This window comes from Bradyrhizobium sp. 159, assembly GCF_023073795.1.
Lineage (GTDB): Bacteria > Pseudomonadota > Alphaproteobacteria > Rhizobiales > Xanthobacteraceae > Bradyrhizobium.
This window is the reverse complement of record NZ_JADPKE010000099.1, coordinates 1-50,331: the sequence shown is the minus strand read 5'-3', so window position 1 is coordinate 50,331 and position 50,331 is coordinate 1. Positions and strand designations below refer to the sequence as shown.

General features: G+C 59.6%; 45 protein-coding genes and 12 pseudogenes. 26 read left to right on the top strand and 31 right to left on the bottom strand.

Annotated features, from left to right (window positions below; genetic code table 11):
* Positions 1-343: 343 nt before the first annotated feature.
* The 3 genes from IVA96_RS30900 (at position 344) to IVA96_RS30890 (ending at position 2,683) form a co-directional block, all read left to right on the top strand.
* Positions 344-1,198: a hypothetical protein gene (locus IVA96_RS30900; RefSeq protein WP_247421232.1), complete on the top strand. Its 855-nt coding sequence runs from the start codon at positions 344-346 to the stop codon at positions 1,196-1,198.
* A 448-nt stretch (positions 1,199-1,646) separates the two neighbouring features.
* Entirely contained in the window at positions 1,647-2,261 is a 615-nt protein-coding gene (locus IVA96_RS30895) for a hypothetical protein (RefSeq protein ID WP_247421230.1), read from the top strand.
* The gene (locus tag IVA96_RS30890; RefSeq protein WP_247421228.1) at positions 2,261-2,683 is read left to right on the top strand and encodes a hypothetical protein; all 423 of its coding nucleotides are present in this window, start codon (positions 2,261-2,263) and stop codon (positions 2,681-2,683) included. Before IVA96_RS30895 ends, IVA96_RS30890 begins: the two co-directional genes overlap by 1 nt.
* Positions 2,684-2,706: 23 nt before the next feature.
* Here IVA96_RS30890 and IVA96_RS30885 read toward each other — a convergent pair whose 3' ends face one another.
* The 5 genes and pseudogenes from IVA96_RS30885 to IVA96_RS35935 all read right to left on the bottom strand — a co-directional run.
* Entirely contained in the window at positions 2,707-3,411 is a 705-nt protein-coding gene (locus IVA96_RS30885) for a hypothetical protein (RefSeq protein ID WP_247421227.1), read from the bottom strand.
* A gap of 809 nt (positions 3,412-4,220) precedes the next feature.
* A pseudogene (locus IVA96_RS30880) lies at positions 4,221-4,403 on the bottom strand (efflux transporter periplasmic adaptor subunit); the annotation flags it as partial.
* A 1-nt stretch (position 4,404) separates the two neighbouring features.
* Positions 4,405-5,247, bottom strand: a complete 843-nt coding sequence (locus IVA96_RS30875) for an IS110 family transposase (protein WP_247421225.1) — start codon at positions 5,245-5,247, stop codon at positions 4,405-4,407.
* A gap of 166 nt (positions 5,248-5,413) precedes the next feature.
* Positions 5,414-5,899 carry a hypothetical protein gene (locus IVA96_RS30870; protein ID WP_346347920.1) on the bottom strand — a complete coding sequence of 162 codons (486 nt, stop codon included), beginning with the start codon at positions 5,897-5,899 and terminating at the stop codon, positions 5,414-5,416.
* A gap of 143 nt (positions 5,900-6,042) precedes the next feature.
* Positions 6,043-6,246, bottom strand: a pseudogene (locus tag IVA96_RS35935) (cupin domain-containing protein); the annotation flags it as partial.
* Between the two features lie 318 nt (positions 6,247-6,564).
* Here IVA96_RS35935 and IVA96_RS35715 point away from each other — a divergent pair.
* Positions 6,565-6,884 (top strand): annotated as a pseudogene (locus IVA96_RS35715) (alpha/beta hydrolase); the annotation flags it as partial.
* A gap of 82 nt (positions 6,885-6,966) precedes the next feature.
* On the opposite strand, the pseudogene IVA96_RS30855 reads toward IVA96_RS35715, so the two are convergent.
* Positions 6,967-7,545, bottom strand: a pseudogene (locus IVA96_RS30855) (transposase); the annotation flags it as partial.
* 101 nt (positions 7,546-7,646) lie between these two features.
* Between IVA96_RS30855 and IVA96_RS30850 the strand changes: the two are divergent.
* Complete coding sequence (locus tag IVA96_RS30850) at positions 7,647-8,267, top strand: hypothetical protein (protein WP_247421221.1); 621 nt, start codon at positions 7,647-7,649, stop codon at positions 8,265-8,267.
* Here the strand turns inward: IVA96_RS30850 and IVA96_RS30845 are convergent.
* Entirely contained in the window at positions 8,237-8,494 is a 258-nt protein-coding gene (locus tag IVA96_RS30845) for a helix-turn-helix transcriptional regulator (RefSeq protein WP_247421220.1), read from the bottom strand. The two genes, IVA96_RS30850 and IVA96_RS30845, sit on opposite strands and share 31 nt — an antisense overlap.
* A 129-nt stretch (positions 8,495-8,623) precedes the next feature.
* On the opposite strand from IVA96_RS30845, the gene IVA96_RS30840 reads away from it, so the two are divergent.
* From IVA96_RS30840 to IVA96_RS30830, 3 genes are read left to right on the top strand one after another with little or no spacing between them, the layout of a single operon-like run.
* Positions 8,624-9,580 (top strand): hypothetical protein, encoded by a 957-nt coding sequence (locus IVA96_RS30840; protein ID WP_247421218.1) that lies wholly within the window; start codon positions 8,624-8,626, stop codon positions 9,578-9,580.
* Positions 9,577-11,667, top strand: a complete 2,091-nt coding sequence (locus IVA96_RS30835; protein ID WP_247421214.1) for an AAA family ATPase — start codon at positions 9,577-9,579, stop codon at positions 11,665-11,667. Before IVA96_RS30840 ends, IVA96_RS30835 begins: the two co-directional genes overlap by 4 nt.
* Positions 11,668-11,670: 3 nt before the next feature.
* Entirely contained in the window at positions 11,671-12,603 is a 933-nt protein-coding gene (locus IVA96_RS30830; RefSeq protein ID WP_256465496.1) for a 3'-5' exonuclease, read from the top strand.
* Positions 12,604-12,719: 116 nt separating this feature from the next.
* Here the strand turns inward: IVA96_RS30830 and IVA96_RS30825 are convergent, their stop codons facing one another.
* The 14 genes from IVA96_RS30825 to IVA96_RS30760 form a co-directional block, all read right to left on the bottom strand.
* Positions 12,720-13,547, bottom strand: a complete 828-nt coding sequence (locus IVA96_RS30825; RefSeq protein ID WP_247421210.1) for a tyrosine-type recombinase/integrase — start codon at positions 13,545-13,547, stop codon at positions 12,720-12,722.
* A gap of 11 nt (positions 13,548-13,558) precedes the next feature.
* The gene (locus tag IVA96_RS30820; protein WP_247421208.1) at positions 13,559-13,765 is read right to left on the bottom strand and encodes a hypothetical protein; all 207 of its coding nucleotides are present in this window, start codon (positions 13,763-13,765) and stop codon (positions 13,559-13,561) included.
* Positions 13,762-14,052: a hypothetical protein gene (locus IVA96_RS30815; RefSeq protein ID WP_247421203.1), complete on the bottom strand. Its 291-nt coding sequence runs from the start codon at positions 14,050-14,052 to the stop codon at positions 13,762-13,764. The genes IVA96_RS30820 and IVA96_RS30815 overlap by 4 nt, the downstream gene beginning before the upstream one ends.
* A gap of 269 nt (positions 14,053-14,321) precedes the next feature.
* Positions 14,322-14,840 carry a hypothetical protein gene (locus tag IVA96_RS30810; protein WP_247421202.1) on the bottom strand — a complete coding sequence of 173 codons (519 nt, stop codon included), beginning with the start codon at positions 14,838-14,840 and terminating at the stop codon, positions 14,322-14,324.
* Positions 14,841-14,953: 113 nt separating this feature from the next.
* On the bottom strand, positions 14,954-15,577 hold the full coding sequence (locus IVA96_RS30805) for a hypothetical protein (RefSeq protein WP_247421199.1): 624 nt from the start codon (positions 15,575-15,577) through the stop codon (positions 14,954-14,956).
* A gap of 110 nt (positions 15,578-15,687) precedes the next feature.
* Positions 15,688-15,906, bottom strand: a complete 219-nt coding sequence (locus IVA96_RS30800; protein ID WP_247421196.1) for a hypothetical protein — start codon at positions 15,904-15,906, stop codon at positions 15,688-15,690.
* A complete protein-coding gene (locus tag IVA96_RS30795; protein WP_247421193.1) occupies positions 15,903-16,814 on the bottom strand; it encodes a hypothetical protein in 912 nt (303 codons plus the stop codon). The genes IVA96_RS30800 and IVA96_RS30795 overlap by 4 nt, the downstream gene beginning before the upstream one ends.
* A gap of 304 nt (positions 16,815-17,118) precedes the next feature.
* A complete protein-coding gene (locus IVA96_RS30790; protein ID WP_247421190.1) occupies positions 17,119-17,652 on the bottom strand; it encodes a hypothetical protein in 534 nt (177 codons plus the stop codon).
* A 210-nt stretch (positions 17,653-17,862) separates the two neighbouring features.
* The gene (locus tag IVA96_RS30785; RefSeq protein ID WP_247421188.1) at positions 17,863-18,222 is read right to left on the bottom strand and encodes a hypothetical protein; all 360 of its coding nucleotides are present in this window, start codon (positions 18,220-18,222) and stop codon (positions 17,863-17,865) included.
* A gap of 162 nt (positions 18,223-18,384) precedes the next feature.
* Positions 18,385-18,717, bottom strand: coding sequence for a hypothetical protein (locus IVA96_RS30780; protein WP_247421185.1), 333 nt, complete (start codon positions 18,715-18,717; stop codon positions 18,385-18,387).
* 229 nt (positions 18,718-18,946) lie between these two features.
* Complete coding sequence (locus IVA96_RS30775; protein WP_247421183.1) at positions 18,947-20,551, bottom strand: AAA family ATPase; 1,605 nt, start codon at positions 20,549-20,551, stop codon at positions 18,947-18,949.
* A gap of 123 nt (positions 20,552-20,674) precedes the next feature.
* Positions 20,675-21,253 carry a RepB family DNA primase gene (locus IVA96_RS30770; RefSeq protein WP_247421181.1) on the bottom strand — a complete coding sequence of 193 codons (579 nt, stop codon included), beginning with the start codon at positions 21,251-21,253 and terminating at the stop codon, positions 20,675-20,677.
* A gap of 1,051 nt (positions 21,254-22,304) precedes the next feature.
* Entirely contained in the window at positions 22,305-22,898 is a 594-nt protein-coding gene (locus IVA96_RS30765; RefSeq protein WP_247421179.1) for an RNA ligase family protein, read from the bottom strand.
* A gap of 56 nt (positions 22,899-22,954) precedes the next feature.
* A complete protein-coding gene (locus IVA96_RS30760; protein ID WP_247421178.1) occupies positions 22,955-23,161 on the bottom strand; it encodes a hypothetical protein in 207 nt (68 codons plus the stop codon).
* Positions 23,162-23,493: 332 nt separating this feature from the next.
* On the opposite strand from IVA96_RS30760, the gene IVA96_RS30755 reads away from it, so the two are divergent.
* The 10 genes and pseudogenes from IVA96_RS30755 to IVA96_RS30705 all read left to right on the top strand — a co-directional run bounded on the left by IVA96_RS30755 (position 23,494) and on the right by IVA96_RS30705 (position 31,100).
* On the top strand, positions 23,494-23,763 hold the full coding sequence (locus IVA96_RS30755) for a hypothetical protein (RefSeq protein WP_247421175.1): 270 nt from the start codon (positions 23,494-23,496) through the stop codon (positions 23,761-23,763).
* Between the two features lie 1,117 nt (positions 23,764-24,880).
* Positions 24,881-25,278: pseudogene (locus IVA96_RS30745) on the top strand (hypothetical protein).
* 154 nt (positions 25,279-25,432) lie between these two features.
* Positions 25,433-26,299, top strand: coding sequence for a serine protease (locus tag IVA96_RS30740; protein WP_247421172.1), 867 nt, complete (start codon positions 25,433-25,435; stop codon positions 26,297-26,299).
* 43 nt (positions 26,300-26,342) lie between these two features.
* A pseudogene (locus IVA96_RS30735) lies at positions 26,343-26,965 on the top strand (SOS response-associated peptidase family protein).
* Entirely contained in the window at positions 26,931-27,167 is a 237-nt protein-coding gene (locus IVA96_RS30730) for a hypothetical protein (RefSeq protein ID WP_247421170.1), read from the top strand. The pseudogene IVA96_RS30735 and the gene IVA96_RS30730 overlap by 35 nt, the downstream one beginning before the upstream one ends.
* Positions 27,168-27,238: 71 nt before the next feature.
* Positions 27,239-27,643: a hypothetical protein gene (locus IVA96_RS30725; protein WP_247421167.1), complete on the top strand. Its 405-nt coding sequence runs from the start codon at positions 27,239-27,241 to the stop codon at positions 27,641-27,643.
* Positions 27,644-27,734: 91 nt separating this feature from the next.
* Positions 27,735-28,205, top strand: a complete 471-nt coding sequence (locus tag IVA96_RS30720) for an MltR family transcriptional regulator (RefSeq protein WP_247421165.1) — start codon at positions 27,735-27,737, stop codon at positions 28,203-28,205.
* 568 nt (positions 28,206-28,773) lie between these two features.
* Complete coding sequence (locus IVA96_RS30715; RefSeq protein ID WP_247421161.1) at positions 28,774-29,346, top strand: hypothetical protein; 573 nt, start codon at positions 28,774-28,776, stop codon at positions 29,344-29,346.
* Positions 29,347-29,384: 38 nt separating this feature from the next.
* Entirely contained in the window at positions 29,385-30,374 is a 990-nt protein-coding gene (locus IVA96_RS30710; RefSeq protein WP_247421159.1) for a DUF2971 domain-containing protein, read from the top strand.
* 150 nt (positions 30,375-30,524) lie between these two features.
* Positions 30,525-31,100, top strand: coding sequence for a tetratricopeptide repeat protein (locus tag IVA96_RS30705; RefSeq protein ID WP_247421157.1), 576 nt, complete (start codon positions 30,525-30,527; stop codon positions 31,098-31,100).
* 213 nt (positions 31,101-31,313) lie between these two features.
* On the opposite strand, the gene IVA96_RS30700 is transcribed toward IVA96_RS30705, so the two are convergent.
* The gene (locus tag IVA96_RS30700) at positions 31,314-31,580 is read right to left on the bottom strand and encodes a hypothetical protein (protein ID WP_247421155.1); all 267 of its coding nucleotides are present in this window, start codon (positions 31,578-31,580) and stop codon (positions 31,314-31,316) included.
* A gap of 210 nt (positions 31,581-31,790) precedes the next feature.
* Between IVA96_RS30700 and IVA96_RS30695 the strand changes: the two genes are divergently transcribed.
* Complete coding sequence (locus IVA96_RS30695) at positions 31,791-32,117, top strand: hypothetical protein (protein ID WP_247421153.1); 327 nt, start codon at positions 31,791-31,793, stop codon at positions 32,115-32,117.
* 101 nt (positions 32,118-32,218) lie between these two features.
* Positions 32,219-32,401: a hypothetical protein gene (locus IVA96_RS30690; protein WP_247421151.1), complete on the top strand. Its 183-nt coding sequence runs from the start codon at positions 32,219-32,221 to the stop codon at positions 32,399-32,401.
* Positions 32,402-33,083: 682 nt separating this feature from the next.
* Here the strand turns inward: IVA96_RS30690 and IVA96_RS30685 are convergent.
* Positions 33,084-33,563: a hypothetical protein gene (locus tag IVA96_RS30685; RefSeq protein ID WP_247421149.1), complete on the bottom strand. Its 480-nt coding sequence runs from the start codon at positions 33,561-33,563 to the stop codon at positions 33,084-33,086.
* Between the two features lie 170 nt (positions 33,564-33,733).
* Here IVA96_RS30685 and IVA96_RS30680 point away from each other — a divergent pair, with 170 nt between their 5' ends.
* Positions 33,734-34,627 carry a hypothetical protein gene (locus IVA96_RS30680; RefSeq protein WP_247421148.1) on the top strand — a complete coding sequence of 298 codons (894 nt, stop codon included), beginning with the start codon at positions 33,734-33,736 and terminating at the stop codon, positions 34,625-34,627.
* A gap of 4 nt (positions 34,628-34,631) precedes the next feature.
* Here IVA96_RS30680 and IVA96_RS30675 read toward each other — a convergent pair whose 3' ends face one another.
* Both IVA96_RS30675 and IVA96_RS30670 read right to left on the bottom strand, forming a co-directional pair.
* The gene (locus IVA96_RS30675) at positions 34,632-34,844 is read right to left on the bottom strand and encodes a hypothetical protein (RefSeq protein ID WP_247421147.1); all 213 of its coding nucleotides are present in this window, start codon (positions 34,842-34,844) and stop codon (positions 34,632-34,634) included.
* Between the two features lie 31 nt (positions 34,845-34,875).
* Positions 34,876-35,088: a hypothetical protein gene (locus tag IVA96_RS30670; RefSeq protein WP_247421146.1), complete on the bottom strand. Its 213-nt coding sequence runs from the start codon at positions 35,086-35,088 to the stop codon at positions 34,876-34,878.
* Positions 35,089-36,598: 1,510 nt separating this feature from the next.
* Here IVA96_RS30670 and IVA96_RS30665 point away from each other — a divergent pair.
* A pseudogene (locus tag IVA96_RS30665) lies at positions 36,599-37,338 on the top strand (IS256 family transposase); the annotation flags it as partial.
* 136 nt (positions 37,339-37,474) lie between these two features.
* Here IVA96_RS30665 and IVA96_RS30660 read toward each other — a convergent pair.
* Positions 37,475-38,778: pseudogene (locus IVA96_RS30660) on the bottom strand (IS1182 family transposase); the annotation flags it as partial.
* Between the two features lie 72 nt (positions 38,779-38,850).
* On the opposite strand from IVA96_RS30660, the pseudogene IVA96_RS30655 reads away from it, so the two are divergent.
* Positions 38,851-39,304 (top strand): annotated as a pseudogene (locus IVA96_RS30655) (transposase); the annotation flags it as partial.
* A 298-nt stretch (positions 39,305-39,602) separates the two neighbouring features.
* On the opposite strand, the gene IVA96_RS30650 reads toward IVA96_RS30655, so the two are convergent.
* From IVA96_RS30650 to IVA96_RS30640, 3 genes and pseudogenes are all read right to left on the bottom strand, one after another.
* Entirely contained in the window at positions 39,603-39,791 is a 189-nt protein-coding gene (locus IVA96_RS30650) for a hypothetical protein (RefSeq protein WP_247421144.1), read from the bottom strand.
* A 279-nt stretch (positions 39,792-40,070) separates the two neighbouring features.
* Positions 40,071-40,496: pseudogene (locus IVA96_RS30645) on the bottom strand (IS3 family transposase); the annotation flags it as partial.
* 353 nt (positions 40,497-40,849) lie between these two features.
* Positions 40,850-43,939 carry an EAL domain-containing protein gene (locus IVA96_RS30640; RefSeq protein WP_247421142.1) on the bottom strand — a complete coding sequence of 1,030 codons (3,090 nt, stop codon included), beginning with the start codon at positions 43,937-43,939 and terminating at the stop codon, positions 40,850-40,852.
* A gap of 560 nt (positions 43,940-44,499) precedes the next feature.
* On the opposite strand from IVA96_RS30640, the pseudogene IVA96_RS30635 reads away from it, so the two are divergent.
* Positions 44,500-44,678: pseudogene (locus IVA96_RS30635) on the top strand (ATP-binding protein); the annotation flags it as partial.
* 291 nt (positions 44,679-44,969) lie between these two features.
* Here the strand turns inward: IVA96_RS30635 and IVA96_RS30630 are convergent.
* A complete protein-coding gene (locus IVA96_RS30630) occupies positions 44,970-45,545 on the bottom strand; it encodes an NYN domain-containing protein (protein ID WP_247421235.1) in 576 nt (191 codons plus the stop codon).
* A gap of 205 nt (positions 45,546-45,750) precedes the next feature.
* Between IVA96_RS30630 and IVA96_RS30625 the strand changes: the two genes are divergently transcribed.
* Positions 45,751-46,512: a Crp/Fnr family transcriptional regulator gene (locus IVA96_RS30625; protein WP_247421140.1), complete on the top strand. Its 762-nt coding sequence runs from the start codon at positions 45,751-45,753 to the stop codon at positions 46,510-46,512.
* A gap of 1,142 nt (positions 46,513-47,654) precedes the next feature.
* Here IVA96_RS30625 and IVA96_RS30620 read toward each other — a convergent pair.
* Positions 47,655-48,369, bottom strand: a pseudogene (locus IVA96_RS30620) (trypsin-like peptidase domain-containing protein); the annotation flags it as partial.
* A 973-nt stretch (positions 48,370-49,342) separates the two neighbouring features.
* Here IVA96_RS30620 and IVA96_RS30615 point away from each other — a divergent pair.
* Entirely contained in the window at positions 49,343-49,915 is a 573-nt protein-coding gene (locus tag IVA96_RS30615; RefSeq protein WP_247421138.1) for an NADPH-dependent FMN reductase, read from the top strand.
* The last annotated feature ends 416 nt before the right edge of the window (positions 49,916-50,331 follow it).

The window sequence follows — 50,331 nt, the reverse complement described above, 5'->3', positions numbered from 1 at the left end:
CCGAAGGATGTGATGCTTGGTCGGAATCAACTCGTTGACGCGGAGCATGGCGAGATGGTCCTGAACCGCCTCGATGTCAGTTTCGGACAGCCCGTCCGCTCGGGTCCGTGCCTGCACGCCCCGGCACGGACATGCAGGTCGCGGCAGCCGGCGGCAACGCCCTGCAGCGCCCTGCGGATCGCTTCACGACGACCGGCGCGATCGCCGCCGAGCGGGCGGCGGCTGCTCCCTCAAACCCGCACCTGCAGATTTCCCGAATTCGGCCTTCCGAATCCGTCGGCGCATAGGCTGCCGACGACAACCCGCAACGCCGCGGACCGTCTCGATCAGCTCAGGAGCAACCATGCCGGCCAACACGATGACTAGGAAAGAGACCACGAAGAACAAGCACAAGCTCGCGGATCTGGTGGAGGTGGTCGCCGACGCGACGTCGGTCGGGAAGACGACGATCGCCCACCGGCTCTGCCACCACTACCGCGAAACGGGGCGGCCGGCGACGCTCGTCACGATCGAGAGTGGCCGTCGCCGGGTCGCCGAAACCGGCGCCGCCGACCAGGAGATCTTCATCCCGACCGAGACGTTCGCGTCGGCCGCGACCCGCACCGGCGGCTTGAGCGGCGTGCTGACCGAGCTCTGGGTCGTGCTCGTCAAGATCCCCGAAAGCCGGGGCGCGGTGATCGTCGACTGGGCTGGCGGCACCGCCGCGCACAGGCTCGACGTGATCGCAGCCACCGCCTTCGACACCACGCTCGCTTCGCTCGGCCTTCACGGCGTGTCGATGGTTCTCGCGACCTGCGCCGCGGAATCCATGAACCAGGGCAGCCGCTATCTGAAGGGCCTAGCCCAGGTCGCGCCCGCTCTGCAGCGCTCGCTGGTGCTCTCCGGCCGCGCCGGTGGCTTCGACTTCCCGAGCGGTTCCGAACAGGCCGAGTGCCTCGCTCGCCTCAAGACCGTGGCCGGCGAGATCCCGATCGTCACCATCCCGCAGGTGAACGGCAGGGCGCTCGAGATCTGCGCCGACGCCGGCCTCGACGTGGCCACCGCCATGATGACGGAGGTCCAGCCGCTCGCCCGCCGGCTCGGGATCGACGTCTTCCGCGCCGCCGCGTGCGCCTCGGAGCTGGCGTTGTGGAGGCGCCGGAGCGGTATCGCCCTCGCCACGGCCGTGGAGCTGCAGGATGGCAATTCCGTCGGGTAGGCTGTCCCGCCGGGTGGCGTTCCTGTTGCACCAGCGTCGGCAGCTCCGCGCCCAGGCTCCAGCCTACGTCCTGCGATACTATCGTCGGCACCGCCCTCTTCCACCCGCTTACGTAACCAGCCTTCTCTCCAGCCCTACTGTCCGGCGTATCCGCTTTCGCGGCGAGATCGAACATCTGATCGGCTTGGCCGGCTTTTTGGCCTCTCGAACGGTACCCACGCAGACGAAACGTAAACCGCAGCACCACGACACTTCATGCCAGACCTCTGGCAGGCTTTTCGACACTTTCAGGAGCCTGCCGTACCTCTGGCATGGGCGACGCCGGTAATGCGCTCTGCCAACGGCCCCTGAATGAGCAAGCTCGTCGCCGCCGGCGGACCACTCAGAGGTCCGCCACGGCCATACACAAACCCCGGCTGCAATCGCCTTGCACCGACTAGGAGCTTCAATGCCGACTCGTACCCGTACCGCCGACACCGAACAGGACTACCGTGTGCGCTCAGCGCAGATGGCCGAGGCCGTGAATACGGCAGCCGGTCGCAAGCTTGGCCCCATCGCGCTCGCAAAGGCCGTAATGGCGAGGAAGTTGGGCCCCTCTGCTGTCCGGCAATTTCGGGCCGCTCTGATCTTCACCATGACCGAAGCAGCACTGTACAAGCCGGAGCGCGCCGCACTCCTTGGCACGGCAATCAACATGCTCCGCACGTGGAAGTCCCAGCAGGAATCGGACGGAGTGCCGAAAACGTCGCAGTGGAAGCAGAAGAAAGACGTGGAGAGCGACACGACCCGGATCCGCCACGCTGCCCTGGCCACCACCAGCGAGAATGCCGAACTGCTCGTCGCGGTGCTCGATTGCGGCGAGCTGACCGGCGCAAGGTTCGTCGAATGGCCGACCGCAACGTTCCGTTCCAGCACTGTCCCGGGCTACTGCTGGGAGCTGACCTTCACCAACGGCAAGCGTGGAAATAACCGGAGCCATGGCGAGATCCGTACGCTCCGCTGGAAGGAACTCCCCGACGATCTCGTCGCTACGGCACGCTGGAAGACACACTGGCCGCACTGATGCGGCGCGTGACGAAGAAGTTGTTTGGGCGCCGGAGCAAGCACCCTACTTTGTCGTCGGTGCGTCACGCCGCAGCGGCGCGATTCAAGGCCACCTACGTCGAGACCGCCACGAACGAGGAGGAGAAGCTGCACGGGCTCGCCGTCGTGGCGGCGCTGCTCGGCCACGCCTCGGATGCGACCGCCACCTCGCACTACGCGCGCGCCCATGGCGGCGGAAGCAGCTTCCCGGTACCGGCGCCCGACCCCGCCGAAGTCGCGCGCATCCGTCAGCGGTTTTCCGCGCACAAGCTGCGGGGCGACCCGGCCCCCGACACTGGCGCTGATCATCAGGGGCAGCGAGGTCGAAAAACAATGATGCGTTCGAGATCTTCGATCAGGTCAGTAAGACGACTGGCCCTCATGCGGAACCGACTTCGCTAACCTTCAACGCGGTCCGGCAATGATCAATCCGTGCCTCCGAGGATCCAGGACAACAAGCGAGCCCGCAGGCCTCCACGCTTGCGAGCCTCGATGAACCGGACAATGTCGCGGCGGCCGGACGCCACGACGGCTGCATCCAACAACCCGTTGGCAGATCCGGCACCGACGTCGCCCGCATGCCGAACGAGGCAGTCCAAGGCCGAGACGAATGCCTCATTGGACGTCACCAAGCGCGACAAGTCGCCCAGAAGCGCAGGATACACCGAATGGATATCTGCGATCCTGGCCAAATCCCCCTGTTCGATCATCTCGGCGATCGTCGAGGGATCGATTGACGACATGGAAAGGCCCTCGGAGACCTTGAGCAGCGCCGAATTTGACACGACTGACGAGATGATCGAGCGCATGTTTTTAGCGTTGTCCTTGTCGTCGACGAGCAACTGCGCCACCGCATACACAGTATACTTGGCGGCGTCGTCGTCCGGTACCTCGACGACGTATTGCCCGAATCCCAACGACTTTCGCTGGGCTCGGTACGCGCGCTTGTCGATCGTCGCCTTCGAGGCTTTTTTCTTTTCTCGCGCGACCCGGATATAGGCCTTGGCCGGCTCCAATCCCCATTCCGCGAGCATTTCGTCGAACTTTGCCTCGTCGCACGGGTTCGATCCCGGGCCAAGGGTGTCATGACCGTTTCCAGAAGTCGTTTGAGCGCCGGCGTGTGAGGCCATTTGCAGGACTAGTCCCGAGACCAGTCTCCCTGGGTTTGGCCGCCGACGCGTCAATCGCCTCGCGCGAGCAGACTGCTACGCGCCGATCGACGTGCCGGAGGCTCGTTTCAGATTTTTCAGGGGGTGCGCGAAGCCGTTTTGCCGGAATGAAGGCCAATTGCTGGAGAAGCCTTCACCGCCTTCAGCCACTGAGTGACCCCGGATCGGAAACTTCCGACGAGCCTCTCCATGGCCCGCACGACCGCCCTCGGGGGCGGTGGACATGGCATATATGGGGTGATCTGTTCAGCAGGCCAAACTCTCGAGGGAAGTATGGTTAAGGCCGTTTTTACTTCCGGGCTTCTCCACGCCCAGGCGGCTCCTGCGTAGGTGCCGTGACATTGTTGTAGGAATCCGGCCAGCGCGCCCGACGGCATGCCGTCTCCGATAATCCCAAAGGCCGGGTCCTTACCGCCACGGCGGCAACAGCTCGATGCCCGTTCTCAGCAGCACCGGCATATCGGGCCCGGGGAGGTCTTGCCGCAGCCAGCAACTAGACTAGTCCTAGGACCAGTCTTAGCTTTGGCCCAAGAAAGCCGGCCGGCCTTCTTTACGGGCAGACGAAGCTGGCCGGATCGTAGGCGGCGCCGCCAGCCCGCAGCAGCACCAACAGTATCCGCAGCGAGCAGTCCCCGAGGGTATAGCCCTTGGATCCGCCATGTCCTTGACCCGGGCCACCCGCGCGGTTTTAGATCTTCGGGCAGGGGCCCCTCAGCCTAATCGCAGAAAGGGCAGACTGGCCTGTCGACGGCGGAGCTAGGCATAGCGCCTTACCGCACTGCTTGGGCTTGCCGGATGTTCGCAGCAGCCTCGGCCCAGGATTGCGCCTTGACCTTATCGCCGGCTGCAAACTTCTGGAAGCCCTCGACCACGACCTTGTCGCCGGCCTTCAGGCCGTCGGTGACGAAACAATAGCCGTCCTGAGCCGAGCCGGTTCGCACCGGCTGGAGGGCATTATGGCCAGCGGTCATGTGTACCGCGCAACATGTCGGCGGTCTCGACACCAACCCCGATCACCCGCGCCAACAGGCGCACCATCGCGTGTGGTCCATCACTGGGCGCTTGCTTGAGACGCTCCAGGCGAGCGTGCTCGATCTGCCTTATCTGATCACTGACGAGCCGCCGGCGCGCCATGTCGCGACGCAGCTCAGCCCGCGTGTTGGGCGGGATCGGTTCGCCCTCGGGGGTGCGCAAGCCATCAAGGCGTTCGGCGGCCTTCTTCAGCTTGGGATTGAAGCCGCGGATGCCGAGCCGGATCAACGTTGCTTTCATTCGGTTGACGATCCGACTTTGCTCGCCGACGAGGCTCTCGTGCTCGCGGTTGGGCCGCTTGGCATCTTCGTCCTGGGTTGTCGGAATCGCCACCATCTTGCAGTGATCACGCTCGCGGCGCAGCCAACCGAGAAAAGAGCGTTTGAGCAGCTCGGTGTCGAGCCGATCGGTCTTGGCGCGCCGGTGCTCGCGCGATACCGCCACACTCGATGCGTGAATGACGTGGGCCTCAATGTCGCGCGCCCTGAGCCAGCGCGCCAGCCAGAAGCCGTCACGGCCGGCCTCGAAGGCGACAGCAATGCGTTTGATCCGATGTCCTGCCTTCGCCGCTTCCTCTCGCCATCGATGCAGCAACTTCAGCAAGGCGTTCTCGTCGACCGCGAGCTTCTTTAACGGCTGGCGTTCGACGCCAGGCACGATGCCGGCGACGAGCCAACTCAACAAGCTCAGTTCGATAACGGCGATCAGTGTGCCGTCCGGATCGAGGGGGTTCGAGGATCGGCTCAGGTCGTTCAACTTCTGCATGGGGCGCTCCATCGGTTCACATCAGCAACGATGGATGCAATATCCTCGCCGCCCGCCCCATAGCATCTCCCTTGGAGGCTTTCGGACGCCGGCCGCCGAACTTGCCGCGCCGTGTCTCAAGCGGCCGGCATCCGAAACCCTTCACAACAACGGACATCGCAAACTGTTACATCTGCGCTTGAGGGGGTCGGAATTTAATGACGGCGATCAGAGCAATCAGCATGAAGATGGCCAGCACAGCGGCCTGCGTGACCGCGAAGGGTGGTTCGGTCTGCATCGGTGCCAACGCATTGAGAGCCGAAACCTTCACGAAGCCCTGCACGACCAAAACGAAGACGTTAAGATAAAGCGACACAACAGCGGTGATTACGTAGATCCAGCGCCATGCGCCTGCCAGGTGCTCTTTGTACAAAGCAAACAGCGCGACGGCCAAGATCACACAAGCCACAATTCCGACACCCAAAGCCGGCGTGAAGCCCTGGATGGGAAAAAGAAATCCAGTCAAGCTGGTGAGCGCCGTTGTGAAGAGAAAAAGTGCGGTTGTGACCGGCAACGTGTTCGAGGCAAACATCCCGCCCACAACGATCAGTCCACTTCCGATTGCGACAAGGGTGATAAAGACGTGCAAGATTGTGAAGGCGCCCACTGACATCCCTAGGATCATGGAAAGTCCCCGTTGTTGGCGTGCTCGCTCGTACGCCGGTGCGGCGCGGGCGCGAGATGATCGACCTGCTCGCGGTAGAGGAGCCGGAGCCTAAGCCGGCGAAGACCCTGCTGAGTACTTGGTTGTAACAGTCACTCTGCGGGCACGAGCGCCGGGGCGCCCTTGTCCTTGATCAAGAGCACCAGGAATTTCGCCGGCTGGGTGCCGCTTGCGTTCCGGTCGATGACATGAACATCATCAGGGCCTTCATAGAAGGTCTGTCCTGGTGTCAGTGTCACCTGTGGTCCACCCTTCAGCTGCATCATGACGGAGCCTTCCAGCACGTAAACAAACGCATGTGCATTGTGTCAGTGGATAGTGCTCGACCCGCCGGGCGCATGCTCGACTGTGATCATCAGAGCCTCCCTGCCGGGATTCTCCGGAAGATCCTTAGACATGAGTGACGTGACCTTAGGCTCCTGAGCCACCGCCGTACCGATCATGAGGCACAGAAGAACCAACGTAACGAGTTTGATCGTCATAGTCCGCCTCTTTCGTTCGTTGCCCGGGACCGCTCGGATGGACTGGGCTTACCTCCGATGCGGGATCAAGCTGCTGCCTGTGAGCGGCGGAGCCATTCGTCGAAACCGATGCGGCCGAGGCGCGCCTCGCCTGAAGCGCTCGATCTGTGTGACATTACACTCGTCGGTCACTCGACAGGCGGCGGCGAAGTTGCGCGCTACATCGGACGGCATGGTACCGACCGCGTTAAGAAAGTTGTCCTCATTGCCGCGGTGCGATTGCGTTCTATGGCGCGAACAGACCGGGCGCGAAGGTCTCGCAAGGGATCTTAGATCAGTTCTGGCATGGAGCATGCAGTCCGGTCTTAAGAATTCCTATGATAGCGTCAAAGCCTTCTCCGAGACCGACTTCTATCTACTATCCCGGTGCGCCTCACGGCCTTACCGCTACAAACCTGAAATCTAGCCCCTGAAAGTTCAGCTATGGGTCGATTCCGTTGAAAAAGGCCGGCAGTATTTAGTTGTAATAGCTTCGTCGCGACGTGGCCGAACTGCTCAACCGCCCCTATGCGAGCCTCGGCTGGGCATCGGGATTAGCTTTGCCATCTTTCGAAGGTTCTGGGCGGTGGCTGCGAGGATGAACTCGTCACGCGCGCCGTTTGGACCTCGTAAACGCAAACGGTCGAGCTTGAGAATGCGCTTGAGGTGCGCGAACAACATCTCGATTTTCTTGCGGAGCCGACGCGAGGTGCCTCCCTCCCAGGATCTCGCGATCTGGCGCGCCATGTCGCGAGCGCCCTCGTAGCTCGAGCGCGGCACTCTCCGTGAAGCCTGCTTGGGGCAACACCGAGCCTTCAATGCGCATCGATCACAATCGCGCTTGCTGGCGAGGTAAAGCATGGTGGCACCATCATTCACCAACGTTCCGGTCGTGGTAAGAACTTTGCCACCAGGGCAACGATAGATGTCCCCGGCATGGTCATAGGTGAAGTCGTCGCGCGAGAAGATCCCATCTGTGCGGGCCGATTTGTCGAAGACTGTAACGTGCGGCTCGATGCCGCGCTCATAGAGCAGCCAGGCGAGCATCTCGGCCGAGCCATAGCCGCTGTCACCGAGGAGCCGGCTCGGATAGAGATCAAGACTTCGAGCACGAAGGCAAAGAAGCTCGCCGACGGCGACCTGGCGCTCATCGAGCAGACCGCACTCGAGCAGCGCTCCAAATACAAGCACACCTCGTGCTGTATCTGAAGGTCGGCACGCTCACCGGCCTGCGGCCTTGCGAGTGGCCCGGTGCCGAGCTTCGCCGCTCGACTCGCGACGGCTTCGCCTGGATGCTCGTCGTCGCCAACGCGAAGGCGACCAACCGACGCGCGCAGCGCACCCTGTATTTCGCCGAGCTCGACCTGCAGACCGCCGACGACATCCTGGCGTGGATACGTATCGCGCGCAGCAGTCGCTATCAGCGACTGTTGAACACGGTCGGCAGGCTGCTGTGGAAAGTCACGCGCGAGCTATGGCCGGATCGCACCGAGTGGCCGACCCTCTATACGACCCGCCACCTCGCGGTCGCGGCGTGGAAGGCGCATTTCCTGTGCAGGGGGCAGGCCGACGCTGAGCGTCTCGACGCGCTGGCGACCATCGCGGCTCTCATGGGGCACGGGACCGACGCGACCGCGAGCCAGCACTACGCCAGGGCCAATGCCGGCCGCCGCGTCGTCGTGCCGGCCGCCGATCCCGAAGAGGTCGCGCGCGTAAGGCAAGTCATCGACCTTCATTGGTTCAAGAAGCTCATCGAATGCACGGAGCCGGGCCCTGAAGGCGGCGCTCAGTCCTTGAGCGCGACGCCTACTCCATGATTCTTGCCCCCATAGAGAAACACGACACCATGACGCTCGAGAGCGTCGCGCATCTTCCGGTACGTCGCAATTTTCAGCGGGTTGACCGGAATTTCCTCATCGGCCTCTAGTCGAGACACGGTACGTCGATCGACATCGATCTCGCGCGCGAGATCGAGCTGCTCCATTCCGACCAGCGCTCTACCAGCCCTGATCATGCGCCCCGTAGGTATCTTGTCGCCGGCCACCGAGGGCTCCGAATCGAAAACCGATTAACCTTACACCGGATGGGCGTCGAGAACGACAGAGGCCCTCTTGCTAAATGAGACATATGGGATATATCTCATATGTCGCACATTTACATTCGAGACCCGCAAGTGACGCAATCCGACCTCATCACGGCCCCGACGAACGCCCCCGGGCGCGGCTTCACGGCTACGACCGTCTTCATCGATGGCAGCGCGAGCGGGATGCGGCTGGTCAAGTCAGCCGGTTCCAGGCTGTCTGTCCTCGTCATGCCGTTCTCCGAGCTTGCGCGCCTGAGGGAGCGCGTGACGCCTTGGGACTACGTAGTCTATGTGATCGACGACCCCTCACCGGCCAGCAGCCAGGAGACCTACATCGGTCACGGAGACGGCGAGCGAAAGTTCGGAGAACGCCTCGGCAAGGCCATCAGCGCGAACACCATCATCTACGTCGTCATCGCCGAGGGCGCCACCTTCGACAAGGTCACGGCGCCTTACGTGGAAGCAAGATTGATCGGCATCTGCACCGATCTCAACATTCCGCTCGCCAATTCCGGACTCCCTATGGGCCGTGGCCTTGGCATCGCGGACGATCTAGAGCAGTTGGTCGCTCACGCCGAGACCCTGCTGTTGGTGGCCGGCTTCACGCGGATCGAGATGGCACGCCGGAATCCGCCCACTTTGCGCCTGCGCCTTTCCGTGACGACGGATCGCAACGAAATGGTTGCGATGACGGAAGAAGAGATGACCCTCGTTCCTCGGAAGGGCGTTCAATATCGACTGGACTGTCGAGATTTGGAGTCTGTTGGCTACGGCTGGAACGACCGCTTCTACGTCATGCCGGGCTCCGACTACGCGCGCCGTACGCGGGGCGATTTGTCGTACGACCACCGGCGGCGCCGCGATTTGCTCGAGGCCGCGAAGTGGATCGGTCCGGGCAGCCGGACTCCGGACAAGATGACGTTGAACGTCGGTTTCCACTGTCGCAGCGGCGCATTCGCTGCCAAGTTGCTGTCCGGTGAGCATATCGACGAGAAGAGCTGGCTCGCGGTCGAGACGAAGGCGCCGACCTGCGAGGTGCAGGAATGAACCTGCGTGCCCTCGCCGCGTCGACCAGGCCCCTGCAGCAAGTGTTCGTCGACCGCGCTCGCGGCACGGGATTTTCGCGGCTGCGACAGCCCATCCCGGACGAGGACCATGAACTCGTCTCCGACGACGGCGGCGATCTGCCTCTTCCCGTAAGGTCCTGCAGCCCCGAGCTTGCCACTGTGGCCGTCCTTCTTGGCCGCGCCTTCGAGACCTCGCGCGACGCGCTGGCCGGAATGCTGGATCCAGACGCCGTCATCGTCATCCAGGTGCCCCACCCAGGTTTGGTGCAGCCGGTGCGTCGCTTCTTGCGACTTCTGCTCGCGAACGATACGCCCCTGATCGACGGCGACGACCTCGACGATCGCAGCCATGTGACCCGAGCGGGAGGATCCGCGGTCGTATTCACGGAGCCGACGAAATCGAAGACCTCGTCCAAGGAAGACGATGAAGCCCTCGCAATTGCGATGCGCTTGCGCTGCGCGACCATCGGAATAGGAACGCCGTTCGGCAAGTTGCCGAAGAGCTTGCTCCGGCTCGCCGAGTATCGCGTCGTAGTTCCGCCCATCGATGCCGCGGTCCTTGCCGACGTGATAGAAGCCGTCACGGGAACGAGGCCCGTCGCCATCGACGCTTCGGTGGCCGCCCGTGCGACAATCAACGACCTCGCGATCGCCGTGCGCGACGAGATCGGCGCCGAACGTTCGCTTGAACGTCTCCAACGCCTCGTCGAGCCCGGGGTCTCCTACGACGTACCTCCGCTTGCCGAACTTTCGGGCTTGGGCGAGGCGAAGTCCTACTGCATGGACGTGGTCGACTCGATGCGGGCGTATCTCGCTGGAACGCGCCCATGGAGTGAATGTCCGCACGGCCTATTGGTGTCCGGCCCTCCCGGCACCGGGAAGACCTCGCTGATGCGCTCCCTGGCCCGCGAGTTGCCTAACGTTCACTTCATTGCCACAAGCTATGCGCAATTTCAGTCACATAAATCCGGTCACCTCGGAGACGTGACCTCCTGCATCCGAGCCACGTTTGCGGAGGCATTTCAGCGGCGCCCCGCTATCATATACATCGACGAGTGCGACGCTATCCCTGCGCGCGGAGACGGCAAAGACCACTCCTGGTGGAATGCAATCGTTGCCGTGCTGCTGGAGTGCATGCAGGGCTTCGAGGGGGTTGAGGGCGTCTTCGTGTGCGCCTCCTGCAACGATCCTAATCGTCTGGACCCGGCGCTCATCAGGGCCGGACGCCTCGATCATCATATCAAGGTCGAACTGCCGGACGTCGCGGGCTTGATGGGCATTTTCAGGACGCACCTCGGCCCCGATTGTATCGGCGCCGACCTGCGCAAGGCAGCACTTGCCGCTCGCGGTCACACCGGTGCCGACGTCGAAAAGTGGGTCCGCATGGCCCGCTTGGCTGCGCGCAAGGCCGGCAGGGATCTCACCGAGGAAGATCTCATCCGCGTGGTCCGCGATGGAAAGCCCGACCTTCCGCAAGATCTTCGCCTTTGCATCGCCTACCACGAAGCCGGACACGCGATCGCGCACCTGGCGCTCGGCACCGCCACGCCGAAATCGCTCTCGATCGGGGGCGACGGCGGCTTTGCGCAGAGCGCGCCGGCGCGACTTCAGCTCCCGACGCGCGACTATCTCGAAAGGCTTCTCATGACGATCTTAGCCGGGCGGGCCGCGGAAGAGCTCAAGCTCGGCGAGGCAACGACCGGCGCCGGCGGAACGTCAGCGGAATGCGATCTGGCGCGCGCGACAAGCCTGGCGCTGAGAATCGAGAGTGCGTATGGATACGGACATACGGGTCTCGTGACGCTCAGCGAGGGCCAAGTCACTGACGCCCATCTGCTCATGAACGGGCCGCTCCGTTCGGCAACCAACGACACCCTGAAGCGCTCCTACGCCAAGTCGCTGGCTCTTCTCGAGCAGAACGACCGGTCGCTGGACGCACTCGCGGAGGCCCTGTTCGTTGCCGGCTATCTCGATCAGGTCGAGATCGCCGCGATCATTTCCGCCAACCCGCTCGCGCCGACACCGGCCGTCCTCGCCCGCGAGTCAGCCACTCCCTGTCCTGACTAACATCTGCCCGCTGGAGACCCGGCTCACTCGAATGTAAGAAAGAGGACCATGCAGAGCAAAGACAACGAGGCACTAGCGAAGCAGCTGGAGGCAACCGGACAGTACAGAGTGCTGCGTCGCATCGCGCCGCACATCGCCGATTTTAGTCCTGAAAGCGGCATGAAGATCGGCATCGTGCTCGACGTCGAGACCACGGGTCTGGATACCGCTCGGGACGAGGTCATCGAGCTGGCCATGATCAAATTCGCCTATTCGGCCGACGATCAGATTTTGGGGGTCGTGGACACCTTTCAGGCCCTGCAGGAGCCGTCGTCTCCGATCGCTCCCGAGATCACGGCGCTGACCCGCATCACCAATGAGATGGTTGCCGACCAAGCGATCGACCCGCTCGTAGTCGATCGTTTTGCGGCCGACGCGAACATCGTCATCGCCCACAACGCCTCGTTCGATCGAAGATTTGCTGAGAGATTCTGGCCGGTCTTCGTGCACAAGCCATGGGCTTGCTCGTCTAGCGGCATCACGTGGAAAGAACTTGGCTTCGCAAGCGCCAAGCTCGAGCACCTGCTGGCGGCCAGCGGTCTCTTCTACGATGCGCATCGTGCGGTCGACGATTGCCATGCCCTGCTGACCTTGCTGACCCGGGATCTTTCTCGCAGCTCAACGACCGTTCTGGCAGACCTCCTCGAGCGCGCGCGGCGAAAGACCGTCCGGGTCTGGGCGCAGGGGTCGCCGTTCGAGCTGAAGGGTATTCTGAAGTCCCGCGGCTACCATTGGAACGATGGCACCGACGGCCGCCCGAAGTCCTGGTATCGGGATGTCGGAGAGGAAAGGTTGGAATCCGAGCTGCGCTTTCTCAAGAGCGAGATCTATCAGCTCGAAATCCACATCCTCCGACAGGAGTTCACCGCAGTCGATCGATATTCTTGTAGGGGCTAGGCCGCTCATAAGGGTCTGGTTGCAGGTTCGAGTCCTGCCGGGCCCACCACTTCGGTTTTCGGGCCTTGTAATCGTTGGCCTATTTCTCCGATTTGACTAACGGGTGTTCCGATTAGTCACCTTGTGTTCGCGTTCTGTCTGACGAGCGCGGCCATACCTTCACGTGCCATTCGCACTTGATCGGCCGCGCGCGTGTACAATTCAATTTCATCAAGGGATTTGTGGCCGCTGATCGCGGCAATGACGTTGGCACTGCATCCGGCTTCCGCAAGACGACGACATGCCGCCTTGCGCAGACCATGCGCGCTAAATCCCTTCTGCAATCCGGCCGCTTTGCAGGCATCGCGAAACCAGTTGGTGAAACCGGCAGCGCTGAAGCCCCTCCCCTGATGCGTCGTGAGAAATGTCATATTGTCGGTCGGCATCGCATCCAATGCCTCGTGCAAATCAGGATGCACGGGGATCGCCAGCGAAGTGCCAGTCTTCTGCTGCCGCACATCGATCAGCGTACCATCCTTGGTCTTGCGCAGATGCTGCCTTCCCATCTTCACAACATCGCTGCGGCGCTGCGCGGTGCACAGTAACAGCTCCAACGCCAACCGCTCGCGACTTCCGACTGGATGATGCGCGCGAAACATTGCGATATGCTCTTCGCTCCAAGTCGCATAGCCATCGGTCTTGCCTGACAAATTCTTCACACCGGCGGTCGGATTTTCGCGCAACGCGCCGTTCTCAATGGCGAAAGTCATGAGGACGCGCATCGTCTTCAAAAAGTTACGCCCGGCAAAGCGCTTGGCAGACTTTCCGTTGACTAGCGCGACAATGTGCTCGCGCCGTAGCGTCACCGTGCGCTTGCTGCCATGCTCCTTGGCGAACCGAAGCAGGATGTTGCGCCGGGTGCGTTGCGTCTCGGCGGCGAAATGGCGGAAGGTGCCGGAGTTCAAATATTGATCGATCAGCGCAGCAACAGTTCCGGGCTTGCTGCGGTGTCAATCACTTGAGGTGCACCAGACATGGCGTCCTGATAGGCGCGCTGGAATTCCTCCGACCATGGTGACCCCGGTAACGGGACGAGCCGTTGGCCGCGACGACGAAGATAGAAACGCGGCGTGCCGGTTCGGTCGGTGTAGGCGTTGACGTATTTCGGTAGCTTCCACCTCATTGCAGCACCTCGTCCCACTCGCTACCCGTCGCACCATTGCGCTGTGGCGCGGCCTCACCAAAAAGCAACGTCACGCTGCCGTCTGCATTGACGGTGGCGCCGTTCACTGCAACTCCGGCGTCGCTCGCCTGCTGCATCGCGCGCGCAAGCGTCATGCGCGGCTTGCGCATGCGCTTCTTCTTAGGCGGGAACGTTTCCATATCCCAACGCTCACGGTCATCGCCGGGGACAAATCCCCGCTTGCTGAACTCGATGAACGCCTGCCAGGCGTCGTCACTGCCATCCATGGTGATCCTCTCACTACCCAATATAATGTCGGCTTCTCCCGACGTACATTGTCGAGTGGTTGCGGGGACCGACATCTGCCATTCGACGGTATCATTTGACTCCTGCCACCAAGGTCGGCGGGGCCGGGCGGAGGTAAATCCGCATTTGGCCGCTCACGTCGATGACAATTTTCGCGGCGCGGATCACGCGCGATGTCAGCTCGGGTGACCTTGGCGGGCGGCCATTACGCCTCCTGAGCAAGCATGTGGTCCAATGGAAATGTTGCCAGTCAAAACACCGGCACACGATCCTTGATGAGCGCCGCCGCAATGATCTCGCAGCCACGGTCATGCCGCTCTCGCCACGCATCCGCATAGCCCCCGCGCTTGCGAGCGACCCAGCCCGCGTCGCGCTCCAGCCCATGAGCCTGTGCGACCGCGTTGACGCCCTCGCACAACTCCGGCTGCTCGGCATAAAGATACTTCGTCGGCCAGTAAGTGGAGTTCAGCGCACGCTCGACGTCGCGAGCACTCGGCGTAATGCGAATACGGTTCTGGATCGCCATCGTGCGTTCCAGCTCGCCTTGCTCCTGCTGGGCGATCAGATCGGCGAACTCATACGTATACGACGGCCAAGCGGAGCGCGTGCCAACGCGATCACCGTGCGGCATCAGCCGCAACGTCGCGAAGCCTTCGACGATCCGCATCGCGACATGCGGGCCGCTCCACACAGAAGGGATGTCTGGGAAAGCCGCAAGCGGGTCGAAAAAATCACCAGCCAGATCGCGCTTCAATAACAGCGTCGCCATACAAATCACCTCGCGCAGTCACTAATCGCCGGTTACGGCCTTGCGCGGGTTAGTGCAATGGCGTGAAGGCTCAAAGTGTTCGGTAACTCCTCATGATAATCGGTAAGTCGCAGCTACCCACCGGGAACAGCGGGTGCCCGCGGGTCCAGCGAGAAGCCGTGCTTCACTTGGGCTAGCACGACACTCAGCGCCATGATGATAGGGCCATGCGGGCGCAGCAGGTCGTGTGCCTGTTGTTCGCAGAATGCGAGGAAGCGTTCGACCGCCTCAGCCGACTTGCAGACCAGTGACGCGAGCGCAACCGCTTGCTCAACGTCGCTAACGGACGGCACGGGCTCACCTGGCAAAAGCATGCGCTCGGCCACACTTGCCGCAGCCAGCTCGATGCAGCGGTCGTGTGCGTGCAGATAGACATCGGCGGCATCGCCGCGAACCTCACCATCCTGCGGCATCAAATTCCGAAGATTGTCGCACAGTTCCGGCACGCTATCGTCGCTGTCATCATTGCCGAACGCCACGCTGTGACGCGGCCCCCACACGAGACCACCATACTGCCCGTTCGGATCGGGATTGATCGTCGCTCCACCCAGCGGCTTGCCGAGCAGGCGCGCGGCGACGGCGTGACCGGCTTCATGAACTGCAATGCGCTCGTCCTCGTCCTCCGTGCGGCCAAGCTCGGCGAGCAGATCATCGTATTCGTCGCGCTCGTCATCAACCGGTGTGTTCTCATCGGTCATGCAAAAACTCCTGCGGCCAGCTCATCGGACGGATGAGCTGGCCGCCTTCCACCGACGCCACCGACGCCGCGCTGAAGATCGCGACGCCGCCACCGGACCATCGGGAGCTGCTATTCATTACTGAGCTTGGAAAGTTCGTCGTACATGCGCTGCCGCGCGAGCATCCGTGCACGAACATCGGCGACCGAATAGCGGCGCAAGTCCGGCATGGCGCGGGCGATCAGCTTCGCGACGGCCGCTGGGATGCGGCTCTGGCTGCCGATCCAGCCATCGGTGCGCCGGTCTATTTCGTGTGCCTGCCAACCGGGCGGCGCGTTTCTCGTGGTCACAACCGCGTCACCGAGATCGTGCCCGTGCGGGGGCCGCCGCGATCTACCACACGGAAGTCTGCCGCCCGAACGGCATCAAGGCCAGCGTCGGTCGCGCCGTCGTCGTGGTTGTCGAGATCGATGACATCGGGCGCGCGCGGTTCGAAGTCACCGCCGCGCGCACCGCGAAGCTGAGCGCGGCGCGGATCGGCCACCGGTACCGCCACCCCCATGCGCAGCGCAAGCTGTGCAGTCGTCACGGGCATGGTGGCATCCTCCCACTGTCCCGCGAACCGTTTGCGGCCGTCATGGTCGCGATAGTGCGCGCTGCGGAGCATGAACACCGCCATAGTCGGCGGCTCGGGCGACTGCGTGACCGGCACAGGAGGAGGCTCGTCAGGGATCGCCCGCTGACCGTGGAGGATCGCGTCCGGCGCAGCCTTCAGTTCCGGCAGCGCAATGTTGGCGGCGACCTCCACTTCACCCACCGTGTGCTGGACGCAGCCCGCAATCTGGCCGCTCTCAAAATGCCTATGGGCGATCTCAGACAGCGCATCGGCGAGAACGCGCGACTGCATGAGATAACCCGGCAGCGCCGCCTCGATGACGACGACTTGCTGAGCCAACTTGTCTGCCGCCGTAACACGTTTGGTGCGTTCGCGTTCATCAGCGAGCTGGCGCTCGGCTTCGGCCTTGTCGCGAGCCAGGACGGCGAGCGCGTCGTCAATGCCCGACAGCGTGGAGGCTGCCGCGTTCACGGAGTCCTGCAACTTGTCGAGCATGCGCTGATCATCGAGATCGCCTGACAGGAACCGCTCCTGCCGTGCCTTAGTGGCGTTGTCTAACGCCGCCTGTGCCGCCACACGCTTGGTAGCGAGCTGTTCGCCGCGCGTCGTCAGCGAGGCAATGATGGTTTCGAATTTCTGCATTTGGGTTTTTCTGAAGGGATTTTTCATCCTGCCAGTGTAGGGCCGCGCAATGTGATTTGCGTAGGCGCGGCGCGTGGAGCGGTCCACATCCGAGGCAAATTATTGTGGCGCGCTCCACGTCTCGGCGCATTTCGCGAGCTATGAGGCGGCGGGCCTACGTACCAATAAGCCCGTCGCCTCCGCTTTTGAGGCAAGCGCGTCTGCTTTAGTATCGAGCAGGCGCGTGCTTTTCCGCTAAGGTACTAGCAGCGAAACGCCGAAGCGCCCACGAACGCGCGGCGCGCCCATTAGCTGTTGCGCTTACTCATTTCGTCGGCTCAGGTCGCGAACTTCCGACGGTGGCCGGAATTTTGTACTCGCCGCGGAGTTCATCCCATAGGGCCGTGTCGCTGACCAACACGACGTGGTACTCACCGCGGCCTGTGATGCCTGCATATTTTCCCGTGCCGCCAGTGAATTCGAAGGTACCGCGGAACTCTTTCGGTTTCGCGTCTTTCAGGACGTACTTGGCAAAGACCTTCGATCCGTCGGCTTCGGTGAAGGTCTTATGGCCGCCGCTGGAAGAGCCAGCATCCGTCATATCAACGACCTGATAGCGAGCTTTGTCGAGGAAGGACTTGCCGTCAGCATTGAACACGGCACCGTCGTATTCGGTGACCGACACCGTATGGTCAGCCTTGTCTTCCAGCTTCACGCTCTTGCTGGAAAGGGCGACCAGAACGGCTCGACCGAACCATTGGCCCCCTTCTTCCGCCAAGGCCGGGACAGAGGCCGCTGGGACTGCCAAAGCAAGCACAACACAACCGCACATCCACGATGAATTGAGATGGTACCTCATGGTGTTCTCCCAGAGGGTTGCGGGTTAACGGTGCCGAGCAAAGACCTCCATGTCTGAGTTTCCAATGCGTCGATTAGACGCGTGATCTCCATACATCAATGGTCCGATAGACTGACCTAGCTCCTTGCATGCGCGCTATGGACGGGCAGCCCGCACGCTAAGCGCGCTGATTGAAATCGCGGCAACCCTCCCAGGAGGTCGCACACTCCTTCACTCGCCCCGACGCAGCTTTCGAGGCTGCGACCAGATCGGCCAATACCTTTTCAGCAGGTTCTCGGCCTTAACCCGCGCCGGTAGCCCGCCTTGATGCTTCTCGACGTAGTCAAGCACTCGCGCGGTGCCGATCAGCCATGTCGCGCTCCTCCAACCGAGCGTCAGCCCCTTGCTGGCAGCATCCTCGATCCAGCGATAGATCGTCTCGTCGCTGTTCTCACCGATCGTCGCCGACTGCGCGACGGTCAGCAAGCCGCCGTTCGCAATCTCGTCGATCACGTCGCCGGACGATGGCGTCCAGTCCAGCTCCGCAAGCACCTGCAAGAGCAGTTCGATGATACGTTTTAGGTTTAACATCGTCGCCTCGTCCAGTATAGATCGATTTCCTCGGTTCGTTGTTTGTAAGCGGCCCTCAGCGGGATGCTGTTGTGGCAACCCCTTATAAATTGCTGGCACTAGCCACCCCTCGGGCGCGGGCGCGACCCGCATAGGCCGACGACGGGGAAGGACCCGGGCCGATTACGCGTCTGCGATGGTTGGAGACGGCGGGCGAAAAGAGTTTGCCTGTTCGTTGGGCATCGCCGCGAGGATCACGTTGAATGTCTCGATGGCACGCCTCAACCTGTTCCCGAACTCGATGAAGTCCTCACCGGCAATTCTCGCGTATTCCCAGAACATTGCTGGCCTGAGGATCATGCGCTGCTCGAATTCGTCGAGCGCCCAGTCCTCATGGCTGGCCCACTCGGCAACTTCCTCAATCTTCAACAGCAAGTCGCGAGCGGCCTTGAGCGCGGGACGCTCCTTGAAGATGCGGCGCAGTCCCTTCTTGGATGGGGACGCTTTCGCTTCCATAGTCTTGCTCCTTTGTTCTTAGACCGGGGCGATTTGGTCACGTCCCGGCCGCGCGACACATATTGTTTCTGCATCCACCCCCCTTTGGTCTCACACTCCACCGCCTCTCTAAAGAGAGGCGGATGTGAGTGAGATTGTGAGACCAGATAAGGCGATCTCACATCTTCTTCGATGTGAGACGATGTGAGGGGCTGTGAGATGTGAGACCCGAGTGACGGCTTCTTTCGAACTAAGTGACGGGCCACACGAAGTCCTCCCAAATTCCGATCTTCCCCACTTTCTGAAGTTTCAGATGGATGCGCTGGAACTCCTGATACGGGTTGCCCTTCGGATTGATGATCCCCCTAGCGGCCAGCCGATTACGCCACGTCGTCAGGGTGACACCTTTGGCTCCGGTCGGGACGTGCACGTTGTTTGGGGGCGGCGCGGTCTCATCATCCGCGATGCAGTTGAATAGCTCGCTCAGGGCCACCTGTTGTTTGTCCGACAGCTTGCCTTCGCCAGTGTCCGGGCTGGACACGTCCTGCTTCGCGATGATCGCTACAGCCTCGACCTCACCGTCATCATCGACATGGCCGGTGTCGGCCGCCTCAAGCAGGAACTGGGCGAGCACCCGCTCAGGCTGGTCATTGGCATCGGTCACTTTGGCGGTCTTGGTCGCAGCATCGCCCGTGATCTGGATCATCAGATCGACATCCCCCAGATGGGCATTGCTGCCGCGCGCACCCTTGCTAGGGTCCTTGCCGGTATGGCCCACGCACGCGATGTGAACGTCGATCAGTTCCTGCACTCGGCGCAGATTGGCGGCGACGCGGTTCTGGTCCTTGGCCGAGTTCTCCTCACCACCACCGGCCGCCACGCCTTTTGAATAGGTGTCGATCACAATAAGCCCGACGGCAACCTCCATGTGTTGCTCAGCCTCCCGCGCGGTGGCGACGATGATGTTGACGCATTGGGGGTCGAGCAGATCGATGATCTTGCGGGCGACTGCAATCGGCAATCCCTTGTAACCGTCGCGGAGTGCATAGGCGTCGAGGCGACGCTGATAGAGGTCACCGCGTTCCAAGGCGAGGATCAGCACGCCGGTAGTCCCAGCGGCGGCATGCCCGTGCCAATCTCTACCGGCCGCGCAGTGGACGGCGATCTCAGTCATCAATGCCGATTTGCCGCGCTTCGGCGGGGCGATCAGCGCTGAGGTATCACCCCTATTGAGAAAGCCTTTCAGGATCGGTCGCTTCTTGGCATTTGCGGGAAACGCTCCGAAATAGCTCAGGGGTAACGCTTCTCTTGTGCGCTTAGTCCTGTTCTCGCCTGGACCGGCCCCACCAGCGTCCTGCCCCCGCTCCGTTTCGTCAGGTTCGTCGGGATCAGCATTGTCAGCTTGATCGTCACTCTCATCAGTCTCTGCGCTCGAATTGGCTTCATTTCCAAACCCATATTCTGTCCGCGCCGCGCGGGGCCTAACCCATCCGTTTTCGACTGCCATCTTGAAGATCGTCCCCGCGCCAATTTCACTCGGCGGTGATCTGAACAGCATCCTCCACTTTTCGCGCGTACTCTTGGCGTCGTACTTGCTGGACTTGCGCGACCATTCGTCGAAGGCGTTGAATGCAACATCAGAGCCCTTGGTGGCGCGCCAAGCCGCCATGGCCACGCGGTTCCAATCGTCCCAGTCCCGATCATCGTTCGGAATGTGTGTGAGCGCAGACGCAATCAGCTCGGGGGCGGCCTCAAGAGCGAGATCGCTGAAAGGGTCGCTGAATGCCCCTGACTTCGCATAAGTGCGGGCACGTTCCTCAGCACCGATGCCGTGGCTGTAAGACGCGTCGCTCAACGGAGAGCTGTCCAACCCGATAAGCCGCAGCAGCTCGTCAGTGGTGTAGGCCCGCGCGGGGCTAATCTTGCGCAACGTTGTCGTCTGCACGACATACCCGCGTTCCGCCTTCTTCGCGGTCGGCTAGTTCACCGTTCCTGCCAGCCGCATGAGATGGCACGGGTCGCTGACCTTGTCTGTACCTAGCAGATGTTGCAGCGCCTCATTGATCTGCTTCTGCTGTGACGCATTTCGGATGCCCGTAACCCTGAAATACATTTGTGCCCGCGTCCAGGGGACTGTTCCGGTCGTAACGACTAAGGCGGGCGCGATGTCGCGCTCCCGGAGCAGCGCCTCAACGCGCTCGGCGTCGTGCTGACGGTCAAAATCGATCCACGCGAAGGCACAGGCGAGATACTTATCAGACTTTACTCGCCTCATCGGCGGATCCCGGTCGAAATGAAGCAACGGCGGGCAGATGTACACGTTGTACCCGAGACTGCTCCTTTTCGCCGCGAATTTCGCAACGTCCTTCAGCTCGGTGGCTAACCCAACTTGCGCGTCATCCACGTTGCCACTGTGAGGGTGGCTATAAGCGAACTGGATGTAAGCGCCGGGATGTTCGTGAACAAATGCAGGCTCGAAGAGCGCATACAGATGCTCATTGATGTCACTAAGGTTGGGTGTCGGGACTTCTGACTGAGTGTTCATCACTTCATGCAATCACATTCGTTCGCAGCTTTTTGGCTCGCTCGACGGACACTGACGCCTTGAGAGAACCAGTCCACGCGCGCGGTGCACGATGTCAATCGATCTCATGCCGAACCTCTACAAACGCCTCCACCGCGCCGTCGATGAACCCCTCGATGTATTCATTCGACGTGTCGTTCTCGTCGCCAAAGCAAATCTCGTGGACCTCGCTGGCATCGATCTGTCATCCGGATCGATTGCCGCGCGGAGTGTTTCAAACGGCTGCGAACGAACGCAGATTTCATCGGCCAATCGTTGTAGCCATCGGTAATCAGCGTCTCGTTCGGCCCATGATCGCCCCGCCTGCGCTCCGCGCGCTGTGTCCGCTACTACAGCAGCTTGTTTTGATGCGCGAAGCCGATCAACCATTGCTGCGCAACTCTGCTTGCGGTCCTCGTCGATTTCTCCCCCTCCACCTGCTGCCATGGCGGTTTTCCTCCCTTTTAAGCACAGCTCTCCGTTCACCGAAAACAGCGACTTGCTGGCGGCGAATAACCTAGTGCGATTAGTTGCGTTCGCTCGGCGTGAGCTGGAGTAAGAAATCCAACACAAGGTCGGCGATCAAGCCCCCCTTGCTTTAATCGCTGCAATCAAACGGCGAGTCATGATATGTTGGTTCGGAGTAAGATTGGCGCGCCTGACAGTTTGCTAAAGTAGCCGTCGAAAATATTCGCCAATCAATATCGCCAAATCCGCGCGATGGATCGCTGACGAAATCGCTTCGAACCGGCAAACGTAGGCTGACAATTCAGCGCAGAAAAAAAATTTGTAGCTTGGCTCGGCAAACGCCGTTTATCTGAAGGCGTTGACGAGCGGCACACCACAAACCGACCGCATTGAGGGCGCGCATTAAACAGCGTTCGACAGCTAGAACAAATAGTTACCTGCAAAGAGATCGTGCGACCCAGCAGAATTCTATATTTTGCACCTAAAGCGCGAGTGTCCACCATGGACACCGTTCCACCAACTTGCGAGAAGAAAAGTCACCGCGCGGATGGTGGTGGCGCTTAGTGGGTGTCACGCGTCAAAACATGTCGCCCCGATCCATAGCAGGGTGACTGCGGTTCTTCACTTTCACCCAATACCTGCTCCGCCCCGCCTGATACGGCCGGTCGCGGCGTTTTGACACCAGTCCCTCAAGTCCCATGTTGCAGGCAGCTCGAAAGAGATCAGGCCCAAGCTCGCCCCGCTCAAACGGATTGACGAACACGCCTTCAGGACGCTGTGCCAGCAGCCGCTCCAAGTTCGTCTTTCGCAGCGAGAGCGGGAGCGTGCGCAGGTCATCACCGCCTTCGGCGAGTATATCGAATGCACAGAACTGAACTTCGTGATCGTGCTTGCGCGAGTGAAGCGCGTTGCAATCGGAGACGCCATCGACGCCGAGCACGACCGCTTCGCCATCGAGCACAAAGTGCTTCTGCCTGATCTTGCGGGCGGCCTCGACGATCCACGGATAGCGGCTACTCCAGTTGTAGCCGCCTCGCGTGATCAGACGGACGCGGTCGCCGTCGCGCTCTAGGCGGAGACGATAGCCGTCGTATTTTATTTCGTGGAGCCAATCGGAGCCGTTCGGGACCGTTGTGCCCTTGGTCGGCAGGCAAAACTCAAATGAACGCATGCGGGAAAAATAGGTATTCTCGGCCTGTTTGCGAGATCGGAACGGGGCGGCCAGCGCTACGGCCTCGGCGGCAGATCAGGTGCGATGTCGCTGTCCGTGCTCTCACCGATAGCCTGCTCCACTGCGGATGCGAGCACAGCAAGGTGTTCGGCCAATCTCGCAAACAACTCACGCTTCTTGGGATTAGTCGCCAAGTCGCGAATAAGGGCGCACTCTGCGGCGTCTCGCTGTAGCTTCTCTAACTGGGCCTGCATGTCTTTCATCCTGCGGCCCTCGGTGTTCCAGTACGGGAACATTACAAATACTTGTTCCTGGTCACAAGTGAACACAGCGTGATGGCCGACCGGGACTAGCCTCTCCGTGCATGGCGCCCTCTTCACGCGCCAGCCGTCGGACCGCCTGGCTCCCCGCAACTCTGTCCCCTCCGGCCGGAGCCGGGCTGGCCCGATGGGGCTTTGCGCAGCATCAAGTTGAGAGCCGAGATCAGGACGGCGATGGCGGTGCATAGCTCTCGCTGGGCGTGAGGTACCTCGGAAGTGTCGTCGTCGGCCTGCCTTGCGGGCGGTATTTTGTGAGCACTTTAGCAGCGGTTTTCATGTCGCTTTCAGCGTCGCGCGAGCTTCATTTGAGAGAGCAGCTGGACCACGAAACGATTGATCTCGTGGAGATGCGTCGCCAGCTTGCGGCACTGCGTTCGAAACACTCGGACAATCTTTTAATTGCTACGCTGTTGAACCGCCTTTTCGTGAAAGTCGCATTCCTTGTGGAGCCAACAGACCGCACGCACGAGCAGTATCTCAACTCGGAATTCGAACGAACGTTGACGAAGGTCAAAGAGATTGCTGCGCGGGCGAACTCCGACTGAAGCCACATCGGGTGGTCCTCTCCCCCGGTGTCGCACTTCCTGCTCGATCTGCAAGGTGTCCTGATTTTCCGGACCGTTGACTTGGCTCAATGAGTGGTCTCCGCGCGGGCCGCAGCGTCCGGCCGATGCGCAAGCCCGGCGCCCAAAAGCCGGTCAAGAAGCCCAAGCCATCTCGGGTGGAAGTAGCGCGGCGGGTGATTGAGGAGTACGCAAAGGACCTGCGGGAGGTCGTCAGGAAGCTAGCTCGTAAGCTGCACTGAGGTTTGTGGCCGTTGCGATTAAAATGGCCCCAGCGGGGGGCAAGGGGGCTGAGGCCGTCATTCCTCACCGGACGGTAATCGGCGGTAAGTCCGTTGGACTAGATCAATTTCCGACGGAACTTGTAGTTCCGGCCCATACAGCGCTTAAGGCACTCGCCCGTTTCCGACTTTGGCCTAGTTTCGTCCTTGGAACTGAAAGTAGATGATGCCGCTGGGGGTTTTAACCGCTCAAGGAGCGCGCCATGCCAGAACGGTAAAAGCAGACCCGCTCCCTTGAAGAACGGGCTGCTGAAGAAGTTAGACGCCTCCGCGAAGAAGCCGAACTACTGCCTCATGGACCTGTGCGCGATGCAGCGTTAGGCAGGGCTCGACAGGCCGAGAGCGGGTCGCACATGACAGAGTGGCTGACCTCACCCAGTTAGCGGCCACCGGATTAGTCGCTATAGGAACGCAATCCTGCCGTAGCGCATTACCGCGCATGCCGAGATATTTCTTTCACATCGTGCACGAGCGCACCGAGATCGACCGCGAAGGCGAGCAGCTTCCTGACAAGCATGCAGCGTGGAGGGAGGCCACAGTCACGGCCGGACAGATGCTCCAAGGCATTGACGGGAAGCTAGTGCCGGGCCGAGATTGGCGGATGGAAGTGACGGACGAGTTTCAGAACACGCTTTACGTTCTGCACATTCGAGCCGAGAAGCCTAATTGAGCGGTAGCATGGATGTGTCCCTCGGCGCTTGGCGTGACTTCCCCGCGCGGCTTTATCCACACCCACGACGCGCAGTATGCCGCTCCGGGCACGCTCCCCAACAGATTGATAATTTGCGCATCGACCGCCGCCGCGCTTTGATGTGCGCATGGGTAGCAAGTCACGAGAGAGGATCTACGGCGGTTCAGTCCGCGCATCGGCCGAGCGGGCGGCGGAGGCGCGCAAGGTAGCCGACCGGCTTGCCTGTGAAGCCTGGAACCAACGGATGCTTGGCTTCCGAGGCCCAGCCCAGCCATCGCCCACGCTCGGTGACGCTCTCAACGCCGGGTACCTGTATCTCGATGCGACACTCATCAGACGGTCGCGCTCGATGTGGTGCGACGGCCGAAGACGACGCCGATCCACGAGTTGGAGCGCTACATGCGCTGTAAGGACTGTTCGGAGGTACGGAGCTATCCTTACAAACGGAGCCATCTGGTCGCATTGCGGGCGAACAAGATTTCCGCGACCTACCCGCCATCGCATTGGTGGCCGGGCCAGCGCTAACCGAGCTGACCAATTCGTTTCTGGCAGCTCTGCTCAGGTTTGTTCACAGAATGCGCTCGACTGCGAATTGATCGTATGGCAGCTCTTGTGCAACCTGTGCGCAAGACGTGGTTGAGCTAGTGAGGCGCTCTCCCGACGATCAACGGAAGTCAAAATGATTGAACCTATTTCTATAGCCGAACGCCTGATGTATTCGACCGTTCGAATAACTGCTCAAAACGGAGCAGCGGTAAGTCGTGGCACCGGTTTTTTCTATAACTTCCCACTGAAGGAACAAGGCCAAGTCGTTCCGACGATCATAACGAATAAGCACGTTGTGCAAGGCTCTAGTTCACAGAACTTTCTCTTGCATCTCCACGATCCGAGCAAGGGCGAGAAAGCTCCATCTGGAGCATTTAACGTCCATGTGGAGGCGAGCTTAGGAAGCGGTTGGACCGAGCACCCAGATCCGAATGTTGATCTATGTGCTTTGCCGATTGCTCAAATTCAGAACAAAATACCTGCCCCTCACCAGCCTTTCTATGTGCCGCTCGATGGTGTCCCCAGCGACGAAGACCTAAAGAAGCTAGATGCAGTCGAAGGGGTTCTCATGGTCGGGTATCCCAATGGACTGTGGGACCACGTCAATAATCTCCCCCTAATACGCAGAGGGATTACGGCATCTCATCCCGGAGTAGATTATCAGATTGAAGGCCAGAGTGGACCGGGTGTGACGGTTATTGATATGGCGTGCTTCCCCGGCTCCTCAGGCTCCCCAGTTTTTATCTACAATCAAGGAACCATTCCGGAAAAAGGCGGAAACGTGGGCCTTGGCACCCGTGCGGTTTTTCTAGGTGTATTGTTTTCTGGTCCGGTTTGGCAGCAGGACGGAAATATTACCGTGAAGAACATTCCGACCAAGGCCGTACCCGTCGCCGAGATAAGCACAATGATCAATTTGGGATACGTGATCAAACCCAGAGAGATCGTGGTATTGGGCAAGCACTTATATGCGAAAAATGGACTGATCTATCCTGAATAGGTCCTCCCGCGTGCAATCTCTTCATTAAACGAACCAAGCCGCGATCCGCGCGCTCTTCCGCGTCGTCAACCGCTACATCGGCAACTTACAGCCGATGCCCGGCGTCTTCCCTGATTATCAGCTCCCGTGATCCGCAACACGGAAGCCGGGAGAGAGATGACGCTGATGCGATGGGGCATGCCACCGCCGCTGCGCACCGGCGGGCCGCCCGTTACCAACATCCGCAATACGTCATCGCCGCATTGGCGCGGCTGGCTCAAGCCCGACAACCGCTGCCTCGTGCCCTTCAACAGCTTCGCTGAATACGCGCCCGAGCCGAACCCGGAGACCAAGAAGAAGGATGTCGTCTGGTTTGCGCTCAATGACGAGCGCCCGCTTACGGCATTCGCGGGCATCTGGACCGAGTTCAAAGGAGATCGCGGTACGAAGTCGAAGCCTATCCCCGGGCCGCACCTCGTCTACGGCTTTTTGACGACTGCGCCAAATGCGGTCGTCGAGCCCGTCCATCCCAAGGCTATGCCGGTGATCCTGACAACGGATGAGGAGCGCGATGTCTGGATGCGTGCGCCATGGGATGAGGCGAAAGCGCTGCAAAGGCCGTTGCCGGATGATTTGCTTAGGATCGTGATGCGTGGGGAGGACAAGGAAGATCGGGCTGTGGCGTAAGCATGCCGTCTCGACGAAGATGGCGCGGCTCAATCCGCGCGCGGTCAACTGGACTTTGGCGACCCTCGCCGAGGAGATCGCGGACGGCTGCGCCCATTACGGCGACGCGACGGGCTTTGCGCGTGCGCTGGACCGCGATCTGGAGTGGCCGGAGTTGATGGCGCTGGCGACGGGCGAGGTGGAGCGTGGCAGCGTGCACTGAGGTCTCGGCTTGCACCTACCGCAGGCTTTGTTAGGCTTGACCCTCTACTTTATCTATTCGGAAACCCGACCATGGCTTTGACCATCATCTGCGTGACCGGACCGGGCTCGACTGGCAAGAGCGGCACCATTCGCGAATTCACCTCAAAATACCTCAAATACGTAAAAGCCAAAGGTGACATACTCGGTGTCTTTCCAATGCCAGGACCGCGTTATGCAGTCGGTGTAAGCGGAACGGGAGACCAGCTCGATTTCATCATCCAAAACCGGAAGTTCCTGACCCGGTACTTTGGCCTCAGAGCTATGATTGTCGCCAGTCGATCAGAAGGAAAGACCATTCAAGAAGTCGAGCGCTTTGCAAACAAAGCAAAGGCTGTCCTCCATCTCATTCGCACGAAGAAGCTCGACAGCGCACGCGAACAGAATGCCGCCATCAAGGCGAACGTCGCGAAGATCAAACGACTTCTGCCTCGTTAATGGCGCACTGACGTAACGTTGCGGCGGGCTCGACGTTTTTCGCCGGGCTCGATCTCAGATGGATTGAGGACAAATAAACAGAGAGAAAGAGATGCCCGAAAAACCTCGCGGCGTTACAGCCCACGATGTTGAGCAGTTTGTTTTTTTGCATAAGCTTTCAGCGAAGGGACACGCGAGCGACGTGCTGCTGACAGCGGCAATTTTGGATCAGGAATTGCGACGCGCGATCCTGCAGAAAATGAGACCGGAGCTATCAGAGAAGAAGCAGGAACGCCTCTTTGAAGGTTATGGCCCGCTCGCGGAATTCGGCGACAAGATCGAGGTCGCTTATGCCCTCGGTCAAATCAACGATGATATCTACGGGAAGTTGCGGATTATCAAAGACATCCGCAACAAGTTCGCTCACCTCCCGAGAGAGTGTACATTCTGGACGGGCGACATCTCGAAGCTGATCGCCAAATTCGGGTGCAAGGAGAAAGCAACTCACCCGGAGATATTTGGCATGATCGCGGAAGATTGCTTCAACTATCTCGCCCGAAAAGTTGCCGATACTAAGCGATAACCAAAAGGGGTCCTGTGCCACAACAACAGATGCGGTTGCGGCCGCCCCCCCCCGGGGTGGCTAGGGCTAAAAATTTTCAAGAGGGTTGAGGTTTAAATTCCTATCTGGCGCATTGAAAGAGCCGGGGGAACCGCTATCATAGGTGTCATCAGGCGGGGGGACTTCCTATGCGGGTTGTGGCGTTTGCGCTCATCGCGACGATGGTCAGCGAGCTGGCGCAGGCGGAGACGCCGTCAACGGCTGATTTGATCGCAAATGCCACCGTCGTACCTTCTCCCTCTGCTCTGCCATCGATGCCGAGTACCGAATGGTGCAGAACGGTTGATGCGGCGTTAGCCAATCCGCGTATCGAGCAGCCGCGACGCGAGGAGTATATCGCGACAGGGCAGGCCCATCGTTGCCCAAACCAAATGTTCATAAAGCCGCGCAAGATCGTTGCAGCGCCGCGCCCGCCCGTGTCACCGGAGCAATGGTGTTCAGAGACGTTTCGAGCTTTGGGAAATCCGTACTTGGACCAATACCTGAAGGCTGCCACCCTTGAAAAAGCGCGCAATCGGGGGTGCCTTCGGTGACAGTGCGAAAGAGCCGCAATTGGTTCGACAAGGCTACGTTCACCGCTTCCGCTGCTGCGGCTGTCGCCGCTCTTGCGGCTGCCATCTTTACTGGCTGGCAGGCTTGGATCGCAAAGGATACCGAAAACCGCCAGCTTAGAGCCTATCTGTTCATTGATCACTCGTCATTGTCGGAAATCGCCCCCGGAAAATTCACAACCGATCTCGCGATCCGCGCGGCCGGTGTGACACCAGCATATAAGCTCAAACTAGCGGCAACGTTTGAAATCGGTCCCTATCTCCTCAACGAAACGAAGCTCTCAGATCAGGTTGGAGGAAACACGCAGACCTTCGACTATGCCGTGGCGTATGGCACTAAAGAGATCAATCAGCAGGTTTCGATGCAATTCGTTCCTGAGGCCGTGAAGTTGCTGCAAGGCGACGCTCAAAGGCTCTACCTGCACGGCAACATCAGATACTCAGATATGTTCGGTGCGGAGCATCAATATGATTTTTGTTTCGTTTTCCATCCTACGCGAGACAGCCTAGGAAGTGAGCGCGGTTGTGAACAATACAATCAACCACGGTGACGAACCCGCTATTGCATGCTCGAGAGGAATTTTCGTTTATGACCATATCTGCTTCGGAAGCGAACCGGATCGTTAGCCTATACGATCCGCTTCACAGCGACTTTGCCGCCTCGGCGCGGCTGAGCGATGCTCCGCCTCTTCTTGCCCATTACACGTCGGTCCAGGTGGCCGAACAGATCATAAAAAATGAGGAGATTTGGTTTTCTCATCCCTTCTATATGAACGACCTCGAAGAACTCCGGTATGGAATGAATGTCGGAATTCAGCACCTGCCGAGCTACGTGCAAGCGGCGGCCGAAACGCCGGATAGACAGCGGAAGCTGCTAGATGCGTTCAATCACTACATCGGTCATATGAATGAAACAACCTTGGTCAACACATACGTTCTGTGCTTATCGGAGCACGAGAGAGCGGATACTGATGGTGTGCTGTCGATGGGGCGCAGCTACGCCAGCCAAGGCCATGGTGTAGCGCTAATTTTTGATGGCGCCAAAATTCCCCATCAGAAGCCACAAGCTCCTCTTTGGATTGGAAAAGTGAAGTATTGCACGCCAGATGGTCGCGTGAAGTTGCTTCAGGACAAGCTCGCTGATTGGGCTCGGATCACTGCGGAACAAAAGCTGGCCGATGATCAGCTTTATCTTGCAGCCTACGGGGCGTTCTACTTCATCAAAGCATTTGCCCTGATCACTAAGCACGTTGGTTTTCGTGAGGAAAATGAATGGCGCATCATCTACGTTCCGGAGCTGGACCCAAATGGGCTTCTCACAAGTCAGTTCGGTTACTTCGTCAGCCCGCGCGGCGCGGAACCCAAGTTGAAACTAAAGATTGCGCCAGTGCAGAACTATGACGGCACTGGTTTCCGTTTGTCGCTCGCAAATCTCTTCCATTCAGCTCTGCTCGGTCCCAGCATCTCATCCCCGCTCGCAAAAGAAGCGTTCCGGCGTCTGCTTAGATCGACCAGTCTCAAAGAATTTGAGGATCAAGTACACGCCTCAACAATTCCGTTGCGACCAACAGTAGGCTAGGTGACAATCCGCGTTTTGGATTTTTATGGGCCGTGTCGTTTTTCAAAATACTTTCTAATTCTCAGGGACACGGTCGCGATAGTGGTGACACGTGCGGGGAAACGCGCGCGGTTGGTTTGCGAAGCCATTCAAAACAAGGAATATCCAAGAATGACTAAATTTCTACTCGCCGCCGCTGGTCTCGCTCTCTCGATCCATTCAGCGGTTGCTGGCATGCCTCATTGTAGTGAGTTCTTTTCGGACATCGATGTCCAGCGCCAGTGTGTTCGGTTTGAGAGGATCACCAAGGACGAAGCGAGTGCTCTTTTGCACACGTGTGAAGCGCTAAAAGCCATCATGGTAGATCATCTTCCTTACCAACTATTTTCTGCATATGACCTATCCTCTTCGAAAGATTTGAACGCATGCAAAAACATTCGGGATGTTATTGAACCAAACCTCCGACCGCCTTCACCGCGCAATGTTATCCAACCAACTCCGCAGCCGTCCGCTTCGCCATATGAGAAGGGAGTTGCGGCTCTTGAGGAGGGCAACTTTGATGTAGCCATCACAGAATTTGGTAGGGTGATAGCTGATGATCCAAAAAATGCCTTTGCGTATATAAGACGAGGGACAGCTTACGAGAAAAAAGGTGATGCTGCTTCGGCGATCAGCGACTATCGCAAGGTCTTGAAGCTTGTTGACGCCGATACCGGCGCCGAATACGCCGCCAAGATACGGAACTAGAAAAAACAAAAAAATGAGCTGCCGTTCCGCCTCATCGCGCGCTCGGGAATGACGCGAAGATGTTCGATGTCGCCGGGGTCAACACTCGAGATCGGGTCGGACCTGTTAGTCACCGCGATAAAGACCTTAAGGCTCACAATGACGGCTTAAGGTTCGTTAGTCACAAATCCGTCCATCAATTCAATGCAGTGTTAGTCCTGCCGGGATCGCCACTCACGATTTCACCCTCTTACTTTTCAATGACTTGCGGCCCTTTTTGGCAAATTGGCTCGGCGGTTTGCCAATTGCTGTTCCTGCTCTGACCTTGTCGGCCGCGCTCTCGGCGAGGCGGATACGATTCGCCTCCTCGATGTATCGCTGCGCCTCGGTGATGGTTTTCCAGCCGAGCCACCCGCAAGTGTGACTGGTATCGGCAGCACGAATGGACGGGCGATCTTTGTTCCTAACGCCCGAGACTTTATGAAATTGCTCCCAGACCAAGGCAAACTGTTCATCAGAGCAACTGGTTTTCAGGGCAGATCCAGCGACGGCTTGTTCCTCTTGAATGACGTCACAGCTGCGAGGAATCGGATCGCAGAAACGTGCCGTTGGACTACATCTAAGTCGAGCTCGATGAAGACGGTCAAATAGATTGGCTGTTCAAATGAGTTTCTTAGGCCGAAGGCAGGTGCTCTTTTCGAAGCGGGGATCATGAAAGGATGGCTGGCGGTTCTGATTGCAGTTGTTGTGCTGATCATCGGCGCACAATTCATATCGATCTTTGTCGTTCAACCGATCGGTGCACTTCCGGAAGGTCGCACCGTCATTTTGCTCCGTTATCCTTGGAAGGGCGCAAAGGGCTTGGCCTTTATCGATAGCCCAGATGCGTTCTGCGCACGAAATAGTGGAGGTGTTACGCTGCTATGCCGAGGCATCACAGCAGGAGCTATAGCTAAGAACGCGACGATTCTCGCTCGGCTTCCCTCTTCAGCGACACTGTACGGCATCAGCACAGGCGGCCGCACTTATCAGCGATAGAAAGCCCCCCGCCCGCGGTGGCCCGTCTGCGGCGTCTGTCGTCTTGCGTGGCGTGCGTCATATGCTAAACGGCGGCATCAACGTTGACGGGAGTCGCTGAGTTGCCCAAGAAGACAAAGAAAGCTATCCGCCGCGAGTGGACGAAGGAAGACATCAAAGAATTGAAGGCGCACTCCAAGGCCCGCACACCCGTCCTCAAAATCGCAAAGATGACCAAACGAACTGAGGCCGCGCTACGTCAAAAGGCGCTGACTTTGGGGATCGGACTCGGGCATCAGCGGTAGTTCGGACCCCGTGTCGACGATGCTCGCTGGTTTACTCTGTCGTCGACTATATCGGAGTTGAGCGGCGCACACTCTACTTCCGCGGGCGCTCGGCGCGCGCGTCAATATACAACGCCGCGGCAAATGTGAAGGCTAACGCCAACACGCCAACTCCTGCCGTAACCAACAGGCCTGCAAACATGGTTGACAATTATTGCTGCAGGCTCGGGGCGACAATTCACGTTATGCTACGGGCATGAAACAAACCGGGCGAGCGCGCACTTCCCCCGTGAATGTAGCACCTCGGTTACAGCATTCCCCAGTGGTCGTTGCTAGGCATCTGCGATCCAGAGGAGGTCCAGCATGTCAGCAGATGCTCAAAACCCCGACCGGGATGAAAACCGCGCGAAGGTTGTGCCTGGTTACACGGGTTTCCACCTTCCTCCCTCCAGTCTCAATGAGGCGAAGTCGGAAAAAGCGGCGGATGGCTCCACTGAATATTATTTTCCGGAGAAGTGGAGTTGGGGCGCGCCTAGGTCGTCCAAGTTTTGGTAGAAATCGGTCTCGCGCACCAACCGACGCGGCTACCCGCAATCATCCTCAGGCAAGATGACCGGCTCGGTGTCCGGGTGAGACAGAAGCGTGGTGTCGCTCTCGAATTTCCGCAGAACACCGAGCCCGCCGCGCTTTTGCTGATCGCGGCTCATCTCGCGAATTCCGGGGCAGCCTTGAGGAATATTTCGCCCAGTTCTGGTTGGGTCAAAAGCTCCGCATGAAGTGCGCAGAACCAAGCTTGAAGAATTTGCATCGCAACCGGCGACTTTTCTCGAAGCCTTAGGTAGTCCTCCACACAAACATAGAGAAGATATTCATTCTTGGTGTCGTCAAACTGATCGAGCGTCAATTGATCATCCTTGCGCGCGGCTTTGGTGCCACTTACATGCTTGAAACAGTTTCGGTATAAATTTAGCGCTGCGTAGATATCTTTCTTTGGGCGGCCCGGATGATCGCGCAGCAATAGTTCGGTCATTGGTTCGATCCCCCGAAGTCTGCACAGGCTCTCAAGCAATTCACGAGCATTACCGGCTAAAGCTTGAACGGAAACCGGATCACGGTCTTCAAAGAACAGATCAATTGCTGTCAGTAGCTGAGATCGTGCTACGAGAAATGGCGTAAGTGGCATGCTGTCTGGCCAGTCGAATCAGCGCGCGTTGATGCAGAACAGTATAGGAAAGTCGCCCCGGCCTGTGAATAACCGGGACAAACGCCCTGGCCCTCGTATTGCTACCCTGCATTGTGCCAGGTTGAGGGCTTCCGATTCGCCGCCGCCCGACCGCATTTGCCAATTTGAAGATGATGAAAAGAATCTCAGACGACAGAATTGCCGTTATTGGCTTGCTCGCGCTTGCGCTGTGGCTTTTTGTAGTATTGCCCCTTCACTATCGTCCGCCCTTGGTCGCCGCCACGCAGATTTCGCTCGGAGTGTGCTTCGTAATCCCGCCCGAAAGCGAGGGCGGTATATTCGGATTCGCCGAATTTGTGCAAGCTTTCGCATTGTTGGTCCTGATCTTTACGGTCAGCGGAACACGCTATCAATTCCGTGTTGAAACGGCCCCAATTCGACTGTGGAGTCTCACTTATTGGAGCTCAGGTTTAATCGGAGCCTTCGCGTTGCTCTCTGACTTGTGGTTCGCGCAACGCTATCCGCTCGCATGGTTTCTTTCGAGTCAGGCGTACTGGCAATTCACGCTAGGCTTGCTGTTTCTCTCGCTCGTTTTGATTTGGCTCTGGTACGCCTACATCCGTCCACCGCAGTTCGGAAGAGCTAATGCCTACAAGTTCACCGGCGCGGTTTATCACTACGTCATGCAAGGCGATAGCAGCGACATCTCTAGCGTCAACGTCGAACGTTTCTTGAAAGGCGCCAGCTTCAATACCACCAGGATAACCCATGCCTTTCTTGCTTGTCGTATGAGCCCGGCAAAGGCTATCCGGTGTTCCCGCTTGAATGGTCCGGCCCTGATGAGCATTGAGTTGTTGGCGCTATTGGCTTCGCGGTCACGTCGCAGACAGCCCATACTATGTAGTCTGCAGCTTGACCACCAACCGAGCCTCGATCCTCGCGCTACTCGCTATGCGCGATCGGTAACCAGACTGACCGATCCGTTTGCGGTAGCCGTGCGGGCACAAGGCTATTACCTCCGCAACCTGCGGGCCAACAGGTTGAACGTGAACACCCCAGACTGACCGGCTATCCCGTCGTTGCGCCGTCCAACCGCGCCAGCCCAGCCTCGATGACGACGATGTCTTCCTCGATCTGCCGGATAGTGCTCGTGCAGTCGATCCCGGTGCACGCGTTGAGGTCTGCAACCAGTTTTCGGCGCTGCAGCCGAAGCTCATCGAGAGACTTTTGGTCCTTGAGCGAAATGTAGCCCTCCACGATTAGCTCAATAGCACCTGACATCTCCAATACCTCCCGAGGCGCATTCATACCTTCAAGCAGAGATGATGTTTCCGGCTTGGCCTAAAATTACGGCTCTCCGCAACTCATGCCCAGCAGCGGTCAAATGAGACCCCACGATCAGACCGAGCCGTCTTAAGGTCAGGAGTGCAAGGGGCTCACACAGCTCGATGGAAAGTCCGGCTCCCAATACTGCAATGGCGCGTTGCTCATCGGCATCGAGATCAGCCCATGTAATGCGTTCCATCACACGCCTCAAATTTGTCCCCGCTGGGGATCATCTTAAAAGCCGAACGCCTGTTAAATTTGCCCGCAGCATAGCCAGGGCCGCGTCGGTGTACCGACCGTGCGTTAGATATTGATCCACCTGCGCTGTACTGATCAGCGCAACAACGAAGGCCGGGAAGCCCTTAAACATTGGAGCGTCTCTTGAAAGAGACCGCCAACCGGGCGTGTCGAAGTAATAGACTGTTCGCAGAATGCACTGCCGCATAATGCGACGATATGTAAATGGTGACAGTGACCAGTAACCAATCCCTTAACCGGCGCGAGGTTTGGAGGCGCGTGCCGTGGAAAGGGGAGGACGAGGCCAGGCGCTGCTGGGACCGCTGTCGGACTACGTGCTAAGTATCGGGAGGCGTGGGAAAGAGAATGAAGACCGAGCAGTCTGGCGTAGGCACGGACTTGCCCTAGACTGAGCGGCAAATCCATTTTGCTCGCCGCTGTCAGCTGCGCTACGCTGCGCCCCCGGCAACCAATGCATTTCGAGATGCGCTGCCTATTAGCCGCCCGACCGCATCAGAAACGGATCCACAGACAGAGCTAATCGGTCCGCCACTTGCGTCACCGACGTGGATTGTTTTTCGGGCGACGGCGAACGGAAAGAATTGACGGTCAGCCCAGTACAAGCGGCAAGAGCAGCTATCGCAATCGCAGCAAGATATTTGGTCCTCATTGTGATGATCCCCGTTATCGCCCTGAATTAACCGGGCACTGAATTAACCGGGCACTGTTATCGCCCTGGATTAACCGGGCACTCTCAGAAATAGTTCCCGAGTGCCGTTTGTGTCAGTTGAGCCGAAATCGCTGCAAGCGGATGGGTTGGACGCCCACTTCGGGTTCCTCGTCCGGATGCGAACATCGCGTCGCGATGACAGATCAACGGAGAAGGCCATGACGGAAGATAGCCAGTCTCAACCATCAAGCTGGTGGAGAGCTAGACCCTCACATCGTGATAGAAGCAATAGGTTGCTCGGCTACGGGCCGAGCTTACGAGCCTGCGATCAGGCCGCTTTGATGTGGCTCAAGGGAAATAGAAGGTCGTACATGGCGAGCGACGCAAGCTCAGGCAAGTGCATCGGCCTACTCGTTGGGTGCTTGCAGCGCCGCCTCCCATTCTGCAACGAAACCTTGCCACCCGTCCACATCATCCGAAACGCCGCTTCGATCTGGTGCTGCCGTTGCTCGATAAATCATGTCGGGCGGCCCATTTCAGAACACCCCGATCCAGGCAAAAAATGCAACTTCAATTAGGAAGGTGATGCCCATGATGGCGACAGTGAGAACTGCGTCGCCCGCCGGTACAGGGCTCATAGCGCGCCTCGCGTAGTTGCGAAGCGCCGTCGCCCAGAACCAAACACCCGGACATTCGGAAATGTTTCAGTTCCCGCGTAGCGGGCGGACGGCTTGGCGGTGGTCACCGGCAATTCGCCGGTAGGGTCGGGTTGCTGACACCAACCTGATTCGAGGAACCACCGATGACCGACGACATGATGAACCTTCGCGCGCTCGTGAAGAAGGCTCCTGACGCCGACTTGCTGCGTGAGATGATCGGCTTTGCCGCCCAGCGCCTAATGGAGCTGGAGGTCGCCGGGCTGACCGGCGCGACGAGAAGAGCCCCGAGCGTCTGGCGCAGCGCAACGGCTACCGCGACCGGACTTGGGAGACGCGTGCCGGCGCGGTCGAACTGCGCATCCCCAAGCTGCGCAAGGGCTCCTATTTCCCCGCTTCCTGGAGCCACGCCGGATGGCCGAGAAGGCGCTGACGGCCGTGATCCAGGAAGCCTATGTGCAGGGCGTCTCGACCCGCTCGGTCGACGATCTGGTGCAGGCGATGGGCATGAGCGGGATCTCCAAGAGCCAGGTGAGCCGGCTCATGCGGCGAGATCGACGACAAGGTGAAGGCGTTCCTCGCCCGCCCGATCGAAGGCGATTGGCCGTATCTGTGGATCGATGCCACCTACGTGAAGGTGCGCCAGAATGGCCGCATCGTGTCGGTTGCGGTAATCATCGCAGTCGGCGTCAACATTGACGGCCGGCGCGAGATTCTGGGCATGGATATCGGCCCGTCCGAGGCCGAGACGTTCTGGACGGCGTTCCTGCGCAAGCTCGCCCGCCGCGGGCTTCGCGGCGTCAAGATGGTGGTCTCCGAGGCCCATGAGGGCATCAAAGCTACCGTCACCAAGGTGCTCAATGCTACCTGGCAGCGCTGCCGCGTGGGGTCGTTGAAGAAGTGGCCAATAGACTTCGCGCGATGCAGCGACCAGCCCCGTCATGGCCCTCGCGTCAAAACCCGCGCTACAGCGCGATCTGAAGCCGCAAACGCACTATGAGAACAATCCAAGGCAGAATAAGCGCAAGGAGAGCGGCTGCCAGCCGCTTGAGGTTGATGGCGGCGGCTGTCAGGTAGGCCTGGATCTTCATGTTTGGCAGACCACGCCGTATGGCGCGCGCCAGTCCGTGCCAGGTCTTGGCTTCGCCGTGGAAGCCCTCTGAGCGCCAGCGATGGCGCTGATAGAGCCGTCGATCCTGTCTGCTCCATCGCTCGCGACGGCGGCGGGCGCGGAGCAGTGCAGGATAATCGTCACCGATAACGACCGCTTTGTTAACCCGCCCTTTCGATAAGCAATCGCCCTTGAGCGGACACCGGGCACAATCCTTCGCCTTCGAATAGAAGAAACGGCCGTGCTTGATGGGTCGCGCGGGGCGCAAGATACGTCCTTGCGGGCACTTCAAGATGTCGTGCTTGGCATCGTATCGGAAGCGTCTGAGCGGTACGCGGCTCTTGATTGGTTCGGCTTTAGCTGGGATCAGGGCGTCGATGCCGCGCCGCTCGAGCGCACCGTAGACTTTAGCGTAGGCATAGCCGGCATCCGCGGTGACCGTCTTGATGTCGACGCCTGTCACAGCTTCAACCTCATCGTCTTGCGGCTCGATCATCTCCCCTTCGTTCGTTTGTCCGGTCGTAACCGCGACGTCCAGAATGACGCCGACCTTGTCATCGACGGCAGTGTGCTGCTTGTAAGCGGGCTCCAGCCGCCGGTTTCGGGCATTGGTGGCCATTGTCGCATCCGGATCGGTGGTGCAAATCTTCTTGTACTTGCCGCTCTGCCGGTCCTTTCTCTCGAGTTCGCTTTCATCCTCACCTTGATTTTCGCTCAGCACATCCATCACATGCTGCTCGGTGAGGCTGTCCCAACTCACGTGGCGCGGATCAGCGACGCATCGATGTGAACCACTTCGGCTGTTGCGATCTTGGCCTTCAGGTAGGCCTCGACCGTGCGTTTGAAGATCCTACGGAATCGCTCTTCGCCCCAGCGCTGGCGGATGCGCGTCAGGCTTAAATGGTGCGGTAGCTGCTCGTGCAGGCCATAACCAGCAAACCAGCGAATGGCGATGTTGACCTGAGCCTCACGGATCAGCTTGCGATCGTGTACGATCCCGGTGAGCAGACCCGCGAGCATCAGCCGTACCGCGGCTTCCGGATCGATGCCTGGCCGACCGTCGTTCGCGCAATAGCAGTCGGAGACCTCTTCCCTTAGCCAAGACAGGTCGAGCACACGATCGACCCGCGCCAGCACGTGCTCATCTGGGACGAGCTGTTTCAGCGAGCCCGTGATGAAGAGCTCCAACTGATCCCGCTCCTTGCGCCCCAGCATCTCGTTTGCTCCGCCGATCGCCAATCGCCGACGAGAACGGAATCAGCCAATTGCAGCTTTTTCAACGGCCCCCGCGTGCACTTCATGCGCAACGTCCTGGCACATGCCGGCAAGAGCGGCCGGCGTGTCGTCTCCGCCTTCATCGCGACCGCCTTTGTCCAGGACGATGCCGAAGCGGCCAGCGCGCAGTGGCGCAAGGTCGCCGACCAGCTCCGTCCCAAACTGCCAAAGCTTGCCGCCTTCATGGATGACGGCGAGCACGACGTGCAGCCTATATGAGCTTCCCGGCTCAGCACCGCGCCAAGCTGCACTCGATCCGATCGAGCGCCTCAACGGCGAGATCAAGCGGCGGACCGAGGTGGTCGGCATCTTCCCCAACGAGGACGCCATCGTCCGCTTGGTCGGCGTGATCCTGCTCGAGCAAAGCGATGAATGGGCGGCCCAACGCGCCCGCTACATGACACTGGAAACCATCGCACCATTGAGCGATGATCCCATCGTCGGCCTACCCGCCGTGGCAGGCTGATGCCTTCCGACCCGCCAGAGCATCGGCGGTGACATACCGTCAACTACACCACGCCACGGGGCACGATCAGCGGGCTCGGCGAAGGTCCGCCAAGGGGGCCAAAAGCGGACATCAAATGACCGAAGGGTGCCGGAGGTCCTTCGGCCCTTCGGCAGGTGTATTTACGCACGAACGCCTCTTCTGAGCCAATAAGGGAGCGAAGAACCGGCGCGGGCAGATCGACCCGCCGTGCTCAAAGGCCCCGGAGACCTTGCGGACACCTTCCGTTAGGAGGCCGCGACGGATCTGCAGCTTGGATTCATCCTTTTTGTTTCTCTTCTGCGCTTTTTCCATCCGAGCTTTTCGAGCGCTCTTCGAAACGATCAGCCCCCTTAGCTAAATCGTGCCCCATCTTGCTCTCGTTTTTGGCTTCTTCCTTGGAAGTTGCTTCACGCAAGCGTTCAGCGGCCCGTTCCCCCGCCTTTGATGATTTTCGTTCGTCATCCATTGGTAGCTCCTTCCTGATAAGACGCCTCCCAGGAAGCTCGCTGGTCTATCCCGGATTGGACGTACCAACGTTCCAATCAGATCACCTAGACATAGTTCCCGATTCCGTTGACGCTCTTAGTCGAGCCGCGGCACATACCAGCCGAAGCACAGGCCGGCATCGATGCGCTAAGCACGCTGCGACGCGGGCCCAACAGCGCTCGAATGTCTGCCTTGGGTCTTGGTCGTGTAAAAACGCCGGTCCCTAGGCTGAGCTGCTGCCGGTTTGATGGACACCAGGTTAAGCTAATCCCACCTTGCGCTCGAACTCAACCGGGCTGAGATAGCCGATGGTCGAGTGCCTGGGGATCGTGTTGTAAAATCTTTCGATGTAGTCGAACACATCGGCTCGTGCCTCGTCTCTGGTTCGTTAGATCTTGTTGCCGGTCCGTTCGGTCTTGAGCGACGAGAAGAAGCTCTCCATCGCCGCGTTGTCCCAGACGTTGCCGGAACGGCCCATGCTGCAGAGAATGCCGTGGTCGGCCATCAAACGCTGGAACTGCTCGCTGGTGTACTGACTGCCCTGGTCGGAGTGGTGCAACAGGGCGTCCAGCTTGCCGCGTCGTCAGACAGCCATCAGCAGGGCATCGGTTACCAACTGAGCTGTCATGGCGGCGCTCATCGACCAACCCACCACCCGGCGTGAGAACAGGTCGATCACCGCTGCGTAGGTGTCCTTCGAACTCTGCGGCCCGAGTTCGTCCAGGCGATGCTGGACGTACATGCCGGTCCGCGGGCATTTGAAGATGATCTGTCGCTGCATAGCGCTGATGTTGCGCCAAACGGCAGTCGTGTGAAACTGCGGTTGATTACTTAGCCCCCACAGATCAGAAGGAACTTACCCTAGCTTCCGCTCCGGCCTGGCCGCCGGCTTCCCGGCCGCAGCTCCCTTCGGCTCCTTGCCCCTCGATCAGCACTGCCTTGCGCGACTCCTGAAGCGCCCCTCGACCAGAGCCGCGGCCGTGCGATCCTGGCCGGTGATCACGAGAGAATGCCGCAATGCAAAGGCTGGCAAATCCCCTACTGGCCGATTGCTGCGGCCTGAAGCGGGAGCCTCTTGCCTTCCTTGGCCGCTGCCAAGGTTCGAGGTCGGCCAATCAGATACCCCTGCATCTCGTCGCACCCTTCCTGCAGCAGAAGCGACATCTGGCCCTCCGTCTCGATTCCCTCCGCCAGCACAGGGACCCCAAGTCCGTGCGCGAGGCCGATTACGGCTCGCACGATGGCGAGCGACCGCTCGCTCTCGCCCAGCGCCGCGACGAACGATCGGTCGATCTTTATGCGATCGAGGGGAAAAGCCTCCAGGTAGGACAGCGAAGAATATCCCGTTCCGAAGTCGTCCAAAGCGATGTGAATGCCAAGCGCCTTGAGCGACTGCATCGTCCTTTTGGCCCGCCCGATGTCCTCGATCAGCACGCCTTCGGTGATTTCCAACTCAAGCCGCGAGGCGGGCAAGCCGCTCTCGCGCAAAGCCTTCCGAACGTGAGCATCCAGGTTCTCCCGGCGGAACTGCGCGGCCGATACGTTGACCGCCACCCTGAGAGGCTGGCGCCAGGACGCGGCCTCCCTGCAGGCTTCCATCAGTACCCAGTCGTCGATCTGGGCGATCGAGCCGCTTTGCTCGGCGACCGGAATGAACTCTCCAGGCGGAATGATGCCGCGAACCGGATGGCGCCAGCGCACCAGCGCCTCGTAGCCCTTCAGGTTGCCGCTCCGGTGCTGCTGCGGCTGATACTCGAGGAAGAACTCGCCACGCTCGGCAGCCACGCGCAGATCGTGCTCCAGCGCGCGACGGTTGCGCAATTGCTGATCCATCGCGCTCGTGAACAGGCGGATCGCTCCCCTTCCCTCGTGCTTCGCGCGGTAGAGGGCTGCATCGGCGTTGGCCAGCAACGAGACGGCATTGTCGGCGTCTCGCGGATACAGAGCGATGCCGACACAGAGATCGATCCGGAGCGCATGCCCGTCCACTTCGATGGGTCGTTCGAACTGGGCGCGCATGCGCGTGGCCAGCAGTTCCGCCGCTCCCGGCAAGGGCAATTGATCGATGATGCCGATGAACTCGTCGCCGCCGACCCGCGCGACGTAGGCCCCATGCGCAGCCTCCTGAAGGCGCCTCGAAGTTTCCCGCAGCACCGCGTCGCCGACCGCGTGGCCGAAACGGTCGTTGACCTCCTTGAAATGGTCGAGATCGATGCAGAGCACGGCGAAGGCGCTTCCTGTGATCTGCGCTCGTTCGATCACAGACCCTAAGTGCTCGTCCAAAGCGGTCCTGTTCGGCAGGTCGGTAAGCGCATCGTGGCAAGCCAGATAGCTGATCTTCTCCTGCGTCCGATTCCGCTCCGTCACGTCAAATACGACGCTGACGTGGGCGGTGCGGCCTTCGTAGACCAAGGGTCGCGACTCGATCACGACCTGGATCATTTCGCCACACGCGGTTTTGTGCAGATTGAAATCGCGGTCCGCACCGCCGGGCTCTTCGCACTCGAGCTGCCGCTCGACCATCGTCAGGAGAGCTTCGCGGGAATAACCATAGTGTCGGCACATTGCGCCGTTCACGGCGATCAGTCGCCGCGTCTTCGCCTCCGCCACCCACATCGGAAGTGGGTTCTCCTCGAAGAGAAGCCGGAAGGAGGCTTCACGCCGCTTCAGGTCGGTGATGTCGATCCGAACGCCGATGCTACCGCCATCCGCCGTGCGCCGTTCCTCGACCCGCACCCAGCGATCGCCGGCCAGATGCTGTTCGTGCGAGTATCTAGGAAGTGCATGCCGGGCCAGACGCTCGGCCAGCCACTCATCCTCGCAGCCGGCGGCTTCGGGGTATTGCCCGCTGGCCAATCCCGCGCGCAGGATAGCTTCGAACTGCGCTCCGACTGCAAGTGCGCCGCGGCTTGCAGCGTAGAATTCAGTATATTGGCGGTTCCACAGAACCAGCCGATCGTCCCGGTCGAAGATGGCAAGACCTTCGGGCACGACGTCGAGCGCTTCGGTCAGGTGGGTATGAGCAGCCCGGGCGGCGGCTTCGGCTTCCTCCGCCGCCACTTTCGCTTGTGCAAGCGCCATCTCGGTCCGGTGCCGCTCCGTGATGTCCTCATGGGTTGCGACCCACCCCTTGCCCGGCATCGGGCGATGCCGGATGCGCACGATGCGCCCGTTGGTCAGTTCGACTATCGTATCGGAATTTTCGGCGATCACAGGAGAGCTGTTGCGCCAGACGAGATAATCCTTTTTCGACATCTTGGGCGCGCTGCCGACCGAATAACGGAGATCGACGATGTCGTTCAGCTTCATGCCCGGCCGGACGAGTTCAGGATCCAGATCGTACACCTCCAGATACTGCCGATTGCAGACGATGAGGCGCTGGTCCTCGTCGAAAAAGCAGAGACCCTGCGACATGTTGTTGAGCGCCCTGTCGAAGCGCTCGGCGAGACCCGTCGCGGTCTGCTCCGCGACGCGCGCGCGCTCGCCTTCTTCGGTCAGCCGGCGGTGAGTCTCGACCAGTTGGACGAAGGACCGGAAATTGGTGCTGATCATCCGGCCGAGCAGGACGAGCAGCAGCAGCAGATTAATCCCGAGCGAGATCATCATTCCCTCGCCGGAGAGCAGCAGCACGGTCGCGATCGGGGGACCGGCGATGATCATCGTCAGCAGGGAGGCCGGAGGAAAGCTGCCGAGGCAATATGCGGTGCCGACGCAGCCCATGAAAACGAGCAGTGCCACCGGGGCGCGGAGGCCGGGATCGACGACCCCCAACAGCGCCAGGATCCAGAGCACGAAACCCGTGTTGAGCACGATCGCGACGAGACGGGTTCGGGCGAGCTGGCGGAACGCCTGCTCGGGGGTGAAATCGGCGCCGTTCATGCGGGCCCACTGAACCAATCGAACCAAGCAGATGGCAAGGAGTCCTGCCGGGACCCCAAACCGCAGCCACGGCGAGACGGTCGACGGGAGCACCAGCCCCACGCTGATGCTGTCGATCAGCAGGACAGCGTAGAGAACCGGCACCTGTTTCCGCAGAACCCGGAATTGCTCGACGAGCAGCGAGCGACCGAGCGGGTCGGTCGTGTTGCCGACGGAGAAAACGCCGCGCATTCGCGAGAGTAAGTCCATCGAGAAAGTCCCCAGCCGATCAACAAGCTAGGAGCGGAGTGTCGAACGACACGTAAAGGTAACGGTCCGCTCGCAGCGAGCGTGAGAGTTTGGTGATTTTCGGATTAACGGTTCTGTCGAACTTGCGAAGGAGTCGGCTAAGGACCTTACCTTTATACCTCGCCGAGCCGAGCTCCCCGCTAGGCCGACTTCCGCCGGCCTGGCCGCAGGGCTTTTGGCTGCGGACTAGGCTTCTTGCCTCGATGGAGCCGCGGCCTTGCGCGGCTTCTTGGTCCGCCCTTCGGGGCCTGACGCGGAGTTGGCTGCGAGAGCAACTCCGCCAAACGAGGACCGGCGCTGCGGGTTGAACGACGACAGACAGAATCCGCCTCGGCGGTCGCCTGGGCCGATTTCTGTCCCGGGTTAGGCGGTTTCAGCGGGCTGTCCGCCCACTTGCAGGCTGTCGGGTCGTGCAACGGATCTTGGTCGCAAGCGGTACAGATGTAGCGCAGCCGGCCCTCGGCGACATCGTCGGGCACGCCATCATGGGCTTGCCGCAAGCCGGGCACCTTCCGGATCGGACGGTGTTAGGAGACGCCAAAATGACCACCGCGCTGCTCGACCGGTTGGCCCATCACTACGACATCGTCGAGACCGGCAACGATAGCCGGCGGTTCAAAGCAGAGACAACGATCACGCCGCCACGGCCTTACCAAGCGACCCAGAGGACGCCTCAGCCGATGCGGCATCCATGCGCTGATGAGCGATCAGATGGCCGGACGGGTCGCGCAGAGACGCTCACAGCGCGGAAGCCGACCTCGCTCGAGAAGTAGAGCAGTCGATAAAGTCTATTGGCCTCTACTAGGATGATCGCCAGGCCCGATCCCAACACCTTGGAAGTCTTCCAGAACAAACTTCGAGCGACTGCTTACCGAAAGTGCGTCGGACCTAGCGGCGTGGTCTGAGACGCCGTAGTCAGAAAAGTGGGCGCATGAGCGGGCCGGAGTTCGAGACCCTCACGGCACGCTTCCGACTGCCACTCCACGTTCGATCACGACCTTGGGTATCTGAAATTTTCCCCTATCGTTAATCTTGTCGGGCGCAGCGCACGTCCAATCCTTGGCTGTAGTTCCCTGATATCGCAAAAGACGTCGGCCTGCCGTCGCAATTCGTCGGCGATCATTGACGGCTGAGTGGCAAGGCTGGACACAACGGTAACACGGACCCCGTGACGCTGCATCGCCTCCACTAGCGAACGCAGCTCGCCGTGTCCCGAGAACAATACCATTTCATCGATGTGATCTGAGAGCTCCATAGCATCGACAGCAAGCTCAAGATCCATGTTGCCTTTGACCTTGCGACGGCCGCTCGCATCTAGGCACTCCTTCGTGGCCTTCGTCACCACGGTAAAGCCGTTGTAATCGAGCCAGTCAAGCAAGGGACGGATCGAGGAGTATTCCTGGCCCTCAATGAGCGACGTGTAATAGCACGCGCGCACAACCGTCCCTCGGGCTTCGAATTCCTTAAGCAGGTACTTGTAATCGATATCGAAGCCAAGCGCCCTTACGGTTGAATGAAGATTGGCACCGTCAATGAACAGCGCGATTTTGCTGGAGCCAGAGGGCATCAAGACGTGACCTGCGTTCATGCTCGGCTTGAAAGATGCTCGTTGAGCTGGGATCGAAACACGGAGCCTAGGTGATCTAACATCATCAGGGCTGAGGTGTCGTCCGGCGTTAACTTAAGTGCGACAACGCTTGTCAGTTTTTTTTGTACGAAATCGTACACTTCGATGCTTGGCTTGCTCAGAACGTAATAGGACTTTCCATACGATGTCTGACGTCCGCAACAGATTGCTGCGTTTGCTTCCACGTGATGAACTCGAGCATGTTCTGATGCTCTCGGAAGAAGTGCCGCTGATGAAGCACCAGCTTCTTCACCGCTACGGCGTTCGCATGCAGCACGTCTACTTCATAGAGACTGGTCTTGCGTCGGTCGGTGCGAAGGTGGCGCCGCAAAAGTTCGTTGAGGTGTGGCTGATCGGCTCCGAAGGGCTCGTCGGAATACCTCTCGCTTTGACGACAAACCTGCACCCGATGCATCGCCGAATTGTGCAGGTGGCGGGTACGGCTAATCGGCTCAGGGTGGATCGCTTTCAACAGGCGATTGCTGACCTACCGACGTTTCGCACGGTGGTGCATGCCTACATCGGTTCCGTGCTTATCCAGACCGCCCAATCAGGAGCTTGTAATACGTCCCATCCGCTACAGCAGCGTCTTGGGCGATGGCTCCTGCTCGCTCGCAATGCCCTGGAATCTGACGAGATCCCTCTCACGCACCAAGTGCTGGCTCAGCTTCTCGGAGTACGCCGCGCAGGCGTCACGGACTGCCTTCTCCAACTTAAGCGGGATGGACTCATCGAAATGATGCATGGGCGCCTTGTGGTTCGCGACCCCTTTCGGCTGGCTCAGATCTCCTGCCATTGCTGGAGCTTGATAGAACGCGAGTACAAACGCCAACTCCTTAATAGGTGTGCTCCGAACTGTGGATCATTGGTAAATAGGATCCGCCGGCCACCTGCAATGTCAGACTAAAATAGCTGGTTGCCACGGTGTTGCAGTTGGCTCGCAGTCTCGCCCCGGTTCCTCCGCCAAAATCCGTCGCCATCGGCGTCAAGGCGCCGTCATTCTCTCCGCGCGCGGTGACGCGGCGACTCCATGAATATCGGGGTTTCAATTGAGTTCGGGCATCCCTTTCCGCGCGTTATTTGCAGGATGGCGCTTTCGGGGATCATAAAGGGGCGTACCGCCCGACGGGCCGCACGAGGACTTGGAGCACAGGAATGGAAGAACAAGACGCTTTGCGCGTGATCCGAGTTCTTATCGATCATGGATGCGAACCCAACGCGGATATTGCCAATACGATGGCGCAGGCCTGGTTCACAGATGCCGGTCTCAATGATGAGGAATATGAGCGCGGAATTGGGTTCGCCGGCGACCACGGATGGATAGTTCTAAGTCGAGGGGGAAGTTTCAGATCACCCAGGCGGGATTTATCGCTGCCACTGAGTGAGTGTGTCCCAAGGCAAGACTGGAGGTCGCGCCAATGTGCCGGCCCGACTTCGCCGCATCGATTGCTACGTCAATTCGGTCCAGTTTCCGAGTTTCCCATCGGGATATCCTATCGCAGCGAGAGCTCGTGTGTCCATCAATTGAGGCGGGCCGGCCGCCCGCGCCGCGCGCTCGCCCGACAATGCGTGGACCTTTGCCGATCAGGTGATCGCACCCTTCCATGATCGGGGACTTGAGCCGCGAATCGCGCGCAAAGCGCGCGAGCTCCAGATAGCCTTCGGCTTAGTCGCGGCCGAGGAAGCATCTGCATCATTCCTGCCTCTGTGCAGCAGTGGCGCGTCGAAAGCTTTCGATATAAGCGGCTGGTCGAGCCCGCAACGTCGCCGATCATCACGAGGTATCGTCTGGGCGACGGGACGCCGGAGCTCAACTTGATTGCCGCCGGGGCGTGATACGGCGCACGTATCAAATCTGGAGCTACGCCGACGCTCTGTGCCGTTTCGACCCCTTCAAACCCTGATCTTCAATTGCTTAGATTGGAGAACTCGCGCCAGCGAACGCAGGCGCGAATCACTACCAAAAGAGGACACTTGGCGCTTAAAACCTTGCTTCGCGGCATCTGGTCCGGGCATGGAAGAACGGGCTCCTCATGATCCGCCAGATGATTACAATTCATCGCGTGCGATACCACGTCGATCTGCATCCCGCGCAGCGCCGTCGCGCCTTAGGCTGAGGCGTATGGTCTTGCCAACCCCGAGTTGCTCAATCTGATCAGTGAGGTCGGAGAGGCGACGCACCGGTTTGCCTTCGGCGGCGGTGATGACGTCACCGAGGTTGCCGGATGAGATGTCGATCCCGCGGATTCCGGGGCGTTCGGCCGGCGCGGTGCGCACGACGATTAGACCCTCGGTACCCAAACGAGTGGCAACAGCCTCGTTCGCGGCGACGATTCTGATGCCCGGCGTCGGCACACGGTGATTGCGAATCAGTTCGGGAACGACACGGTTGACTATGTCAGCCGGAATGGCGAAGCCGATGCCTGCATTGGAGCCCGACGGAGACAGGATTGCAGTCTTTACCCCGATTAGTCGGCCGGCGGAATCGAGCAGTGGGCCGCCGGAGTTGCCCGGGTTGATCGCGGCGTCGATCTGGATCACGTTTGCGATCTCGCACCCGCTGCTGGTCGGCAGCCGCCTCTTAGCGGTGATAACGCCGCTGGACTGATCGAGGCCGAAGGGGTTGCCTAATCGCGAACGCAAACTGGCCGACCTTGAGATCAGCGGAGCTGCCGATCGCGAGAGCCGACGGCAAAGTGCGCGCGCTCCTGATGCGTAGCACTGCCAGATCGTAATGTGGTGCCGTGCCGACAATCTCAGCGCGCGAAGCGGCAGACCAGAGCTCGAGGTACATTTGCCCTGCGCAGTGAATGAATGGAGCTCGCCGCACCAACAACCAAGCGTCGGATCGGCCACACTTTCCATTGTCTGTTAGGTCTCGACTGTCATGAGCGCTCCAAGCATAGAGAGGGGCGCTCGGCCTGCATCTGGCGCCGTACGGACGACAATGTCGGCCATCGGAATTCGCCGACCAAGTTGGCGCGACGTGATCGTGAACCGCCCTATTCTAAGTTGCATCGCGCCTGAGGGCGATGCATCGGACTAATCACCTCTCGAGTCTGATAGGGATAACTGCGCTACTCTCCGGCTGCGTCGAGTCCGAACAGCCACTTCGAAGCAATGCGGAGCCGATCAATGGTTCTCAATTCGAGCTGCACATCTACGAAAAACTATCGGAGGGCAAGGCGCCCGCGTTCCACACCGTCAACTATAGCTGGAAGGACGGAAGATACGTTAGAGCAAGCGGTCTATCGCGAGAACTTGCGATGCCTGGTTGTTCAACCGCTTGGACAGAGCGACGTCATTGTCCAGGGGTGGGGATAGCGAAAAGCTCTTCAACTATTGGTTAGGACGAAAGCTCGTTGAGGGCGTGTATCTCATCTTCCCGGTGAACGAATCCGACGCCGACCCTGCAATACGCGATAAGGCCTGCGCGAAAGATCAACCGGAAAGGGGTTTGCATGATCAAATCATACGATCAGCTCGCCCACTTCGCTCGGGCGGACCGCATCCAAGCCGGTGCGAGATCCCGTGCTCGGTATCGTCCTGCAAAACGACAAAGGAAATTAGTTTTCGGTACAATCAACAACCCTCTTGGATCATCCACATGGATCTTGAAAGGCTGGCAAACGAAACCTCAACGGCTGAACAGGCCGACCTGACGAAACGACCCAGGTTTCGTGTCCACGCTTTCCCGCCTCGGGCAAGCTTCTAGTACCCAAATCAGGAGTATCGCCATGACGACGCATAAGGTCGGCCATCTGATTGGTAGCCTCGCGAAGGGATTGATCAACCGCAAACTGGCGAAGGCGCTTGTTCGTTTGGCACCCTCGGAACTCGAAATGTCGGAAATTTCCTTCAATGATCTGCCGCTATACAGCTATGACTATGATGCCAATTATCCGCCTGTCGGCAAAGCATTCAAAGCAGCTATCGCAGCCGTCGATGCTGTGTTGTTCGTCACACCAGAATACAACCGATCCATACCCGGGGGACTGAAGAATGCGATCGACTGGGCGAGCCGACCCTGTGGCAGCAACTCATTTGCCCATAAACCCTCGGCAGTAATCGGCACGTCGCCAGGCGCGATTGGCACAGCCGTCGCCCAGCAGAACCTTCGCAGTGTGCTCAGTTTCTGTAACTCGCCTCAGATGAACGCGCCAGAGGCCTACATCCAGTTTACGCCTGGTTTAGTCACTGATGACGGCGAGGTCACAAACGTTGGGACTGCGGAATTCCTGCGAAATTTCATGACGGAATTCCATGCCTTCATTGCTCGCGTGCGTTCTGTGTTGCCGAAAAATGCGTAGGTTGCTTGGGGCATCATCGCATGAGGAAGTCGGTCGCTAACGTTCGGTAGCGCTGGCTCTCTGCCGAGACGCCAGGTTTTGCATCGGCGCGGTTAGCGTCTACCGGTAGCCTTCGAGTCTTGCCATGGACGCGTCGGGAAACCGTTCCGCACGACGGACACAGACCAACGCGTCCAGACGCCCGGACCACAATAACGGCCTTATCGCCTTCGTAGTACGCACTCTCTACAACAAACCCACGCGGCACCAGACTGGAGCGCTGGAGTGCTTGCTGCATGGCGCTGATTCTCCCCAATCAAAGCGCCAGACATCCCCCAAACTGCATCAAAAGTGATGGTGTGGAACGGCCCTTCGAACCGGCATCAAAAGTGCCTAACGTGGTCGCTTCGAGAGGCGCCACAAAGGAAGGACCGTTC

Excerpts from the sequence above, each read along its gene's own strand:
- IVA96_RS30900 (WP_247421232.1), top strand. The coding sequence starts at position 344 with ATGCCGGCCAACACGATGACTAGGAAAGAGACCACGAAGAACAAGCAC.
- IVA96_RS30895 (WP_247421230.1), top strand. The coding sequence starts at position 1,647 with ATGCCGACTCGTACCCGTACCGCCGACACCGAACAGGACTACCGTGTG.
- IVA96_RS30890 (WP_247421228.1), top strand. The coding sequence starts at position 2,261 with ATGCGGCGCGTGACGAAGAAGTTGTTTGGGCGCCGGAGCAAGCACCCT.
- IVA96_RS30885 (WP_247421227.1), bottom strand. The coding sequence starts at position 3,411 with ATGGCCTCACACGCCGGCGCTCAAACGACTTCTGGAAACGGTCATGAC.
- IVA96_RS30875 (WP_247421225.1), bottom strand. The coding sequence starts at position 5,247 with ATGCAGAAGTTGAACGACCTGAGCCGATCCTCGAACCCCCTCGATCCG.
- IVA96_RS30870 (WP_346347920.1), bottom strand. The coding sequence starts at position 5,899 with ATGTCAGTGGGCGCCTTCACAATCTTGCACGTCTTTATCACCCTTGTC.
- IVA96_RS30835 (WP_247421214.1), top strand. The coding sequence starts at position 9,577 with ATGAACCTGCGTGCCCTCGCCGCGTCGACCAGGCCCCTGCAGCAAGTG.
- IVA96_RS30820 (WP_247421208.1), bottom strand. The coding sequence starts at position 13,765 with ATGAGGTGGAAGCTACCGAAATACGTCAACGCCTACACCGACCGAACC.
- IVA96_RS30815 (WP_247421203.1), bottom strand. The coding sequence starts at position 14,052 with ATGGATGGCAGTGACGACGCCTGGCAGGCGTTCATCGAGTTCAGCAAG.
- IVA96_RS30810 (WP_247421202.1), bottom strand. The coding sequence starts at position 14,840 with ATGGCGACGCTGTTATTGAAGCGCGATCTGGCTGGTGATTTTTTCGAC.
- IVA96_RS30805 (WP_247421199.1), bottom strand. The coding sequence starts at position 15,577 with ATGACCGATGAGAACACACCGGTTGATGACGAGCGCGACGAATACGAT.
- IVA96_RS30795 (WP_247421193.1), bottom strand. The coding sequence starts at position 16,814 with ATGCAGAAATTCGAAACCATCATTGCCTCGCTGACGACGCGCGGCGAA.
- IVA96_RS30790 (WP_247421190.1), bottom strand. The coding sequence starts at position 17,652 with ATGAGGTACCATCTCAATTCATCGTGGATGTGCGGTTGTGTTGTGCTT.
- IVA96_RS30785 (WP_247421188.1), bottom strand. The coding sequence starts at position 18,222 with ATGTTAAACCTAAAACGTATCATCGAACTGCTCTTGCAGGTGCTTGCG.
- IVA96_RS30780 (WP_247421185.1), bottom strand. The coding sequence starts at position 18,717 with ATGGAAGCGAAAGCGTCCCCATCCAAGAAGGGACTGCGCCGCATCTTC.
- IVA96_RS30765 (WP_247421179.1), bottom strand. The coding sequence starts at position 22,898 with ATGCGTTCATTTGAGTTTTGCCTGCCGACCAAGGGCACAACGGTCCCG.
- IVA96_RS30760 (WP_247421178.1), bottom strand. The coding sequence starts at position 23,161 with ATGAAAGACATGCAGGCCCAGTTAGAGAAGCTACAGCGAGACGCCGCA.
- IVA96_RS30755 (WP_247421175.1), top strand. The coding sequence starts at position 23,494 with ATGTCGCTTTCAGCGTCGCGCGAGCTTCATTTGAGAGAGCAGCTGGAC.
- IVA96_RS30740 (WP_247421172.1), top strand. The coding sequence starts at position 25,433 with ATGATTGAACCTATTTCTATAGCCGAACGCCTGATGTATTCGACCGTT.
- IVA96_RS30725 (WP_247421167.1), top strand. The coding sequence starts at position 27,239 with ATGGCTTTGACCATCATCTGCGTGACCGGACCGGGCTCGACTGGCAAG.
- IVA96_RS30720 (WP_247421165.1), top strand. The coding sequence starts at position 27,735 with ATGCCCGAAAAACCTCGCGGCGTTACAGCCCACGATGTTGAGCAGTTT.
- IVA96_RS30710 (WP_247421159.1), top strand. The coding sequence starts at position 29,385 with ATGACCATATCTGCTTCGGAAGCGAACCGGATCGTTAGCCTATACGAT.
- IVA96_RS30705 (WP_247421157.1), top strand. The coding sequence starts at position 30,525 with ATGACTAAATTTCTACTCGCCGCCGCTGGTCTCGCTCTCTCGATCCAT.
- IVA96_RS30695 (WP_247421153.1), top strand. The coding sequence starts at position 31,791 with ATGAAAGGATGGCTGGCGGTTCTGATTGCAGTTGTTGTGCTGATCATC.
- IVA96_RS30685 (WP_247421149.1), bottom strand. The coding sequence starts at position 33,563 with ATGCCACTTACGCCATTTCTCGTAGCACGATCTCAGCTACTGACAGCA.
- IVA96_RS30680 (WP_247421148.1), top strand. The coding sequence starts at position 33,734 with ATGATGAAAAGAATCTCAGACGACAGAATTGCCGTTATTGGCTTGCTC.
- IVA96_RS30675 (WP_247421147.1), bottom strand. The coding sequence starts at position 34,844 with ATGTCAGGTGCTATTGAGCTAATCGTGGAGGGCTACATTTCGCTCAAG.
- IVA96_RS30670 (WP_247421146.1), bottom strand. The coding sequence starts at position 35,088 with ATGGAACGCATTACATGGGCTGATCTCGATGCCGATGAGCAACGCGCC.
- IVA96_RS30650 (WP_247421144.1), bottom strand. The coding sequence starts at position 39,791 with ATGGATGACGAACGAAAATCATCAAAGGCGGGGGAACGGGCCGCTGAA.
- IVA96_RS30640 (WP_247421142.1), bottom strand. The coding sequence starts at position 43,939 with ATGGACTTACTCTCGCGAATGCGCGGCGTTTTCTCCGTCGGCAACACG.
- IVA96_RS30630 (WP_247421235.1), bottom strand. The coding sequence starts at position 45,545 with ATGCCCTCTGGCTCCAGCAAAATCGCGCTGTTCATTGACGGTGCCAAT.
- IVA96_RS30625 (WP_247421140.1), top strand. The coding sequence starts at position 45,751 with ATGTCTGACGTCCGCAACAGATTGCTGCGTTTGCTTCCACGTGATGAA.
- IVA96_RS30615 (WP_247421138.1), top strand. The coding sequence starts at position 49,343 with ATGACGACGCATAAGGTCGGCCATCTGATTGGTAGCCTCGCGAAGGGA.